Source organism: Paenibacillus sp. SJS-P3, assembly GCF_056711585.1.
On the sequence record NZ_CM160043.1, the window covers coordinates 554421 to 607500 of the forward strand.

At 57.0% G+C, this 53080-nt stretch carries 39 protein-coding genes, 1 pseudogene and 1 riboswitch (2 of these 41 only partly in view); of the genes and pseudogenes, 26 read left to right on the top strand and 14 right to left on the bottom strand.

Features of this window, described 5'->3' with window-relative positions:
• Positions 1-1443, bottom strand: the 5' portion of a protein-coding gene (locus tag AC06G8_RS02515; RefSeq protein ID WP_480284321.1) for an LTA synthase family protein. 423 nt of this gene lie to the left of the window's left edge; the window shows 1443 of its 1866 coding nt (coding positions 1-1443); its start codon is at positions 1441-1443; its stop codon lies off the left edge, out of view.
• A gap of 246 nt (positions 1444-1689) precedes the next feature.
• Here AC06G8_RS02515 and AC06G8_RS02520 point away from each other — a divergent pair, with 246 nt between their 5' ends.
• The 6 genes from AC06G8_RS02520 to AC06G8_RS02545 all read left to right on the top strand — a co-directional run bounded on the left by AC06G8_RS02520 (position 1690) and on the right by AC06G8_RS02545 (position 6617).
• The gene (locus AC06G8_RS02520; RefSeq protein ID WP_480284322.1) at positions 1690-2277 is read left to right on the top strand and encodes a sigma-70 family RNA polymerase sigma factor; all 588 of its coding nucleotides are present in this window, start codon (positions 1690-1692) and stop codon (positions 2275-2277) included.
• A 218-nt stretch (positions 2278-2495) separates the two neighbouring features.
• The gene (locus AC06G8_RS02525; RefSeq protein ID WP_480284323.1) at positions 2496-3650 is read left to right on the top strand and encodes a hypothetical protein; all 1155 of its coding nucleotides are present in this window, start codon (positions 2496-2498) and stop codon (positions 3648-3650) included.
• Positions 3647-4591, top strand: a complete 945-nt coding sequence (locus tag AC06G8_RS02530; RefSeq protein ID WP_480284324.1) for an ABC transporter ATP-binding protein — start codon at positions 3647-3649, stop codon at positions 4589-4591. Before AC06G8_RS02525 ends, AC06G8_RS02530 begins: the two co-directional genes overlap by 4 nt.
• Positions 4588-5478, top strand: coding sequence for an ABC transporter permease subunit (locus AC06G8_RS02535; RefSeq protein ID WP_480284325.1), 891 nt, complete (start codon positions 4588-4590; stop codon positions 5476-5478). Before AC06G8_RS02530 ends, AC06G8_RS02535 begins: the two co-directional genes overlap by 4 nt.
• A gap of 45 nt (positions 5479-5523) precedes the next feature.
• Entirely contained in the window at positions 5524-6060 is a 537-nt protein-coding gene (locus AC06G8_RS02540) for a hypothetical protein (protein WP_480284326.1), read from the top strand.
• A complete protein-coding gene (locus AC06G8_RS02545) occupies positions 6057-6617 on the top strand; it encodes a hypothetical protein (RefSeq protein WP_447663654.1) in 561 nt (186 codons plus the stop codon). The genes AC06G8_RS02540 and AC06G8_RS02545 overlap by 4 nt, the downstream gene beginning before the upstream one ends.
• 341 nt (positions 6618-6958) lie before the next feature.
• Here AC06G8_RS02545 and AC06G8_RS02550 read toward each other — a convergent pair whose 3' ends face one another.
• The 5 genes from AC06G8_RS02550 to argS all read right to left on the bottom strand — a co-directional run bounded on the left by AC06G8_RS02550 (position 6959) and on the right by argS (position 14713).
• A complete protein-coding gene (locus tag AC06G8_RS02550) occupies positions 6959-9181 on the bottom strand; it encodes an LTA synthase family protein (protein WP_480284327.1) in 2223 nt (740 codons plus the stop codon).
• Positions 9182-9392: 211 nt separating this feature from the next.
• Positions 9393-11489: an S-layer homology domain-containing protein gene (locus tag AC06G8_RS02555; RefSeq protein WP_480285372.1), complete on the bottom strand. Its 2097-nt coding sequence runs from the start codon at positions 11487-11489 to the stop codon at positions 9393-9395.
• Between the two features lie 305 nt (positions 11490-11794).
• Positions 11795-11993, bottom strand: a riboswitch (cobalamin riboswitch).
• A 24-nt stretch (positions 11994-12017) separates the two neighbouring features.
• On the bottom strand, positions 12018-12458 hold the full coding sequence (locus AC06G8_RS02560) for a type II toxin-antitoxin system death-on-curing family toxin (protein WP_480284328.1): 441 nt from the start codon (positions 12456-12458) through the stop codon (positions 12018-12020).
• Positions 12455-12592: a hypothetical protein gene (locus AC06G8_RS02565; RefSeq protein WP_447663660.1), complete on the bottom strand. Its 138-nt coding sequence runs from the start codon at positions 12590-12592 to the stop codon at positions 12455-12457. Before AC06G8_RS02565 ends, AC06G8_RS02560 begins: the two co-directional genes overlap by 4 nt.
• A gap of 270 nt (positions 12593-12862) precedes the next feature.
• A complete protein-coding gene (gene argS / locus AC06G8_RS02570; RefSeq protein WP_480284329.1) occupies positions 12863-14713 on the bottom strand; it encodes an arginine--tRNA ligase in 1851 nt (616 codons plus the stop codon).
• Positions 14714-15130: 417 nt separating this feature from the next.
• On the opposite strand from argS, the gene AC06G8_RS02575 reads away from it, so the two are divergent.
• The 4 genes from AC06G8_RS02575 to AC06G8_RS02590 all read left to right on the top strand — a co-directional run bounded on the left by AC06G8_RS02575 (position 15131) and on the right by AC06G8_RS02590 (position 19774).
• Positions 15131-16342, top strand: a complete 1212-nt coding sequence (locus AC06G8_RS02575; RefSeq protein WP_447663663.1) for a hypothetical protein — start codon at positions 15131-15133, stop codon at positions 16340-16342.
• 104 nt (positions 16343-16446) lie between these two features.
• Positions 16447-17643, top strand: a complete 1197-nt coding sequence (locus tag AC06G8_RS02580; protein ID WP_447663665.1) for a polymorphic toxin-type HINT domain-containing protein — start codon at positions 16447-16449, stop codon at positions 17641-17643.
• A 68-nt stretch (positions 17644-17711) separates the two neighbouring features.
• Positions 17712-18359 (top strand): DUF3885 domain-containing protein, encoded by a 648-nt coding sequence (locus AC06G8_RS02585; RefSeq protein ID WP_447663667.1) that lies wholly within the window; start codon positions 17712-17714, stop codon positions 18357-18359.
• Positions 18360-18925: 566 nt separating this feature from the next.
• On the top strand, positions 18926-19774 hold the full coding sequence (locus AC06G8_RS02590; RefSeq protein ID WP_447663668.1) for a replication initiation factor family protein: 849 nt from the start codon (positions 18926-18928) through the stop codon (positions 19772-19774).
• Between the two features lie 2 nt (positions 19775-19776).
• Here AC06G8_RS02590 and AC06G8_RS02595 read toward each other — a convergent pair whose 3' ends face one another.
• The gene (locus AC06G8_RS02595; protein ID WP_447663670.1) at positions 19777-19983 is read right to left on the bottom strand and encodes a helix-turn-helix domain-containing protein; all 207 of its coding nucleotides are present in this window, start codon (positions 19981-19983) and stop codon (positions 19777-19779) included.
• A gap of 163 nt (positions 19984-20146) precedes the next feature.
• On the opposite strand from AC06G8_RS02595, the gene AC06G8_RS02600 reads away from it, so the two are divergent.
• The 7 genes and pseudogenes from AC06G8_RS02600 to AC06G8_RS02630 all read left to right on the top strand — a co-directional run bounded on the left by AC06G8_RS02600 (position 20147) and on the right by AC06G8_RS02630 (position 27030).
• A complete protein-coding gene (locus AC06G8_RS02600; RefSeq protein WP_447663671.1) occupies positions 20147-20923 on the top strand; it encodes a recombinase family protein in 777 nt (258 codons plus the stop codon).
• A gap of 121 nt (positions 20924-21044) precedes the next feature.
• A pseudogene (locus tag AC06G8_RS02605) lies at positions 21045-22283 on the top strand (IS110 family RNA-guided transposase).
• Positions 22284-22332: 49 nt separating this feature from the next.
• Positions 22333-23070: a polymorphic toxin-type HINT domain-containing protein gene (locus tag AC06G8_RS02610; RefSeq protein WP_447663707.1), complete on the top strand. Its 738-nt coding sequence runs from the start codon at positions 22333-22335 to the stop codon at positions 23068-23070.
• A 10-nt stretch (positions 23071-23080) separates the two neighbouring features.
• On the top strand, positions 23081-23599 hold the full coding sequence (locus AC06G8_RS02615) for a hypothetical protein (protein WP_447663673.1): 519 nt from the start codon (positions 23081-23083) through the stop codon (positions 23597-23599).
• A gap of 522 nt (positions 23600-24121) precedes the next feature.
• Positions 24122-24391, top strand: a complete 270-nt coding sequence (locus AC06G8_RS02620) for a transposase (RefSeq protein ID WP_447663674.1) — start codon at positions 24122-24124, stop codon at positions 24389-24391.
• Between the two features lie 690 nt (positions 24392-25081).
• On the top strand, positions 25082-26347 hold the full coding sequence (locus AC06G8_RS02625; RefSeq protein WP_447663675.1) for an FAD-binding protein: 1266 nt from the start codon (positions 25082-25084) through the stop codon (positions 26345-26347).
• Positions 26348-26364: 17 nt separating this feature from the next.
• A complete protein-coding gene (locus AC06G8_RS02630; RefSeq protein ID WP_447663676.1) occupies positions 26365-27030 on the top strand; it encodes a Type 1 glutamine amidotransferase-like domain-containing protein in 666 nt (221 codons plus the stop codon).
• Positions 27031-27358: 328 nt separating this feature from the next.
• On the opposite strand, the gene AC06G8_RS02635 is transcribed toward AC06G8_RS02630, so the two are convergent.
• The 3 genes from AC06G8_RS02635 to AC06G8_RS02645 form a co-directional block, all read right to left on the bottom strand.
• Positions 27359-28849, bottom strand: coding sequence for a carboxylesterase/lipase family protein (locus tag AC06G8_RS02635; RefSeq protein ID WP_447663677.1), 1491 nt, complete (start codon positions 28847-28849; stop codon positions 27359-27361).
• 820 nt (positions 28850-29669) lie between these two features.
• Entirely contained in the window at positions 29670-30473 is an 804-nt protein-coding gene (locus AC06G8_RS02640; RefSeq protein ID WP_447663678.1) for a flagellar motor protein MotB, read from the bottom strand.
• Positions 30457-31278, bottom strand: a complete 822-nt coding sequence (locus tag AC06G8_RS02645; RefSeq protein WP_447663679.1) for a flagellar motor protein — start codon at positions 31276-31278, stop codon at positions 30457-30459. Before AC06G8_RS02645 ends, AC06G8_RS02640 begins: the two co-directional genes overlap by 17 nt.
• A gap of 361 nt (positions 31279-31639) precedes the next feature.
• On the opposite strand from AC06G8_RS02645, the gene uvrB reads away from it, so the two are divergent.
• The gene (uvrB, locus tag AC06G8_RS02650; RefSeq protein ID WP_447663680.1) at positions 31640-33634 is read left to right on the top strand and encodes an excinuclease ABC subunit UvrB; all 1995 of its coding nucleotides are present in this window, start codon (positions 31640-31642) and stop codon (positions 33632-33634) included.
• A gap of 365 nt (positions 33635-33999) precedes the next feature.
• Positions 34000-37020 carry an excinuclease ABC subunit UvrA gene (gene uvrA / locus AC06G8_RS02655; protein WP_447663682.1) on the top strand — a complete coding sequence of 1007 codons (3021 nt, stop codon included), beginning with the start codon at positions 34000-34002 and terminating at the stop codon, positions 37018-37020.
• A gap of 1003 nt (positions 37021-38023) precedes the next feature.
• Here the strand turns inward: uvrA and AC06G8_RS02660 are convergent.
• Positions 38024-39640, bottom strand: coding sequence for a nitrite/sulfite reductase (locus tag AC06G8_RS02660; protein WP_447663683.1), 1617 nt, complete (start codon positions 39638-39640; stop codon positions 38024-38026).
• A gap of 374 nt (positions 39641-40014) precedes the next feature.
• Here AC06G8_RS02660 and AC06G8_RS02665 point away from each other — a divergent pair, with 374 nt between their 5' ends.
• Entirely contained in the window at positions 40015-40230 is a 216-nt protein-coding gene (locus AC06G8_RS02665; protein ID WP_021879740.1) for a hypothetical protein, read from the top strand.
• 92 nt (positions 40231-40322) lie between these two features.
• Here AC06G8_RS02665 and AC06G8_RS02670 read toward each other — a convergent pair whose 3' ends face one another.
• Both AC06G8_RS02670 and AC06G8_RS02675 read right to left on the bottom strand, forming a co-directional pair.
• Complete coding sequence (locus AC06G8_RS02670) at positions 40323-41291, bottom strand: sugar phosphate isomerase/epimerase family protein (RefSeq protein ID WP_447663684.1); 969 nt, start codon at positions 41289-41291, stop codon at positions 40323-40325.
• 188 nt (positions 41292-41479) lie between these two features.
• Complete coding sequence (locus AC06G8_RS02675; protein WP_447663685.1) at positions 41480-42193, bottom strand: hypothetical protein; 714 nt, start codon at positions 42191-42193, stop codon at positions 41480-41482.
• Between the two features lie 417 nt (positions 42194-42610).
• Between AC06G8_RS02675 and serS the strand changes: the two genes are divergently transcribed.
• The 3 genes from serS to AC06G8_RS02690 all read left to right on the top strand — a co-directional run bounded on the left by serS (position 42611) and on the right by AC06G8_RS02690 (position 47865).
• Positions 42611-43888: a serine--tRNA ligase gene (gene serS / locus AC06G8_RS02680; protein WP_447663686.1), complete on the top strand. Its 1278-nt coding sequence runs from the start codon at positions 42611-42613 to the stop codon at positions 43886-43888.
• A gap of 295 nt (positions 43889-44183) precedes the next feature.
• Complete coding sequence (locus AC06G8_RS02685) at positions 44184-46718, top strand: U32 family peptidase (RefSeq protein ID WP_447663687.1); 2535 nt, start codon at positions 44184-44186, stop codon at positions 46716-46718.
• Between the two features lie 172 nt (positions 46719-46890).
• Positions 46891-47865: a nucleoside hydrolase gene (locus AC06G8_RS02690; RefSeq protein ID WP_447663688.1), complete on the top strand. Its 975-nt coding sequence runs from the start codon at positions 46891-46893 to the stop codon at positions 47863-47865.
• Positions 47866-47942: 77 nt separating this feature from the next.
• On the opposite strand, the gene AC06G8_RS02695 is transcribed toward AC06G8_RS02690, so the two are convergent.
• Entirely contained in the window at positions 47943-48575 is a 633-nt protein-coding gene (locus AC06G8_RS02695; protein ID WP_447663690.1) for a hypothetical protein, read from the bottom strand.
• Positions 48576-48970: 395 nt separating this feature from the next.
• On the opposite strand from AC06G8_RS02695, the gene AC06G8_RS02700 reads away from it, so the two are divergent.
• From AC06G8_RS02700 to ligA, 3 genes are all read left to right on the top strand, one after another.
• Positions 48971-49675, top strand: coding sequence for a geranylgeranylglyceryl/heptaprenylglyceryl phosphate synthase (locus AC06G8_RS02700; RefSeq protein WP_447663691.1), 705 nt, complete (start codon positions 48971-48973; stop codon positions 49673-49675).
• A 218-nt stretch (positions 49676-49893) separates the two neighbouring features.
• Positions 49894-52251: a DNA helicase PcrA gene (gene pcrA, locus AC06G8_RS02705; protein ID WP_447663693.1), complete on the top strand. Its 2358-nt coding sequence runs from the start codon at positions 49894-49896 to the stop codon at positions 52249-52251.
• 393 nt (positions 52252-52644) lie between these two features.
• On the top strand, positions 52645-53080 hold the start of the coding sequence (gene ligA, locus AC06G8_RS02710; protein WP_447663708.1) for an NAD-dependent DNA ligase LigA. 1562 nt of this gene lie beyond the right edge of the window; 436 of the gene's 1998 nt are visible here — the first part of the coding sequence; the start codon lies at positions 52645-52647; the stop codon falls past the right edge of the window.

Below are 53080 nucleotides of genomic sequence, written 5' to 3' on the forward strand. Positions count from 1 at the left end.
TTGCATGAGCTCCTTGTCCTTGCGGTCGAGGGAATAGAGCGGAAGTCCTTGATGGTCGCCGTAGACGACGAGGAGGGAATCCTCCCACAGTCCCGCCGCCTCGAGCTCCTCCACCAGCTTGCCGAAGGCGTAGTCGGCATAGCTTTGGGAGGCGATATAATCGCCGACAAACGTGTTCTCGTACCGATCCGGAAGCTCGAAGCGGCTCAGCCCTTCCGGAAGCGTGAACGGATGGTGGGCCGTCATCGAGATGATCTGGGCATAGAACGGCTTGCCCTCGCCGCTCATCTCCTTGAGCTTGCCGACCGACTTGGCATACAGCGTCTCGTCGTCGGCGCCGAAGAACACCTGGTTGTCCTTGCCGAAAAACTCTTGGTCGTAAAACCGGTCGAAGCCGACCGCCTTGTACAGCTCGCGGCGGTTCCAGAAGTCAACGACGTTCGTATGGAAGGTCGCGGATTGATAGCCCTGCTTTTTCAGCAGCTTGGGCAGGCTCGGAACTTCCTTGTAGGCATAGGACATCGTCGCAGCTCCGCTGCGCGGGATATAGAAGCTCGTATTGACGACGAACTCCGCGTCGGAGGTATTGCCCTGGCCGACCATTTGATGAAAGTTGTTGAAGTACAGGCTTTCCTGCGCCAGCTTGTTGAGGTTCGGAGTTACCTCGCGCCCGTCCAGCTCAAGGCCGATCAGGAAGTTCTGGAACGATTCCAGCTGCAGGACGATGATGTTCTTGCCTTGTGCAGCGCCTTGGAATGCGGACTTCTGATCCGAATCAATGCCCTTGAGCTCGTCGATGCGGGCTTGCGTCACTTTCTCCGGGTCTTCCAGCTCCGTCTGTCCCCGGTCCACGAGCGCGAACGCCTCGTAGCTCAGGATGCCCATCTCCTCGGCTTTGGTGTGCTCGTTCATGCTGGCGCGGTTCGGCACGATATTGAACAGGCACAGGGCAAAGGACAGCACTGCGACCCCGGCGAACACGGCTTTTCGCCGATTGAAGCGCGCGGCGGGCTTGTTCAGCAGCTCTCGCCGCTTGCGGATCAGAATGACGGCCAGGACGATGATATCGAGGAAGATCAGCGTATAGTAGGGATCCATCAGCGAGAAGACGCTGTTGCTGACCGCCGTCACCTGGTTGACCTGCTGGAGCGCGTGCCAGGTGGCGATGACCCCGTAATATTTATGGTACATGAAGACAGAGAAGAGGATGCCGGTCAGTGCGGCGTCCGCAATGACGTAATAGATCAGCTTGCGCTTGCCTGCGAACATCTCCAGCAGGCCGAAGATCAGCCATGCGAACGGGAGCTCCGTCACGAGAATCGCCCACGACGGGCCGTCGTCGAAGACCACGAACCAGGTCAGCATGCATTTGAGCAGAATGATGATGGAAAAGAACAAAAAAGGCCGGCTGGAGAACATCCGGGTAAACCGATTTCTCTGCAAAGTCAAACCTTCCCTTCTTAACATTTTATAAGTAAAACATTACGTAAAATGTCAGATTTAAGATTCAGTTTACATTATGGGGAATGCGCAAGGCCTTGTCAAAATTCAGGAAAGGCAGCCAAAGGAAGGAAAGGGGAGGAAAGCGGCGGAAGGAAGCCGGATAAGTTTAATTCCCCCGGGGCTGATACATTTGCTCGACGGCATTCGTCTTTAATACAGCTGCAGCAAGAAAGGAGGATGGGACCTTTGACGATTCCGGAATCGGCAACGTTCAAGCAGTTGTTCTATGAGCATCATCCGGCCGTTCTTCGCAAGCTGACCGCGCTTCTGCGCGACGAGGCGGTGGCGGAGGATCTGGCCCAGGAAACGTTTCTGAAAATGTACCGGCAGCCGCCGGACAGCCTGGAGGCGGCCGGAGCATGGCTGCACCGGGTTGCGACGAGGCTCGCTTACGACTATATGGGAAGCGCCGCAAGGCAGCGCAGGCTGGCTGAACGGCAGGAGCAGCAAATCGCGGTAGATGGGATTTCAAGCCCGTCCGGCGAGGACGAGCTGATGCGCAGGCTCGATCAGGAAGAGGTGCGCGACTGGCTGGAGGGGCTGCCCGAGCGGGACCGCCGGGCGCTTCTGCTCCGGTACTCCGGATACAGCTACGCGGAGATAGCGGAGGAGCTGTCGGTGCGGCAGCCGGTCGTAGGCACCCTGCTGGCGAGGGCGATGGAGAGGCTGCGCAAATGCGCGGCGGCTGCCGAACAGCGGCAGGGAGATGAGGGCATGGCCCTGACAAGCCCGGCGGGGCTCGGGTCGGTTCAGCCGAAAGCGGAATTACGCTAAAAGCGTTGTGAAAAAATGACCGAAGGGTCGTAAGTGGAGTCGGAAAAGCGTCAGCGTTCGCCTTTGTAGTCTGATTTCAACTGCTGATCCCTTGTACATTCAGTGAAATCAGAACTACAACAGCGATTGGAGACCCATTCCGACCGCAGGTCAGCTATTTTTCACCACGCTTCTAAGACGAATCAGGATGAGCCTGATTGAAGGAGGATGGGTCCAATATGACGGAACAACGGAAAGATACAGACAGAGAGAAGAAAAAAACGGACGAGGCTTGGCTGCGGATGCAGGCCGCAATGGCGGGAGAGCAGCCTCATGCTTCATGGGACAAATGGGATCGCGAAGGCGGAATGGCGGCAGCGGGGGCTGCCGGTACGGTTCAGGACGCCCCGTCTGCCGAGGCTGCCAGCGGCAGCGGGCTCAAGATCGCGACGGCAGCTGATATCGGCGCTGAGGATCGCGTCAAGACGGCAGCATCGGCGAACGCCAAGCCGCGCCGCCGGATGGGCGGCCGTGCCCGCCGCTGGACGACTGTCGCGGCAGCAGCGCTGATCGTGGTGACGGCGGCGGCAACGCCGGCCGGCAACAAGGCGCTCGCGTCCATTCTCGGCCAGTTCCGCATGGAGCAGGTCGTCAGCGTGGACGAGAACGAGCTGCAGCGGATGTTTCAATCCTTCTCGGACGGCCAAGTCCGCGAGGCCATCAACCGGTTCGGGACGTTTACGTCGGAGTCGGAACGCTACAAGGACAATCTGAGCCGCGAGCAGGCTTCGGCCGAGCTGAACTTCACGATGCTGCCCGAGAGCTTGACGGGCAAGCAGGAGGCGTTCTTCATCTCCGGAGGACAGACGGTGACGCTCAAGATGAACGTGGACGAAATCAACAAAGTGATGAAGCAGATGGGCGCGTCCAAGCTGATGCCGGCATCCGTAGACGGCAAGGAAGTGAAGCTCGAGACGAGCAAAACCGTTTCCTACGATCTGGCCAACGGAGAGAACGGACAATACGCTTCGATCTCGCAGCAGCTCGTGCCGACCGTCGAGGTGGAGCCCGGCATAGGCCTGGAGGATGCAAGGGATGCGGTGCTGCAGTTCCCGCTGCTGCCGCAATCGCTGCGGGCCGGGCTTCAGCAGAGCGAGTTCCTCTCCACGGGCAACCTCGTCATGCCGGTCATCACGGACGGGAAGTCGGAGAACATCACGGTTCAGGGCATCTCCGTCATCCTGAGCAAGTTCAATTACAGCGACAACGGCAAGGACCGTTATTCGGCTACCTGGGTCAAGGACGGCCAGCTGTTCACGATGGACGGAGGCAGCCTGTTCGCCGGCAAGCTGGACGCGTTCAAGGCCAAGCTGCAGGAGCTGGTCAGCGCGTGACCGCCATCCAGACCGAAGGGCTGACGAAGCGGTTCGACAACGGCCGCGGCTGCAGCGATGTATCGATCAACGTCAGGGAAGGGGAAGCCTTCGGCTTCCTCGGTCCCAACGGCGCGGGCAAAAGCACCTGCGTCAAAATGCTGGTCGGCCTGATCTTCCCTACGGAAGGTCGGGCTTCCCTGTTTGGCGAGCCGATCGGGAGCCTTGCCGCCCGCCGTCTGATCGGTTATTTGCCGGAGCTGTACCGGTACCAGGAGTGGCTGACCGGCGAAGAAGTCGTGCGCCTGCATGCGCAGCTGTGCCGTCTTCCCCGGGCCGAGACGGACCGGAGGGTGCCGCAGCTGCTGGAGCGGGTCGGCATCGGCCTGCGCTCGCGGGACCGGGTGAAAAATTACTCCAAAGGCATGCAGCAGAGGCTGGGCCTTGCCTGCGCGCTGGTCGGCGATCCGCGCATTCTGTTTCTGGACGAGCCTTCCTCGGCGATGGATCCCATCGGGCGCAGCGAGGTGAGGGAGCTGCTCCATGAATTGAAATCCCAGGGCAAGACGATCTTCCTCAACTCCCATCTCATGGAGGATGTGGAGTCGCTCTGCGACCGCGTCGCGCTGCTCAACGACGGCCGCATTCTCCAGCAAGGGACCGTCGAGGAGGTGCTCCAGCAGCGGCCAGTCTGGAGGCTTCGCGTCGGAGGCTTCATCCCCTCGCTGCTGGATTGGCTGACCGGTGAAACGGGGCTGGCGGTCTCGCTCGCAGCCTCCGAACCGGACGGCTCCGCCGTGCTGGAGGTCGAGCTGGAGAACGACGAGCAGGCCGGCTGGCTGCATGCGGTGATCATGGATCAAGGCATGACGCTGTACGAATCGGCGCGCGCCAAAACAAGGCTTGAGGAATGGTTCGTCACCGAGCTCTCCGGCAAGAGCCACAGGGGGGAGAAGGCATGACCATCATTCTTCGCATGACTTGGAAGGAGCTGCTGCGCAAGCGCGTCCTGCTGCTCACGCTGTTCATGACCGTACTGTTCCTGATCGCCTTCTGGTTCATCGCCTCGGCCATCGGCGGAGAAGTGCGCGGCTATGGGCTTTCCCCCGACGATCCGCAGCTTCTGGTCGAAAGGTACAGCCGGGGCATGTTCATCATCAGCCTGGGCTTTTTCTTCGGAGCGTTCGTCGTTGCTTTCCTCTCCATTTTCAGCTCCTCCTCCGTCATATCGGGCGAAGCGGAGCTGGGCGTCATGCAGGCGCTGATGCCGCGCCCGATGCCCCGCTGGAAATGGTATGCGGGGCGCTGGCTCGGATACGTCAGCTTTGGCATGGGCTACGCTCTTGTGCTGTATACGGCTATATTGGGCGTTGCCGGCATGCATGCGGGCGTTCCGAGGGACATGGGCACGCTTATTACGGCTTATCTGCTGTTCGCCTCCGTCGTTCCGCTGCTGGTGTCGGTGTCGATGCTGGGCTCCGGCTATCTGTCCGCGATCGGCAATGGAGTTTTCATGACGATGCTGTACGGCGGCGGATGGCTGGGCGGCATGATCGACAAGATGGCCGCCCAGCTCGCCTCGCTTCAGGAGACGGTAGGCGGCTCGCTGAGCACGATCTCGGGGCTGCTGTCGCTCGCGATGCCGGCCGACGGCCTGCAGCGGACGATGATGGACCGGCTGTTCAACGTGGATTCGCTGGCCCAGTTTACAGGTCTGCAGGTCGACAGCATCATGATGCTATTCGGCGTCGGCTCGGCCCCTTCTCCGGCATTACTCTGGTACGCCCTGGCCTATACGATCGTTGCTTTTGTGCTTGGCATGTGGCGCTTCCAGCGCAAGGATCTGTAGTTGCGCTGCGGAGGATCGATCAATTTAGGATTGTAATCGGAAGGAATGGAAGAACCAAGCGAGCCGCCGGAAGGAATGGACAAGCCAAGCGAGTCATCGGAAGAAATGGACAAGCCAAGCGAGTCATCGGAAGAAATGGACAAGCCAAGCGGAGGGATACTTGGCTTCTTTCCTATTTCGCTCCAGCTGGCTTCAGTTCCATATCCTCCTCTGCTCCCATCTTTGCCACAAAAAGGCGCAATTCCGTTTCAATGCTTTCTCGGCTGGGGTAATAGGAAAAACCTGTCGAAAAGCGTTGAGGCCCATAAAACAACTCCATGGAAACATGCGCAGGGCCGTTTAAGATGGCGATTCTGGGATCGGGATCGAACTGGACTGAAATGGACTGGATTGCACTTAAATGGACTGGATTGGACTGAAATGGACTGGATTGGAAGAGACCTTTTGCCGACCCGGAGCAACCCTGCCTCATGCAAATACGTTAATATCGTTAATACCGTATATGCTGGTGGACGAGCGGGTGTCCGGGCCAGCGCCGCCGACAAGCCGGAAACCATTCTGGGTAGGGAGGAAGCGCCGTGAGAGATCAATCGAGATTGATGGGAGTCGGGCTGATCGTGGTCGGCCTGCTGGTCGCTTTGGGCTGCTGGCACTTCAACCACGGAGGCAGCCGCGCGGATGCGGCAGCGGGCTCCGCCATCCCTGTCTCCGTTGCCCAGGATGACTCGCTTCTGGAGAAGCTGGGCATCAAGCTCGAGAATCCGGGCGTCGAGAACAAGGCGCCTCTGAATCTCGTCTCCCAAGGCCGCGCCGTGCAGAATGCCAAATGGGCCTATCCGAATTTGGCCAAGACGGCCTCCTCCATCTCTTGCGTCTATCGTCTGATCAGCAAGCCGGATTTCAACTCCTTCTCTCCAGAGGCTCTAGCGGCCAATCCTGTCCTTCGTGAAACCCGCAAGCTCATGCGCACTCCCGTTTATGTGGTGTGCTTTGAAAGCAGCGTGGCACAAGACGATATTGGCGGCTCCGGCATCGATCCGGCAGCTTCCGGAAGCAAGCATCCAAGTGCTGGCAGCCAGGAGACGAATGTTGTCGTGGACGCGATGACGGGAGTTACTTTGCTGTCGTTCAGTTACTGAAAATGAGGCATGGTTGTTCGAGATAAGTGGCTTGGTATGAGGCCGCTTTTTGATGTTGACGGACATACGATCCGCTATTTCGCTGAAATCATGCCAAATAGGGAATTATCGGACATTGGTTCCGCTATTGACGTTCTACTATCGGAATGACGATGAACTTGGCCGCAATAGCGGAACGTATGTCCGACAGCCGGGCGATATGGAGTATTTTGCTTTAAATAACGGAACGTATGTCCGTTAGAGAACGAGAACAGCGGAATGGCAGTCTGGCTTCACAAAGCTTTGCCTATCGTTGCATACAAAAATGCCCGGCGGAACCGTATCCGCCGGGCATTCGCATTTTACTTGGATTTGCGGGATTCCGCGCCTGCATCTTCGGGCTCGGGATCCTTGTCGTTGGACGGCAGCGAGCGCACGTAGCTGTCCGACATGCGCAGCAGTTGCAGCGCGCGGTCGAATTCGTCGCGTGTCGCGCCATCGCTGCCTTGCTTGGCGCCTGTTCCGGCAGCGTTGCCGAGGCCGGCCGTGCCGCCTGTGCCGGAAGGCTCGCCCGGCTTGCCTGGCTCGGGACTGGCTTCGCCTGCTTTGTCGCTGCCCGAGCTTGCTGCGCCTTGATCGCCGCCGGCATTCCCCGCCGAGCCGCCTGCAGAGCTCAAGCTGCCGGCATTCTCCGCCGGGCCGCCTGCAGAGCTCAAGCCGCCGGCATTCTCCGCCGGGCCGCCTGCAGAGCTCAAGCCGCTGTCGGCGCTCCCCGCCGAGCTGCCTCCATTCAGCCGTGCCGCATTGGCGGAAGCTTCGGCTGAGGTCGGCAGCATGAACCGGCTGCCGTCGCCGAAGCCGGTGCCGGGCACGAAGATTTCGCTATCGTCGATGAAGGAGCCCGACGGGAGGTAGTACCTTTCCGGCAGAAGATTGCTCGGCTGGTTGAACAGATCCTGCCCGAAGTGGAGATGGTTCTCCATCGGCAGGCCGACGAGATTCGCGATTGTCGGGAAGATGTCGCTTTGGCCGCCCACCTGAGTCTGAACGGAGCCCTGAAGCAGGCCTGGAGCCGTTACGATGAGCGGAATATTCATCATTTGGGAGGAATCGTACTTGCGTCCGTCGAGCTTCTCCAGCAGATCGAGGTCGCTATCGGACAGCGAGTAGATCGGCAATCCCATATGGTCGCCATAGATGGCTATGACGCTGTTGTCCCACAAGCCGGCATCCTTCAGCTCCTGGAACAGCTGTCCGAGGGCATAGTCCGTGTAGTTCTGGGCGCGGATGTAATCCCCGACGAAGGAGTCCTTGTACGTGTCGGACAGCTTCAGCTTCACTTTGCGGTCCGGGATGTTGTATGGATGATGCGAGGACATGGAGATGAGCATCGCATAGAATTTCTTGCCCTCGTCGCGCTGCTTGGCCAGTTCCTGCACCGTCTTGGCATACAGCACTTCATCCGAAGCGCCGAACGCGACCTTGTCCTCGCTGCCGAAAAACTCCGTGTCGTAGTAACGGCTGAAGCCAAGCGCCTTGTACAGCTCCTTGCGGTTCCAGAACGCGACATCGTTCGTATGGAACGTCAGCGCTTCATACCCTTGCGCCTGGAATGCTTTCGGCATCGAGGGGAGGGATTTGCCCGCATAGGCTTGAGTCGCAGGCACGCGCAGCGGCACGTAGAAGGAGGTATTGGTCAGGAACTCCGCATCGGAGGTGTTTCCCGAACCGGCCTGCTGATAGAAGCGGGGGAAATACGCGCTCTCTTGGATAAGCTTGTTGAGGTTCGGCGTAATCTCCTTGCCTTCCACGGTTTTATTGAGCAAGAAGTTCTGGAACGCTTCGAGCTGAATGACGATCACATTGCGGCCTTTGGCGGCGCCCGCGTAGAGCGGCTGCTGCGGAGCCGCCACCCCCTTGAGCTTGTTCACGGCCTCCTGCGTGACGGTTGAGGCGGGAACGAGCTTCTCGTTGCCCGCCGTCGCCATCAGGAACACCTCGTAGTTGAGGATGCCCATGCGCTCGTTCTGCACCAGCTCGTTGGAGATGCCGCGGTTGGGCCAGACGATGGCCGTGCATACAGCGAGCATCAGGACGAATCCCGCTGCTGGAATCCAGGAAGGCATCAGCCTGCGGTTGGCCAAGCCGCGCCAGGCGCGGCGGAATTTGCCGCTGAAGCCTAGCAGCAGCCATGCGGCGACAATATCGACGTAGATGAGCAGGAAGTACGGATGGAGCAGCTGGAAGACGCTGCCTTTCACCTCTGTAACCTGCCCGATCTGCATGAGTGCGTGATAAGTGACGATGATGCCGAAATATTTGTAATACATAATGACGGCGAAATAGACGGTCGTCAGCAGCAGGTTGACGATGAGATACGTCATGAGCTTGCGCTTCTTGGCCAGCAGCTCGATCAGGAAATAAGCGGCCCACACCGACGGCAGGCTCGTCAGCAGAGGAAGCCATACATGCTCGCCGCCGTAGATGACGAAGGCGGCCAAGTAAATTTTGAACACAAGAGAGAGCGTAAAGATGACGAAAGGACTGAGCCAGAACGCCTTCCGGCTCCAACGGTAGTTAGCCACGGGAATCTCCTTTGCGCGCCGCCGGGAATGGATGAGAAGGCAGCCGCGTCCGTAATGAAAAATAAGCTTTCTCCATTGTAATTCCCTGGCTTGGCGATTACAAACCGGACGATTTCGCCGCGGCAGGGCTGAGATCAGCGGGATGAGTTTGAATCATGCCGAAAAGGGCCTTCCGGATGGAAGGCCCTTGGAGTCGTTCGTTGAAGCAGCGTTAGTTGGCGGCTTGCGCCAGGCTCTCGTACACGTTCACAATCGCTACCGCCGCCATCTCGCGGGTTGCGGTCGCTTTCGGATTGAAGTTGCCGTCCTTGTCGCCGACCATCAGCTCGGTGCCGTGAACGGCGTTCACGGAAGCAGTTGCGTAAGCGGAGACGGACGAGATGTCCTTGATGCCGCCCGCAGGAGCTGCGGACAGGTCAAGCTTCAAGGCGCGGGCGAAAATGACGGCCATATCCTGGCGGCTGATCGGAGCGTCCGGCTGGAACTTGCCGCCGCCGGTGCCGGTCAGGATGCCGCTGGCGGAAGCCGTGACCACAGCCTGCTCGTACCAGCTGTCAGCCTTCACATCGGTGAAGGCTGCGCCCGCCGACGAAGCCGGCTCCAGGCCGAGCAGACGCACGATCAGCGAAGCGAACTCTGCACGCGTCAGCTTCTGCTTCGGCGCGAATGCAGGAGCCGTGCCGTTGCCGGCGATGCCGCTGATCAGACCGGAAGCATATCCGTCATGGACGGAATTGCGGGCCCATGCCGCGATCTCCTTCTCGTCGGAGAAGAGGGCGGAGGTCGAGCCGACGGTCAGCTTCTGGACATGCTTCAGCACGGAAGGAGCCTTGGCGTCGCTGTAGCCCGTCACCGTCAGGTCATAGCTGCCGGCTGGCATCGCCTGGAAGGTTGCCGTGCCGTATGCATCGGCAGTTGCCGTCACGGAGCCGGCTTTCACGCTCACTCCGGCAGCGGGGGTGACGGTATAGGCGTTGGCGGTGTAATCCCAGGTCTGCCGGCTCACCTGGACGGTGAAGGCTTCGTTGTCGCGCGGCTGGCGCGGGCTGACCGCTGCGGAGCTGATCAGCTGCGTGTTGTCTCCATAAAAGACGGCCAGACGGTCGCCCTTCTGCAGAGCGAAGTCTCCCATGCCGACGGAAGGCGTAATCCAGGCTCCGCCGCGCTGAACGGCGAACAGCCAGCCGTCGTAGCCGCCGAACTTGCCGCCTTCAATGCCGCCGATCGAAGACACGTATTTGCCGAACTGCATCGATTTCACTTCCACAGCCAGCTTGGCGTTCGATGCGGCTTGCGTCAGCGCATCCAGCGCATACACAGCGCGGGTAACGCCGCTTGCCAGCAGCGTGGCGTTCGGGCCTTCCACGCTCACGGTCACGCTTGGAGCGGGCTTGGCGTACAGCCTTCCGGCGCCGTTTTTGAATTTTTCGTAGGCGGCCAAAGCCTGGACGGACTGATAGGCGCCATAAGCATTGGCAGCCAGCGGCAGGGAGTGGGAGAAGCTGCCGTCCGCATTGCGGAACGTGAACAGCTTGTCCAGCAGCCCTTTGCCGTTTTGGACGAAACGGCTGTCCGCAGGGTCGATGCCCGCGGAGGCGAGGCCGATGACGATCTGGGCGATGCTTTCGCTGCTGGATTCGCCGTAGCTCGTGAATCCTCCGTCCTTATCCTGCTGTTTGGCCAGCCAGGAGACGACGCGCTCGCCGGCCTGCTTGGCTTCCGGCTTGTCCAGGTAAGGAGCAAGCGCGGTAAGGGCGGCCCCCGTCAGATCGGGGTTTCCGGATTTTTCGCCGTCGAAAGCGAAGCTTCCGTCCTGCGCCTGATGCTTCAGCACTTCGGCCACAAGGGCTTCGCGCGTCCACTTCGCGGCGGCAGGCACTTCATAAGCGCCGTAATCCAGCGCAAGCAGAGCATAGATCGGACCGTTGACGCCCTGGTTCGTCATGCGGCTGTTGGCGGCGATCCGCTCGATCAGATTGACGCCCTGGAACGAAGAGGCGTCCTCGCCGATCGCGGTCACCGCGATCGCCGTACGCTCCAGGTCCGTGACCTTGGTGAAGCCGGCGGCTTCCGTGCGCACCGTCTTGGCAAGCCCGGCCGCATAGGACGCCGGGAGCTCGAGGCCGGCTTGAGAGGCGGCGATGGCATCCCAATCCGACGCGATCCCGCTTTTGAGCAGCGTCTGGCCGGCTTGGCGCAGGGCGCCTGCAGTATCGGGGGCTGCGGATGCAGGCGCGGCGCCTGCCGGCAGAAGGGAGACGATAAGGGCGAGCATGAGCATCCAGGACAGCGAGGCTCGGGTAAGCATGCGTTTCAAAACGGATCGACCTTCCTTCGGTTAAAATAGTAGCCGCTTCGGGGGGGTTCCGGCACATCGCGGCTTCCCATGCGCCGGAACAGGCGAATCTCGTCCGCTTCGCTTGAGGAGGCGGACACGGAAGCGAAAAAAGATGCAAGCTTGACGGAATTAGCGCCAAAGAAGCCAAGCCTTGGAGCGAAAAGAAAAAAGCCGCCTCGAGGGCGGCGAAAGAGTAACCATAGATGGGCTGCGGAAATAGACCGTATTGGTCGGCCGCAGCTCAGCCGCATCCGCTCTCACCCCCCGAAGAGCATCGATGCGCAGACATTCGGGCAGGTCTCCTGGCTACAGCTTCATCGTCTCGTGCGCGCCTTCCCGCCATAAGGCAGTGGCTGCATGCGCAGAGGCTCGGCATTCACAGTGGCGGGACCGCGCCGGCTTCAACCGGACTTCCCTATTAAGCCTGGCGGAATCGGACATGTCCGCGCAAGCACCCGAATGATTCTGAATATGGAACAATCCCATCTATCATAAGGTTCAGGCCAGAGGTTTGTCCATAGGGGACAGCGACGGCGACGGGGCCTTCAGCGCATGCTCGGCCGGGCAGCGCGCGCGGATCCAAGCTTCGCATTCATCCAGCTCCATCTTCCAGGTCGCGGCCCGGATGGCTGCGTCGACGAGATCGTCTTCATCGATCTCCAGCTCGCAGCCGTTCACGAGCAGGAAGGTGAGCATCGCGTGCATCGCCGTGGCGGCATTGCCCTCTCGAAAAGCGAAGGAGCGGGCCAGTCCATGCCAATAAAGCGCGGCCTGTCGGATCAGGCTGTCGGAATCCGAGGATCCGAAGCTCTCATGAAAGGGGCGATCTATTATTTGAAGCAGGAAGCCGGGATTGCGGAATCCCGGCAAGACGCCGAACGTATCCTGATGAAGCATGTGGATCCCGATCAGCTGGGGAATCGTCAGCTTCGTCGTCATGAGCGATGCGCCAGCTTGCGGAAGGCGATGCGGTGCTTCAGCAGGAGCTGCTTGGCAAGCAGAAGGACGCGCTCGTCCTGCTCCGCCTCAGAAGGCATTTTTTTGTCTGGGGAGATGTTTTTTCGTTCCGGCATGGTGGAATCTAGCTCCTTTCAAGTCAGGGGGACATGTGTTCGTAAACAAATTTTACCATTTTAGTCCATATTAATCAATAGTTAAATTGAACTTTACAGTTAAATTTGTCCCGGTTCCCGATGTCCTTGCCTGAATGGTCGGCAGGAGCGATTTTCCCTTTCCAATGCCGCTGAAGCTTCCCTGCTCCACCCGGGACTTTTTCCCCCGTCCGGCCTTTTTCCCCCGTCCGGCCTTCTTTCCCCACCCGGCCTTCGTTCTCCGCCCGGCTGTCAGATCCTCTCCGGGGTCGGAATGCCCAGCAGATGGAGGCCGTGCTTAAGCACGGAGGCGGCGGCTCCCGTGAGACGGATGCGGGCAAGGCTGGCCCCTTCGTCGGTCCCCAGAATGCGCTCGCTGTTGTAGAACCTGTTGAAGCTCTTCGCCAGATCGAGCAGGTAGCGGGCCAGAACCGACGGCTCGTGCTCGCGCAGAGAACCGCGAATGGCTTCCGCATAGGTGCCGACAGCCATCAGGCAGGCTCTGGCGGCAGGCGCAGATAAAGCCTCCAGCCTCGCGGGGCAGCCGGCCGTCAAGTCCGGCTCCTTGGCGAGCGTGGAGCCGGACGGTCCGGATTGCCCGGCGGGAGCAAGCTCTTGGCTTGCCGCCTTGCGCAGCAGGCTGGCGGCGCGGGCGTACGTGTACTGGAGATAAGGTCCGGTCTCTCCTTCCATGCTGACCATTTCATCCATATTGAAATCGACCTCGAGCATGCGGCGGTTGCGCAGGTCTCCGAAGACGACGGCGCCGATGCCGACCGCCTCCGCAACGGCCTCCTTGTCCGGCAGATCCGGCGTCTTGCTGTCGATGACCGCGAGCGCGCGCTGCGCCGCCTCGTCGAGCACATCCTGCAGGAAGACGACTTTGCCGCGGCGGGTCGACATTTTCTTGCCGTCCATCTTCATCAGGCCGAACGGCGCATGCACGCGCTGCACGTCTTTCCAGGAGCAATCGAGCTTGTCGAGGACCCGGAACACCTGAGTGAAATGAAGGATCTGCTCCGCCCCGACCACGTAAAGCAGCTTGTCGCCCTGCATGGCTTCCCGGCGGTACAGAGCAGTGGCCAGATCGCGCGTGCCGTAGATCGAGGAGCCGTCGGACTTCAGAATGAGGCAGGGGGGCAGGCTCTCCTCATCCAGGCGGACGACGGAAGCTCCGTCGCTCTCCTCCAGCAGTCCGGCCTCCTCGAGCCGGGCGACGGCGGCCTGCAGCTTGTCGTTGTAGAAGCTTTCCCCGAGAATATGATCGAACTCGATTCCTAAGCGGGCGTACAAGCGGTTGAATTCCTTCAAGCTTTCGCGGATAAAGAAGGACCACAGCTCGCGTGCTTCCACGTCTCCCTGCTCCAGGCGGCGGAACCAATCCCGGCCTTCGTCGAGAAGCTCGGGACGGGCATCCGCCTCCTCGTGGAAGCGGACGTAGAGCTGCAGGCTCTCGCCGATGGGGTCGGCTTCCAGCGCTTCGCGGCTGCCCCAATGCTTGTAGGCCGCGATCAGCTTGCCGAACTGCGTGCCCCAGTCTCCGAGATGGTTGACGGTCTCGACCCGCCATCCCGCCGCGCGGTGCAGGTTAGCCAAGGCGCGCCCGATCACCGTCGAGCGCAGATGCCCGATGCTGAACGGCTTGGCGATGTTCGGAGCGGAATAATCGATCACGACCTTCTTGCCTGCTCCGTCGGAGAGCTGGCCGAGCCCGGGCGACTCCGCTTCCCGGAGCAGGGCTTCCATCCAGCCGATGCCTTCGGCGCGCAGGTTCAAGTAGCCGCCGGCGGCATCGGCATGCCAATGAATGATGGGCGCATCGCCGGTTTCGGACGCAAGGGCGCCGGCATCTGATTTCCATCCAGCATCATCCGGCATTACCGCCGGCGCGGGATCATCGGTCTCGCCGTTAAGCCGGCGGGCGAGCTCCTCCGCGATCGCCGCTGGGGAGCGGCGCAGCTCCTTGGCCAGCGGGAAGCAGGGCAATGACAGATCGCCCATTTCTTCATTGGGCGGGTATTCCAGCCGTGATGCGATTTCCTCCTGACTCAGCCCCGTCAGCGGGGCAAGCAGCGCAGCGGCGGATCTTTTCAGCAATGTCATCGTCTATGTCCTCCTTATTGGATTATGCGCGCGAGAACGGCAAAAAGCCCCCGTCTCAAAAGAGACGGAGGCCTTGTCGGATCCGCGGTGCCACTCTTGTCGGCCTCCTGTAGGCAGGACACGCTCCCGGTCGGAGAGCATGGACCTGCAGGCAGGAGGCAACTCGGCAGGGTATCGGCCAGTCCGGGCGCGCCTACGCGTCCGCCGCAAGGCGGAGTTCGGGCACCAGCTCGCGGGACCGTTTCCCCGGCCTGCCGCAGCCGGTTCCCACCCTCCCGGCTCTCTGCATGCAGGCGCGGCCGGGTACTTCCCCGTTCATCGCTTGTCGCAATTAAATTTTTCCCAGTATAGCGGATGGTGGGGGGATGCGCAAGATTTTTTGTATATGGACAGAACATTGCCAACTTTGGTGCAACGGTGTCCAACACAGAAAGTACCACGGTATATGATTACCGGAAAATATTTAGCGAATCCACCCCGTCGGTCTTTTATGGAAATAGCATTACGACCTCCGCCGATGATGAGCGCACCACCACTACCTTTAAATATGATGAAGCTCGAAAAATAACTGAACCTATTGAAACGACTCAAGTGACCACCAAAGGTTATCAGTCTTCTTCTCCTGTTGTCACCTCGAGAAGCTTTGATGATTATGGGAACATCGTCACGAGCACAGATGCTCTTGGAAGCACGACCCGATATGCGTATGATGATGGCCTTCATTTATTGAAAACCGTCACTCAGCAAACCGATTCAAGGCAAAGCTTGATTACAGAAATTGACCGAAATGATAAAGGAACCATCACGGAAGTGCGATCCAAAAATCAAGATGGAGCTTTATTAACCAGAACCCAGTACGGGGGCATCGACAGTTTTGGAAACATAGGTAAACTGATTATTAGCGATGATACGAAGGACACGGTCTACCAAAACGAATATGGATATAACAACGGATTCCTGACGAAACAAACGGTTCAGGTGAAGAATGCCAAAGACGTTGTGGAGACCATTGAAACGAAAGCGGACTATGACCCGCAAAGCGGAAGAATGGTCTCGTATACCGATGGGAACGGTTATCAGACAAAGTATAACTATGATGTGCTTGGCCGCCTTACTCTTGTTATTTATCCAGATAATGCCGCTGCTTCAGTGGATTACAATGATGCTGCTAATCAGGCCACTCTGTCGGATGAAACAGGGGTAAGCCAAGTGGTGAAGTGGGATTCCATTGGACAGAAAATTGAAGAAGGAATCCAGGATGGCACGTATCGTGTAACGCAAAAGAGTGGTTACGATGGACTTGGACGAGTGAAATGGATTGAAGATGCAAACGCAAAACAAACCGTCTACAACTACGATAAATTGGGTCGTGTGATTCAAGTCGATTATCCGAACGGCGGCGGCACCTCTAAAATAAGCTATGATGCCATAAACCGGACACAGATTAAAACCGATGCTACAAACGTTCAGATACGTGAAACCTATAATGCTGGCGGCCAGATCGTAGGCATGGAAGTTAATCGTGGGAACGGATTCGAAAAAGCAAGTTCTTCTTCCTACGACTATGCAGGAAATGTGCTAACTACTATTATGATGAGAATCAAATTATTGCTGAAGTCAGCCGCGTAAATGGAGTCGACTCGGCCCCTGTGCAGTATATTCGTGGAAACGAACTCATTGCAAGGCAAGACTCCCAAGGGAAATCTTACTATCTACTGAATGGACACGGAGATGTGACGGAGCTTAGAGATAGTACGGGGAACACCAGTCAAAACCAGTATCAGTACGATATTTGGGGCGGACTCATCTCCAGTAAAGAAACGAAATCAAATCCATTCCTGTATTCTGGTGAATACTGGGATTCCAGTGCTGGGTTACAGTATCTGAGGGCACGCTGGTATGATCCGAGCGTGGGGAGATTTATTAATGAGGATCCCTATCAAGGGAAAATAATCAATCCGTTAAGTCTTAATTTGTATACGTACGTAGAGAATAATCCACTTACTCGCGTGGATCCTTCAGGGCATGTGTTTGAGACTTTATTGGATGTCGCTAGTATTGGTTGGAGCGCATATTCTCTTTATAAAGATCCAAGTTGGTCTAATACGGGGTATTTGGCTTGGGATGTAACGGCAGCGCTCGTACCATTCGTACCCGGATCTTATGTTGCAAAAGCGGGAGAAATAGCGGTAAGTGCTGTTAAAAACGAGAAAAAAGTTGTCGAAGCAGTAACAACTGTAAAAAACGCATGTCACTGTTTTGTAGCTGGGACTAAGGTGCTGACAGACGAAGGGGAGAAACCTATCGAGGAAATCGAGGTAGGTGACAAAGTACTAGCCAAAGACGATGAGACAGGCGAGATGGCTTACAAGGAAGTCGAATGGCTCTTCCAACGTGATGTTAAGGAAACGTATAATATTACTGTTGGCGGCGAGGTCATTACAACTACCGATGAGCATCCGTTTTGGATTATCGGCAAAGGTTGGGTGGAATCCAAGAACCTTGTGGTGGGCGATGTTCTGACAACCTCCGATGGCAAAGAATTAGCTATTGAGAAGATTGAGGTTAAGCAGGGGCATGCTACGGTTTACAATTTCAAGGTGAAGGATTTCCATACGTATTTTGTCTCAAACCTTGGTATTTGGACTCATAATGCTTGTAGTACACCTAATACAACCACGAAATGGGATATTAAAACAAATGCGAAAGCAGAGTTGACTTATAATTTCCACGGACAAAAAGTGAAAGCCTATCAAGACAGTAATGGGTACTGGTGGGCGAAAGATACAACTGGTCATGGTTGCTCTGCTTACAAGGTTTTTGAAAAGAAAGGTAAAGAACTCCATTGGAAGGCAGATGCAGATGAGTACGGCAACTGGATTACAGATAAGCACAAGAGTCAGACTGGTACTGTAATCAAACTGAATTAATGCATTTGGTGGAGGGAGGGGGAATCTCCCCCCCCTTCCGTCATACACATATCATGGGCGGTGTATGAATGGGTTATAATAAACAGTTAGATGAGTTTTTATCTAGTACATTTCCAAGGCTTCAATTAAAAAGCCCCCTTTTTTACAGTTCTGAAATTGCAATTAGATTTGAACTAGGGGGCAATCTTAATGAGCGTAGTAGGGTCGAAAGAGTAATTCATAGGGCATTGTCCATATTTAACGAGTTTAATCAGCGAACTGATGAAGTATATCTAACAGTTTTTGTTGATAGTTGGGATGAAAATCCGGTGGCTTCTTTTGAGAAGGATGTTTATGAACTTTTTCTCGCGTATGCGTCTGGAGTCAGAAATGAAGATATTGACAAGCTAGAGCAAGAGTTTCGCTATAAAGACCCGGATGAAAATGGCGACGACGATACTATTACGTTGCGATATTGCACAAAGGTTAAAGTGAAAGATTTGAAGGTCGAAGAATTACTGGGTGCAATTGCAAATCGAGAGATGGGATACGAGCCGCGCATCGTTGGAGATATCTTTTTGGTCAATGAAACGAAAAAATCCATATTTTATCTCTACGATGACAGAGGTATGGATGTTGTAGCAGATGATACAAGGACGCTAAGAGCAGTTTATGAGAAATATAATAACTGGATATTAGATTATGACCGAAGTCGAATAGATAAAATATTTTCTTGATAAGTCCTTGGAGGATAATTCCCTCTAAGGCTTTTTTTGTACCCCACCCAGTGCCGAATGAATCGGGCCGCTAAGACATGATGAACTTAACGTCCAATATCCCCGTATGAGATATTCTCAAAACCCCTGTACGCACAATTTCTTTCAGTTAGCTTGAATTTTATACCCCTTTTCAGTTATCTTCTGACCTCGTTTGTACCTCAAAATCATCAGTTACCATCGTATACAGTCCGAATTTCCTTATCTTCGTTTTCTCCCGTTTTTCTGAAACAAAGAGCAAATGCAAATAAATCCGGAACAAATAGCATTACCGACACGATAGGGAGGACGAGAAAGAATAATCGCAACTATTCAGATACATAGACCGACTTTTATAGTGTGTGGGAAAGCAGTCAATTATCAATTTAGTCCGCAACTAACTGGCAATATAGAGCGATGGTTATTGTGAGAGAACAATCTGGTAACGTGCCTGTTGATATATACAGGTAAGGCAACGTGAAGGCTAGCCACCTTGCCCTCTAATTATAGACGGAAATTCGTTAAAAATTTCCGCAGGGGGCTAAGCAATGAATGAAGTAAAGGTTTCGATTGACCGCATTGTAGTTGACTTTACGAACGTGTATTGGAGGTTCTTCAATCCGCTTCGTCAGCGGCTTTGTGAAAACTACAACGCTGCGTTTTATGTTAAGGACAAGGGATTCAAGTACCGTGTTCGAGTCAGGGAGGGTAAGTATTGGGCGTATCTTTCGTATCAGCTTGTTTATGCCCGTCTAGGTAGGAAGCATACGCTTCGGCTAGAATGTCCTCCTGACTCTTTGATTCACTTCCAGTCTTGGATTTCAGAGATTGGAAATCATGCAACAGAAATACTCTATGTTCGCTCTGATGTAGCATTCGACATTCCGCTGCCCTTGACTGAAATGTTCGTCCTGTCTCTGACGGGGCGGAATATGAAGAAGAGGAAGGGGACGTTCTACTCCAACAAGCGACATCAGCGGCAAGTAGCAGGATACTGCCGAGTGTATGACAAGAAGATGGAATTGCTACAAAGGCGTGGGGTGAGAATCGAAAGCGAATTAACGAGGTTTGAAATCGTGTATAAGCCTGATGAGAAAATCCCGATGAGCGTTCTAGTCCAGTTTCCGCCCCAATTCAATAGGCTTTATCTGTGTTCCCAAGTCGTTGGACTTGAGCAGATGAAACCGAAACTGCAACAAAGAATCAATGGATTGATGAGCGGCGAACTGGAACAGAAACAAGTAACGGGGTATTACCGCAGGGGAATCGAGAAGCAAATGCGGCAACGTCCTACTTTGGACTTCGATAGACTAGCGGAAGAACAGTGGGAGGATGTCATAACGATACCATGTGCCATACTGGGCGGCGTGGTGAGCAAAGTACCAGTTGCACTTTAGTATTACTCATCCTCCATGAATATCAGTTCATGAAGCTGAATGTCGAGTGTTTTGCAAATTTGCTCCAATGTATCGAAGTAAGCAGCATTAACTTTATCGGAGCAAAGGTGGCTTACTGTGCTTGAGCGGATATTCATTCTTCGTGCAAGTTCCCGTTGACTAATGTTCCGTTGTTCTAGGATTTCTCTAAGGCGTAATCGGACTGGCATAGTGAACCTCCAAGTAACGCAATACCGTTACAAAGTTGTGATTTTCTCCATCATATCACTGAAAAACTATTGTCTGCAACGGTGTACCGTTCTATAATAGAAGAGTGATACGGAATACCGTTACATAAATTGTGATTATCGTAACGGAGGGGGAGGGAACAGCATGAATGTCATCGGTTATGTCAGAGTATCAACGAGCGGACAAGCCAAAGACGGTTACAGTTTAGCGTACCAACAGGATGAAATCCGCTCCTTTTGTCAGGAACAAGGATCGAACTTGCAGGACATCTTTACGGATGAAGGTATCAGTGGGGCAAAGGTGGATGAGGATGCTCTTGAAGTGGACAGAATCAGCTTTCAGAGCATGTTAGCCGCCCTATCTACACGAACCTATGACGCTGTTGTCGTGCTTAATACAAGCCGTTTATGGCGGTCTGACATCGTAAAGGTTTTGGTTCATCGGGAGTTCAAGAAGTACGGCGTGGATGTGAAAAGTATCGAACAGCCGACTTATTCCATCCATAAGATAGACCCAAGCGATTTTCTTATCAACGGTCTTATGGAATTGCTCGACCAGTATCAGCGGCTAGAAATCGCCCTCAAGCTAGGCAGAGGGCGTAACAAGAAAGCCCAACAGGGCGGCTATGCAGGAGGACGGGCGGCGTTTGGTTACAAAGCCCGTAAAGGTCATAAGACAATAGAAGTGAATGACAAGCAAGCTCAAGCAGTAAAACGGCTCTTTGACATACGGGAACAGAACCCGAATTGGACGTTATCCGAAATTTCATTTCAACTGAACCAAGAAGGCTTTACGACACAGCAAGGCAAGCAGTTTACGAAAGTACAGGTTAAACGGATACTAGACCGCAGGGAGTTCTACGAAGGTCAGTATCAGTACGGCGGCATTACAGCAACAGGACTACATCAAGCCATTTTATAGCGTTTATAGAGGAAGAATAGACACGCTTACCCTTCAATGTACGCCTTCGGGCGAATACTAAACAGACGATGCGGCTATTCTTTTTCCCTAAACGCTATAAAGGCTAAGGGGGACACTCGAAATGAGACATCGTAAAGAGCAGTTTATCTATGTTGGCGTTGATTTACATAAGCGGACGCATACCGCAGTTGTCATTAACTGTTGGAATGAGAAGCTAGAGGTCATTGAGTTCGAGAACAAACCATCGGCTTTCCCTGCGGTGGTCAATAAGGTCAAGAAGCATGTTCAAGAAGGCATGACAGTTGTATTCGGACTTGAGGACGTGGGCGGTTATGGAAGGTCATTAGCTGTTTATCTAGTCGAGAATCATTTCCTGGTCAAAGAAGTCAACGCTGCTTTATCTAACTGGAAGCGTAAAAGCTATGCCATGACGGAGAAGCACGATAGTTGGGATGCAGAGAACATTGCCAAGCTACTGCTTGATGAACTGGATAGATTGCCAAATGCCCACCCACAAGACGACTACTGGATTCTAAAACAGCTAGTCATGCGGCGGTATAGCTTGCGAGATACCCTCGTCATGCTCAAGAATCAGCTACATACGCAGTTAAGTTACAACTATCCGAGTTACAATAAGTTCTTCTCGGAAGTGGATGGGCAAACAGCACTAGCGGTATGGCACGAGTACCCTTCACCGTATCTATTGGAGGGCGTGAAAGTCGAAGCGTTGGCAGAGTTCTTGCGGAAGAACAGCCGTAATGTGTGTTCGACCAAGAAAGCTGCTTTAATCCTTGAGAGTGTTCAAGCTGATGGGAATACGAAGCGGAACGGGCAGGAATATCGGGATTTCCTTGTTCGCAGTCATGTGAACCAAATTCGTGACGTTCAGCGTGAGATGAACGATGTGGAGGACAATATCCGCCACATAATGCAGAAGCTAGACTTCAAGCTGAACACCTTTACTGGTATTGATGACGTTACCGCTTCGGCTATCGTAGCTGAAATCGGAGATATTAGCCGTTTTACGAGTGCTGACAAGCTAGCTAAGTATGCAGGGCTTACACCAAGCCAAATGAGCAGCGGCGGCAGAGGTAAAGACCGCAATCAACGGCAAGGAAATCGAGCGTTGAACAAGATTCTGTGGGGGCTAGCAGTAAGGCAAGTACATACCGCTAGAACTTCCAGTAAGCCGCTCAATCCTATATTCCGTGAATACTAAGAGAAACGATTGGGAGAAGGTAAAAAGAAGAAACAGGCAATCATCTGCATTATGAGAAGGCTTGTCACTATTCTTTATAGTATGTTGAAGAACAAAACCGAATACCGACTTGACGCTGTACCTGAACGGGTGGCAAGCTAATGATACAATGGTGGTAGCTGAAATGGTTGCCACCTTCTTTATTCCCTGAATCAAGGTTCTAACTAACGAAGGGGAGAAACCTATCGAGGAAATCGAGGTAGGGGATAAGGTACTTTCCAAGGATGATGAGACAGGCAAGATAGCTTATAAAGAAGTCGAATGGCTCTTCCAACGTGATGTAGAGGAAACGTATAATATTACTGTTGGCGGCGAAGTCATTACAACTACCGATGAGCATCCGTTTTGGATTATCGGCAAAGGTTGGGTGGAATCCAAGAACCTTGTGGTGGGCGATGTTCTGACAACCTCCGATGGCAAAGAATTAGCTATTGAGAAGATTGAGGTTAAGCAGGGGCATGCTACGGTTTACAATTTCAAGGTGAAGGATTTCCATACGTATTTTGTCTCAAACCTTGGGATTTGGACACATAATGCTTGTGGGGTAGCACCTCATACTGTTGTAAATGCATTATCGAATTTTCAAAGTAGTCAAATGAAGTTTGGTAGTAATACTTTCCTGCTTGATAAGTCAGGAATGAAATATATTCTAGAGCGTCACCATCCGAATTACTGGGATGGCTCAGTAAAGGCACAACAATCGTTTTTTGATGCAAGTATGTCAATTGACGATATTACGAGCGCCATTAAATCAGTTATGTCCCAAAATAGAGACATCCTTGCGAGTAAAGGGACTAAAGGGATGTATCAAATCACGGGTACTTACAACGGCAAGGACTATGTACTTGGGTTAAACAATGGGCGTGTAGGTCAATTTTATACTCCGTAAGGGTGATACGATGTTTCAAGTTGATTCATATTTGATGAAACCACAATGTAAAATTACTGATTTAAGCGATGTAGTTAGAAATCCTCAGAACTATTTTGTCGAAATCACTAATTCGTCAGGATTAAAAGAAATATATAAGAATCTTGATTTCCAGTATCTTAACGGGGCAATTTGTCTAAAGTATTACGGCGATAGTATGTTGGATATGAGGTATTGGGACTTGGTCGACCAATTATGGGCGTACGTTATTAATTTAATTGAAGAAGTGCTTCAAAAAGGAGAGGGAAGCATATATTTCCCTGACCAACCCGTCAAAATTATTCTCCGTCCAACAACTAAAGAATTACTTCTATTCTCAATTGAAGGAAGCGAAGTCACAAATTATGTATTACCTAGAAATGATTTTCTGATAGCACTAGTTCAAGGTGCAGAACAGTTTTTCTCCTGCATGACTGATACGTTTAGTTCCGATTGTGATTATTCCTATGAGTTAGAAAGAATAGTCAGGTTAAAAAAGGAATTACATTAGTGTATAAGACCTTGGGGGCTACAATCCTCAGGGTCTTTCTTTTACCCCCACCCAGTGCCGAATGAATCGGGCGGCTGAGTCCAATCATGCGTAATTCATGTAATACCAGTATAAGAACTTCTTTAATTCCTTGTACGCACATCCATGCTTGAGAAAGTATACCTAAATAATGCAATGCAGTTACATGATACAGGTTGATTATGGTCAGATACCACCATGATTGACCTGTATTTTGTTATCTTCGCTTTCTAGCGATTTTTCTAATATGAGCCGCAACTGTACAATACCCTGTCCCGATAGAGAGGGCGAAAAGGTATAATCGCATCTTCTTAGGAAGGATTGGGCGTGACACTGGAAGCATTGGCAGAGTTCCTGTGAAAGAACGGCAATAACGTATGTTCGGAAAGCTACACTAATCCAAGAAAGTGTCCAAGCAGATGGAAATACAAAGGGAATGGACAGGAATACCGTGATTTCCTCGTTCGAAGTCATGTAAACCAGATTCGTGACGTTCACCGTGAAATGAACGATGTAGAGGACAACATTCGTGAAATCATGGAAAAGCTAGACTTCAAATTGAACACGTTCACAGGTATAGATTACATTACTGCTTCGGCTACCGTTGCGGAAATAGGAGACATATCACGCTTTGCTGGTGCTGATAAATTAGCCAAGTATGAAGGGCTTTCGCCAAGCCAAATGAGTAGCGGCGGAAGAGGTAAAGAACGCAAAACAACGGCAAGGAAACAGAGCCTTAAACTAGATAGCCGTAAGGCAAGCTCAGACGGCTAGAACGTCTTCTTTTTGCCTTCACGCAATTTGGGAATTAGTACACATCTACAATAAAAATCAGCTACTATCACTTCACGTGAAAAATGTTCATCAAAAAACGGTACGTAGCAGGGGACAAGTCAATCGTTACAGAATTGACCAGTTGGAGGACAATCCTTATTTGGTACTTTCTGAAAACGTCCATTTCTTCTTGATACTATATCAGCCAAGGTATATCAAGAAGACCCTGATTCAGTCCGTCATTGCGACTATCATTAAATGGCGACTCATATAAATAATATGCAAATAAATTGTATGAGGCATATCATTCGAAGCAACCTTATCCTGATATCGCATATGAACCATACTGGAGCTGCTAGACGAAATTAGGCAGAGGCTTTGAGAAGAAAGGCTAATCTTGGATAAAGAAGATTGGAAATTCATGTAACATATAATTTTGCATGGCCAATTCAAATTAGCATTTGACAATTAACTGAGGAAACATGAAAAAAATAAAAGGGGCGTTTTGCTCTAATGAACGCCATCAACGGCAAGTAGCCGGATATTGCAGAGTGTATGGACAAAAGCTGGAACTGTTGCAAAGACGAGGGGTTAGAATTGAAGGCTGCCGAGTGCAAGTAGGGATTTTTGGCATGGAGCCAGAAGTACACGGTACAGGCATCGGCTATGAGAGGAAGGGTGAGCAGGAGGATGGTCAACGAGCGCAACTGGGCAGGCAATTACAAGTACGGAGCAACGGAGATTCTGGTCCCCGATAGGGTGTCGGATATACAGGAACGGGTGTCTCGAAGTTCCCGGATCAAGGTGCTGGGCTCGCGGCATTCGTTCAACGGCATCGCGGATACGGCCGGGAGCCTGATCTCGCTGCAAAAGCTGGACCGGGTCGTCGAGCTCGACTCCGCGAACCGGAAGGTCGCCGTCGAAGGCGGCATCCGGTACGGGGATTTGGCCCGCTATCTCCATGAGAGGGGCTTTGCGCTGCACAATCTGGCGTCGCTGCCGCATATCACGGTTGCAGGCGCGATCGCCACGGCAACGCACGGCTCGGGTGTCCTCAATGGAAATCTGGCTGCCGCCGTCCATGCGCTGGAGGTCGTCGCTGCCGACGGAGAGATCGTGACGCTCTCCCGCGACATGCCGGATGCCGAGGAGTTTCACGGAGCGGTCGTCGGGCTTGGCGGCTTGGGCGTCGTCACGAAGGTCACGCTGGATATCGTTCCAGCCTTCGAGATGACCCAGCATGTGTACGAGCAGCTGCCGCTGGAACAGCTGGAGCGGAACGTCGAAGCGATCTTGTCGGAATGCTACAGCGTCAGCCTGTTCACGGATTGGAAGGAGTCCTCGTTCAATCAGGTGTGGCTAAAGCGCCGCGTCGGGGATCCGGTGTCCTCGGACCAGCCGGAAGGCTTCTTTCATGATGCGGCTGCTGCATCCGGCAACCGCCATCCGGTGCCGGGACATTCCGGCGCCGTCTGCAGCGAGCAGATGGGCGTCGCTGGTCCTTGGCATGAGCGGCTGCCTCATTTCCGCATGGACTTCACCCCAAGCGTCGGCGAAGAGCTGCAAAGCGAGTATTTCGTGCCGCGGGACAAGGCTATCGAGGCTTTGCGCGCGATCGACGGTCTCCGGGATCTGATTGCGCCGCTGCTGTACATTTCCGAAGTTCGCACGATTGCCGCGGATCGGCTCTGGATGAGTCCTTGCTTCGGACAGGATTCGGTCGGCATCCATTTCACTTGGAAGCAAGACATGGAGGCGGTCGGCCGCGTGCTGCCCGTCATCGAAGAGGCGCTGCGCCCGCTCGGGGCGCGTCCGCACTGGGCCAAGCTGTTCGCGCTGCCGCCCGGCGAGGTTCAGCCCCTTTACGAGAAGCTCGCTGATTTCCGCCGGCTGCTGCTGCGGTACGATCCCTCAGGCAAATTCCGCAACGAATTTTTGAACCGCTACATTTATTGAGGGGACGTAGGACTGAAATGGAAACTCATTTGTTTTTGTTCGGGGGAGGGCCGCCGTTCTCGCCGGAGCTGGCCGCGCGGTTCGCAGAGCTGGCCGGTGGAGCTGACGGACTCGTAAGCATCCTGTGCGTGGATCGACCGGGATGGGAGGAGTATATGCCTCGCTATACAAAGGCTTTGGAAGAGCGGGGAGTGGCGCAGTTCCGCTACCTGCCGCTTCCGACGACGCCGGAGTCCGAAGCCATGGAAGCTCTCCGCGCCAGCAGCGGCATCATCATCGGGGGCGGAGATACGAACCGATATGCCGATTATATCGTCGAGACGGGGATTGGATCGGTTGTCGCCGCCAGGCATGAGGCCGGCATTCCGGTGGCGGGATTTTCGGCGGGCGCGCTGCTCAGTCCGGACCGCTGCCTGATCTCGGCGAAGGATAACGAGGCTTCGGCTTATCAGGACCGGAGGGGACTCGGTCTGGTTCATGGAATCTCCATTGCCGTTCATTTTTCCCAATGGCAGGAGGAGAAGCAGCTTCTGGCCTCAGCGGACAGATATCCCGATTATCGCGCCCATTACGGCCTGGATGAGGACTGCGGCCTGTACTTCCGCAATGGCGGGCTGGAAAGGACGGAGGGTGAAGGAGTGTTTGTTCTCGAGGACGGCGTGATCGGGAAGCTCGTTCTTTAAGTATTGGAATCGGAACGGCACAACGGTACCCAGCCAAGGCTTCAAAAGCTTCGAAGTTTCTCTGCTGCAGCGATCTCTTGCGCAGGCCGAAAGGCAGATGAAAAAAAAGCGCCATGAATAAGGAGGTATTCCGCCAGGAGTCTCCTTCCATGGTGCTTTCGTTTTGATGCAGGCCAGGGCCAATCGGCTTGCCGCCTGGTTTCCGCTTGCTGGATGGACCGTGCAGCCGCCGCCTGCGCCTTGAGCGGCTGAACTCGCCGGTCAAAGTCGCATTTCCGTACCGAGCCGGCTGCCCCGGTCAGGAGCAGGCGCGTATTCATATCGCGCGCTAGTTCCCGCCCGTCAGCCGCCGCCGCTTCTCCGCGTCCGGATCGAGCTCCACCCGGCTGTCCGTGTCGAAGATCATCGTCGCGCGCCGAGAGGCCTCATAAGCCGGCCAATCAAGCTCGGCGGTCGACGGATTGCCGGTACGGGCGAACGCGATCCAGGCGTCCTGAACCCGCTCCGCCATGGCGCGCATGCTCCCGCTCACTTCAAGGCCGGCGTTCTGGAGCAGGTCCAGATGGTTGAACACGAACGGAATCTCCGCCGCGTGAAAGGCTTTTGCAAACACTTCATGTCCTTCTACGGTGAAATCGTACCGGTACATCCAAACGGGAGCATACGGGAGCTGTGCGTCCGCCAGCAGCAGGGAGGAGCGCCAGAAGAAAAGATCCGTCATGAGCTGCTGCTGGCCTTCGGTCGTCCTCGGATAACCGCGCGTCCACTCCGCCGCCTCCGGCGCGCCCGTCACAGCGACATAGGCTTGCGCGTTCTTCTCGTCGGAGAGGAGCGGCATGCCGGGCGGAATGAACAAGGCGCCTTCATCGCGGTTGACGCCGATGAGAATATCGACGCCCTCGGCGGAGCCTGCCTCGATCAAGCTCTGAGGGAACTCCGGCAAAGTCTTGCCGTCGACGACCGGCTGAAACAGCATGACGGCGGATTCTCCGGCAGCCCGCTTCAGCTTGTCCGCCGCTCGCGTCAGCTCGGACGTCGGGATGTCCGCCAGCCGGTCCAGCTCGCCAGGCCCGATGCCCAGCATCTGCAGGTAAGCTCCGGCGAGCACCGAGCCTTGCTGCTCCGGAAGCGCCTGGGAGGCGCCGCTCTGCAGGATGGCTCTCCGGAACAGTCTTTTCGCAGCAGGCATGGCCAGCAGGGCGGCGATGCTCATGCTGCCTGCGGATTCGCCGAACACGGTCACCTGGGCCGGATCTCCGCCGAAAGCGGCGATGTTGCACTGCACCCACTCCAGCGCGGCGATCTGGTCGAGCAGGCCGGCGTTGGATACGTAGCCGTCATCCCCATCCGAACCGTCGGCGTAAGGAGACAGATGCAGGAAGCCGAGAGCGCCAAGACGATAGCTGATCGTGACGACGACGAGGCCGCCTCTGCGGGCCAGCTCGGCGCCGTCGTAGATCGGCAGTCCGCCGCCGCCCGTGACGAACGAACCGCCGTGGATCCAGACCATGACCGGCAGCGGCTTGGCCGAAGGTTCCTGCGGCGCCCACACGTTGACGTTCAGGCAATCCTCGGATTGCGGAATGGCCGTTCGCACGAGCCGGAAGCTTCCGCCGGACGGATCGACCGGCTGCGGCGCCAGCGGCCCGGGCTCGACAGCCGTGCGCGTTCCTTCCCAAGGCTGCGCGGGCAGCGGCTTGCGGAATCGTCTGGCTCCGACGGGCGGCTCCGCGAACGGGATCCCCTTCCAGAATCGGACTCCTTTATCGCGGGCTCCCTGAACCAGGCCGCTGTTCGTGCGGATAATGAGATCGTCCAAGCGTAACATCCTCTCTCTGCGAAGCATGATGCTTTCATTTTACCACTAAATCAATCCTTACCCCAACCGCAATCAGGCGAACCCCGCGGGGCAGCGGAAGTTGGGCTAAGTGCACCCGCCACAGCAGCGCACATTTATGGCAATTAAGGCCTATCGGGCCTTAGTGTGATGCGAGAGCGGTTACGGAGTGCAAATAAGGCCCAAATCGTGCCTTAGAGCGACACGAGAGTGGTTGTGCAGTGCAAATAAGGCCCAAATTGGGCCTTAGAGCGACACGAGAGTGGTTGTGGAGTGCAAATAAGGCCCAAATTGGGCCTTAGAGCGACACGAGAGCGGTTATGGAGTGTAAATAAGGCTCAAATCGGGCCTTAGAGCGATGCGAGAGCGGTTATGGAGTGCAAATAAGGCTCAATCGGGCCTTAGAGCGACATGAGAGTGGTTATGGAGTGCAAATAAGGCCCAAATTGGGCCTTAAAGCGATACGAGAGTGGTTACGGAGTGCAAATAAGGCCCAAATCGGGCCTTAGAGCAATGTAAGAGTGGTCATGGAGTGCAAATAAATTCCAAATTGGGCCTTAGAGCGATGTGAGAGTGGTCATGGAATGCTATTAAGGTCCAAATCCGGCCTTAGAGCAGGAGCCCTAATGTGAGGCATTTAGAGAATGCTGAAGGTTTAATGAAGCCTTATACAATTCGTCAGGGGTTCAGGGATTGCCATTGCTGCCGAGGACCGTAGACACGATTGCAGACTGCCGAGGCGATTCGTCCAATTGAAAAGTTGAATTCTCACGACGCGAATCCTGCAATGCGCCTGTGATGTCTATTTTGCCGCCGCATCGGTGCTCGCGCGCAGGACGGTGATTTCCACGCGGCGGTTTTTGGAGCGGCCGCTCTCGGTGCTGTTGGAGGTGACCGGCCGCGTATCAGCGTATCCGGCGATCTCGAACTTCGTCGGCGCCAGCTTGCTGCTGTCGATGAAGTAATGGAGCACGGATAGCGACCTGGCAGCCGAAAGCTCCCAGTTGTCGGCATATTGCCCGCCCGGATTGATGGGAAGGTTGTCGGTGTGGCCTTCGATGCTTACGGTGTTGTCCAGCGACTTGAACAGGCTCGACAGCTTGTCCAGCACCGGCGTCGCCTCCTTCTTGAGCTGCGCCCGTCCGAGGTCGAACAGGAACAGGTCGTTCAGCCGGATGGCGATGCCCTTGGGCGTGTCGGCGACGTAGACGCGGTCCTGAAGCTTGTGGTCCTTGATGTAGGTTTGAATGATCTTCAGCAGATTTTGCAGCTCTTCCTCCTGCAGCCGCTTCAGCTGCTCCTTGCCGGTTTCCTCGCTGGAGACGACAGGCTTGGCGGGAACCGGGCTTTGAAGCGGGGAGCCGTCCTGTATCGCTTGGCCGGTGACGCCGCGGCCGCCGTCCAGCACCGCATCCGATTTGTTGAACTGGAATTGGAGCGATTGCGCCAGAACCTCGTATTTTTTGACATCGAGCTGACTCATGGCATAGAGCACGACGAAGAAGATCAGCAGCAGCGTGATGAGGTCGGAATAGGTAATGAGCCAGCGCTCATGGTTTTCCGGAGCCGCCGCGGCCGCGCCGCGCCGCCTAGACCTGCGCCGCATTCTCGTCCGCCCTTCCTTCCGCGGCCTCCCGCGGCGCCTTCGGCTTTCTGCGCATCGGCTCGTCCTGGACAACGAAGGACTGCAGCTTCTTGCGGATCAGCTGCGGGTTCTCTCCGGCCTGGAGACCCATGATGCCTTCGAGCATCATCTCCATGCGCTGCACCTGCTCCTGGCTGCGGGAGCGGATTTTGGAAGCGAGCGGCAGGTAGACGACATTGGCCGAGGCGACGCCGTACAGAGTGGCGGTGAAAGCCACTGCGATCGAGGAGCCGAGCGAGCCGGGATCATGCAGGTCGCCGAGCACCTTGATCAAGCCCATGACGGTGCCGATGATGCCCATCGTCGGAGCGAAGCCTCCCGCGCTTTCGAAAATTTTGGCCTGCTGCTCATGGCTGCGCTCCAACGCCTCGATCTCGAGCTCGAGGATTTCCTTGGTCAGATCCGGATCCGTTCCGTCCACGACCATGAGGATGCCTTCGCGCAGGAAGCGGTCGTCGATCTTGCCGGCATGCGTCTCCAGCGCCAGCACGCCGCCGCGGCGGGCGATCGTCGCCATCTCGGTCATGCGCTCGATGATCTGCTGCTGCGTATCATCATCCTTGCTGAAGGCGAGGCGAAGGGCGGATGGAATGCCGCGCAGGCGGGAGGCGGGGAAGCTGACGGCGACGGCGGCGAAGGTGCCGCCGAAGACGATCAGGATGGCTGTCTTTTCCACCAGGCCGTGCATCTCGCCGCCTTCCCAGAGAAAGCCGCCGACCAGGGCGGCGATGCCTGCTGCGATTCCGATTAGTGTCGTTAAGTCCATGAGGCAGTTCACGCTCCTTGAGTAGGTCCCTGTCAGGCAGAACGTCTTGCCGGCGGCAAGAAGCGTTCGTATAGAAACGATTGCGGGTATAGATATAAATCTCTTGCCGAAGATGGAGAGGGCGTCTGGAAACAGGCTGGATTGCCAAAGTGTTCTCATTGCAAGCCAAGAAGCGACTCGGTATAATGAATGGGAACAAATATTCTTATGAAATTCGGGGACGTCTACTTTATCGGCTCTCCGGGGTATACAGTTAAATAGGGAATTATTCATATAATAGTAGACTTCACTCGCTATACCGGGTCTTTGGGACCGGGACTTTAGCTTCATATATAAAGGAATCGAGGTGTTTCAGAGCCATATGGCCGATACCGTACAGAAACTTTTCAACCTGAAGTCGGATTATACGCCTCAGGGCGACCAGCCCGGTGCGATCCAGAAGCTCGTCGAAGGGGTGCGGGAGGGACAGAAGCACCAGATCCTGCTCGGCGCCACCGGCACGGGCAAGACCTACACGATAGCCAACACCATTGCCAAGCTCAACCGCCCGACGCTCGTGATCGCCCACAACAAGACGCTCGCCGCCCAGCTGTGCAGCGAGTTCCAGGAGTTCTTCCCCGACAACGCCGTTTCCTACTTCGTCAGCTACTATGACTATTACCAGCCTGAAGCCTACCTCCCGTCGACCGACACCTACATCGAGAAGGATTCCAGCATCAACGACGAGATCGACAAGCTGCGCCACTCCGCGACCAGCTCGCTGTTCGAGCGCCGCGACGTCATCATCGTCGCCAGCGTGTCGTGCATCTACGGCCTCGGCTCGCCGTCGGAGTACGGAAGCCTGGTGCTTTCGCTGCGCAAGGGGATGGAGAAGGGACGCGACCAGATTCTGCACAAGCTCGTCGACATCCAATACCAGCGCAACGACATCAACTTCGTGCGCGGCACGTTCCGGGTGCGGGGCGACATCGTCGAGATCTTCCCGGTCGCGAACAACGAGCGGGCGATCCGCGTCGAGCTGTTCGGAGACGAGATCGAGCGCATCACCGAGATCGACGTCCTGACGGGCGAGATCATCGGAGAACGCGACCATGTCGCGATCTTCCCGGCCTCCCACTTTGTCACCCACGAGGACAAGATGAAGATCGCGCTTGTCAACATCGAGCGCGAGCTGGAGGAGCGTCTGGCCGATCTGCGCGAGCGGGGCAAGCTGCTGGAGGCGCAGCGGCTGGAGCAGCGGACCCGCTACGATATCGAGATGATGCAGGAAATGGGCTTCTGCTCCGGCATCGAGAACTACTCCGGACCGCTGACCTTCCGCGAGCGGGGAGCGACTCCGTATACGCTGATGGACTATTTCCCGGACGACATGCTGATCGTCATCGACGAATCCCATGTGACGCTGCCGCAGATCCGCGCCATGTACAACGGCGACCGCGCGCGGAAGGAAGTGCTCGTGGAGCACGGCTTCCGGCTGCCGTCCGCCATGGACAACCGGCCGCTGCGCTTCGAGGAGTTCGAGGCCAAGGACATGCAGACGATCTATGTGTCCGCGACGCCGGGCCCTTACGAGCTGGAGACAGCTCCGGGAGAGCCTATCCAGCAGATCATCCGCCCGACGGGCCTGCTGGATCCCATCATCGAGGTCCGTCCGACGAAGGGGCAGATCGACGATCTGCTCGGGGAGATCCGCGACCGCATCGCCAAGGACGAGCGCGTGCTCGTCACGACGCTGACCAAGAAGATGTCGGAGGACCTCACCGACTACCTCAAGGAGGTCGGCATCAAGGTCCGCTACCTGCACTCCGACATCAAGACGCTGGAGCGGATGGCGATCCTGCGCGATCTGCGCGTAGGCACCTTCCACGTGCTCGTCGGCATCAACCTGCTGCGGGAAGGCCTCGACCTTCCGGAAGTGTCGCTGGTGACGATTCTCGATGCGGACAAGGAAGGCTTCCTCCGCTCCGAGCGGTCGCTCATCCAGACGATCGGACGGGCGGCGCGCAACTCCGAGGGCCGGGTCATCATGTACGGCGACAAGATCACCGATTCCATGAAGCTCGCGATCTCGGAGACTCAGCGCCGGCGTTCCATCCAGGAAGCGTACAACGAGAAGCACGGCGTGACGCCGACGACGATTCGCAAGCGGATCCACGACGTCATCGAGGCGACGAAGGCGGCCGAGCAGAAGGCCGACTATCTGTCCGGCGTCTCCGGCAAGCTCACCAAGAAGGAGCGCCAGCAGGTCATCAACCGCCTGGAGGCGGAGATGAAGAACGCCGCCAAGAACCTCAACTTCGAGAAGGCGGCGGAGCTGCGCGACGCGCTTCTCGAGCTGCGGGCCGAAGACAGCTGAGCGGCGAGGCGAGGCGGGGTTCCTGCCCGGCAAGCCGGATTTCTCCGGCTGGGCTTAAGGGCGATGGATTCCGTCATGCTGGAGAAGAAGTCAAGTGTTCCAGGCCATCTCTTTTGATAAGCAATAGCAGTGAAGCGGTCTGGACGTCTGTGCGTGGCAAGAAGTCAAGAAGCGGTCTGGACGTCTGTACTTGGCGAAAGTCAAGAAACGGTCTGGACGTCTTGCGATAGGCAAAAAGTCAAGAAACGGTCTAGACGTCCCGTGTTAGGCAAGTAGCCATGAGCGGTCTGACCGCACTGATATAGAGAAGTAGGTAAAGGAGCGGCTTTCGAGGCCGCCCTATCGGATATAGGAGGTACCAACCTGTGGCAAGCGACCGTATCGAGATCAAGGGCGCCAGAGCCCATAACCTGAAAAACATCGACGTGACGATTCCGCGCGACAAGTTCGTCGTGCTGACGGGCCTCAGCGGCTCGGGCAAGTCCTCGCTCGCGTTCGACACGATTTACGCCGAAGGGCAGCGCCGGTACGTGGAGTCGCTGTCCGCTTACGCGCGCCAGTTCCTCGGCCAGATGGAGAAGCCCGATGTCGATTCCATCGAGGGGCTTTCCCCTGCCATTTCCATCGACCAGAAGACGACGAGCCGCAACCCGCGCTCCACGGTCGGAACCGTCACGGAGATCTACGATTATCTCCGTCTTCTGTTCGCTCGGATCGGCAAGCCCCATTGCCCGGAGCACGGCATCGAGATTACTTCCCAGACCGTGGAGCAGATGGTCGACCGCATCCTGGAATATCCGGAGCGCACCCGGCTGCAGATTCTGGCCCCGATCATCTCCGGCCGCAAGGGAGAGCACACCAAGCTGCTGCAGGACATCCAGAAGCAGGGCTTCGTCCGCGTCCGCGTGGACGGCGAGCTGCGCGACCTGAGCGAGAGCATCGAGCTGGAGAAGAACAAAAAGCACAGCATCGAGGTCGTCGTCGACCGGATCGTCGTCAAGGAGGATATCCGGACGCGTCTCGCCGACTCGCTGGAGACGGCGCTCAAGCTGTCCGAGGGCCAGGTGATCGTCGACATCATCGATCAGGAGGAGCTGCTGTTCAGCTCCAACCTGGCTTGTCCGATCTGCGGCTTCAGCATCGACGAGCTTTCGCCGCGCATGTTCTCCTTCAACAGCCCGTTCGGAGCCTGCCCGGAATGCGACGGCCTGGGCGCCAAGATGATCGTCGATCCGGATCTGCTCATCCATGATCCGGGCAAGACGATTTCGCAAGGCGCTTTCGAGGCATGGGCGGGCAGCACATCGAACTACTACCCGCAATTCATGGCCGCCGTATGCAAGCATTACCATATTCCGATGGACGTGCCGGTTAGCGAGCTGACCGCAGAGCAGATGAAGAAGCTGATGTACGGCACCGGCGGCGAACGGGTCAAGTTCCAGTATGAGAACGACTTCGGCTTCCGCAAGGAGGCGTATGTGCCGTTCGAGGGCGTCGTGAACAACCTGGCCCGACGCTACCGCGACACGGCCTCCGATTCCATGCGCGAGTATATCGAGGAATACATGAGCGCCAAGCCTTGCGGCAGCTGCAAGGGCCAGCGTCTCAAGAAGGAGAGTCTCGCGGTTACGGTCGGAGGACAGAACATCGCCTATACGACATCCCTGTCCATTGGGGACGCGCAAGGCTTCTTTGAATCCCTCGACTTGAACCAGAAGGACCGGACGATCGCGAATCTCATTCTCAAGGAAATCAACAGCCGTCTCGGATTCCTCGTCAACGTCGGCCTGAACTACCTGTCGATGTCGCGCGCGGCGGGTACGCTGTCGGGGGGCGAGGCGCAGCGGATCCGTCTGGCTACGCAGATCGGCTCCAGCCTCATGGGCGTTCTCTACATTTTGGACGAGCCCAGCATCGGGCTGCATCAGCGGGACAACGACCGGCTGATCGGCACGCTGGAGCATATGCGCAACCTCGGCAATACGCTCATCGTCGTCGAGCATGACGAGGACACGATGCTGGCCGCCGATTACATCATCGACATCGGACCGGGAGCCGGCATCCACGGCGGCCATGTCATCGCCCAGGGCACGCCGCAGGAGGTCATGAAGGACGAAAATTCCTTGACCGGCCAATACCTCAGCGGGCGCAAGTTCATCGCCGTGCCGCAGAAGCGCCGCAAGACCGACGACCGCTGGCTGGAGATCCGCGGGGCCAAGGAGAACAATCTGCGGGGCGTCAACGTCAAGGTTCCGATCGGCGTATTCACGGCCGTCACCGGCGTATCCGGCTCCGGCAAGTCGACGCTCGTCAATGAGATCCTCTACAAGACGCTGGCCAGGGATCTCAACCGCGCGAAGGTCCGTCCCGGCGAGTACAAGGAAATCCGGGGATTGGAGCAGATCGACAAGGTCATCGACATCGACCAGTCGCCGATCGGCCGCACGCCGCGCTCCAATCCGGCGACCTATACCGGAGTCTTCGACGATATCCGCGACGTCTACTCCTCCACGACCGAGGCCAAGGTGCGCGGCTACAAGAAAGGCCGATTCAGCTTCAACATCAAGGGAGGCCGCTGCGAAGCCTGCCGCGGCGACGGCATCATCAAGATCGAGATGCACTTCCTGCCGGACGTGTACGTGCCATGCGAGATCTGCAAGGGCAAGCGGTACAACCGCGAGACTTTGGAGGTCAAGTACAAGGGGCACAGCATCGCCGACGTGCTGGATATGACCATCGAGGATGCGACGGAATTCTTCCGCAACATTCCGAAGATCCACCGCAAGCTGCAGACGCTGATGGATGTCGGCCTGGGCTACATGAACATGGGCCAGCCGGCGACGACGCTGTCCGGCGGCGAAGCGCAGCGCGTCAAGCTCGCCTCCGAGCTGTACCGGCGCAGCACGGGACGCACGTTCTATATTCTGGACGAGCCGACGACGGGCCTCCATATGGACGACGTCGACCGTCTGCTGCAGGTGCTGCATCGCCTCGTCGATTCCGGAGAGTCTGTGCTCGTCATCGAGCATAGCCTCGACGTCATCAAGACCGCCGACTACCTCATCGATCTCGGACCGGAGGGCGGCAGCGGCGGCGGCATGATCGTCGCGACGGGCACGCCGGAGCAGGTCGTCAAGGTAGAGGGCTCTTACACGGGCAAGTATCTCGGCCCGGTGCTGGAGCGCGACCGCAAGCGGACCGAGGAAGCGATTGCCCGCGCCGAGGCTTCCGGAGCGGCTGCCGAGGTCGGAGCGGCCGGCGAGCAGATGCTTGCCGCCGAGAGCCGCGGCGAGTATGTGACAGCCGCAGCGCCGAAGAAACGCGGCACGGAAGCGGCTGCTCCGAAGAAGAGGGGCCGCAAGCCGAAGGAAACGGGCTTGAAGTAGGGAGCCCGAGGGAACTGAGCATGAGCTGGACTTTTCGGCAAACGTTATCGTTTCGTTGTGTCCATTGAATTCGTCCAGCAGTCTGCAGGCAACAGCCTTCGTACGGTGCATCCGTTCGAGGGCTGTTTTTTCTGCTCTTTGGGATCAAAACAAAGAAATCGCGCCCTATGGAAGAGCTGCCGACATGTGACCCATCAAACCAGCGCGCCCTATGAGGGAGGAACCAAGAAGGCCGTATCGGACATCGGATCCGCTATTAGGCGTAAATCAGCGTTTTGCTCATCGTATCGGACATAGGATCAACTATTAGGTGTAAATCAGCGTTTTGCTCATCGTATCGGACATAGGATCAACTATTAGGTGTAAATCAGCGTTTTGCTCATCGTATCGGACATAGGATCCGCTATTAGGTGTAAATCAGCGTTTTGCTCATCGTATCGGACATAGGATCCGTTATTTCTTTAAAACGTATTGATATAAGGATATGAATTCGAGAATAGCGGAACGTATGTCCGATAAATCTGGAAATGGCCTAAAAATCTACAAATAACGGATCGTATGTCCGATTTGAATTGCGAAACCTTAGGAAATGGGAGGAATAGGCCCATAGACAAGGTGGATTAACCGATTGGGATAGTGCCCTCCTCGAGCAGATTAACCGACTTGGATAGTGCCCGCCTCGAGCAGATTAACTGACTGTGATAGTGCCCGCCTCGAGCAGATTAAAAGGCTTGATTGATGGACCCGCTTGGATATCTTGCCGACGAAAGAGTTGACTCGTTCGGATGAATCAACCGATTCCAGTTGTTCGATCGATGACCAGTAACCAACTCATATCTGTAACCATGTTTGTAACCAACTCATGTCTGGAACCAACTCATGTCTGGAACCAACTCATGTCTGTGAAGATACCCCTGCCAGTAACCCTGCCCATCCGCTTATACGCAATAAACCATGCAAAAAAAACCGCCCCCAAGGGGGCGGTTTTGAATTTCAACCATGCCTAGCTCGCCGAGGCGGTCAGAATGCCGGTCAGCTTCTCCTGGAAGGCAGGAACTCCGACACGGTTGACAAACTGGTGGAAGGACTCGCCGGCTTGGCGGTCTTCCTTGTAGAAGCCGATTAGTTGAGCCAGGACGGACGGAACGTCGCCTGCCTTCACGCGGCCCTTGAGCGGCTTGTTGAAGGTCGCGCCGGGGCCGAGGATGCCGCCGACGGCGATGTCGAAGGCGTCGACCATGCCGTCCGGAGTTTTCACCAGGGAGCCCTGGAGGCCGATGTCCGCAATATGCTTCTGGCCGCAGCCGTTCGGGCAGCCGATGAAGTGGATGCGGATCTTCTCGTCCAGCTCAACATTCTCGTCGAGGTATTCGGCGACGACGCGGGCGAATTCCTTGGTCTCGACGATGGCGAGATTGCAGAACTCGTTGCCGGTGCAGCTGACGGTGCGGCTCATGAACGGCTTCGGATTCGGCGTGAGCCGCTCCAGCACTGGCGCGGCCAGAGCCGCTTCCACGTTCTCGTCGGCGACGCCCGTAATGATGATGTTCTGGGACATCGTCGTGCGGAGCTTGCCTTCGCCGTACTTATCGGCGATGTCGCACAGCTGCTCGAGCTCATCGGAATTGGTGCGTCCTACCGGCACGTTGAGGCCGATGTAGTTGCGGCCGTCCTTCTGCTTGTGCACGCCGTCGAAGTAAGCCGCCTGCCAGCCGGCAGTCTTGCTCTCGCCGCGCGAAGGCATGTCGCCGATCAGCTTGAGGAGCTCCTCCTGGAATTTCTCCGGTCCCCAATCGGCGACGAGGAACTTCAGGCGGGCATGATGGCGCTTCTCGCGGTAGCCGTGGTCCCGGAACAGCGTGGTGACGCCGACCGCAACCTTGAGGGCTTCTTCCGGACGGACAAACATATCGAGCTCCTTGGCCAGATAAGGTTTGGCCGAGAGGCCGCCGCCGACCCAGGCGTGGAAGCCGACGACTTCCTCGCCGTCGATCACTTTGACGGCCGGAGTGAAGGCCAGGTCGTTGATCTCCGCATGCGCGTTGTTATAGATATTCGCGGAGACGGACATTTTGTATTTGCGCGGCAGGTTGGAGAAGTCGCGGTTCAAGAGGAAGAAGTTGTTGATTTCCTCGACGAGCGCAGTCGTATCCATCAGCTCATCCTTGTCGATGCCCTGAAGAGGGTTGCCGACGATCGTGCGCGGGCAGTCGCCGCAGGATTCGTAGCTGTACAGGCCGACTTCCTCGAGCCGCTTGAAGATATCCGGCATGTTCTCGATGCGGAGCCAGTGGTACTGGATCGCCTGGCGGGTCGTGACGTCGATCAGGTCCCGGCCGTAGTCGCGGCCGATCGATGCGAGGGCTCTTGCCTGAGCGGTCGTCATGACGCCGGAGTTGATGCGGATCCGCATCATGAAGTAGCCGTCCCGCGGCTTCTGCTCGTAGACGCCGGCCCACTTGAAGCGGTTCATGTCGTCCTCGGGAATAGAGTCATACCCTTCCAGGGCATACTTCTCGATAATCGTGCGGATGACATCCAGTCCGTCTTTCTCGATCTTCCAAAGTTCCATTTTATTCAGCTTGGACGTGTCGGCCGTCCAGGGCATTTCGTAAGCCATGGAAATGAACCTCCTGTAGTTGGTTCCGGTTATTTTGAAATCCGATAAAAAAGGTAAGATTACGCTAATCCGATCGTACCATAGCGGGATCGCAGGGGCAATAACCGGTAAGCCGCGGCCTATAAGGAATGTTGATGCAGGCTATCCGGAATTTTTATAATGGGAAAGAATAACCGAACCGGAGGCGCGGCAAATTAGAAGGTGACAAAATTGTGGCAAACGTGTTACGGAGCGAAAACATCTTGCATCCGGGACGCCTAAAAGATACCATAGCTTATATACGTCCATAAGCCGCCCGAATCCGGTCCAGGCATTTCGGCATTGATGCCGTCGGAAGCGGTCTCACAGCAATCTAACCCGGGAGGTAGCACCCCATGTATCTTGCAGCAGAAGCGGCCAAGGCCGCGACGAGCAACTTCAATACGTTCGACATCTTCATGCTTTTGTTCACGATCGTCATCGCTATCGGGCTTGTACGCCTTGTCGGCCAGCGCAAGAAGAACATCTTCGCCATCGGCTGGGGCGCCGCATGCCTGCTCGTGTTCCTCGTCATCGACTATATCATGATCTTCAAAGTATGGCTGGCGTAACAACTGCCCTACATACCGCGCTTCAAAACAAAAAGGCTTCCCGGTGCAGCGTCTGCTGCCGGGAAGCCTTTTTATCTACTGCTACGCGCTGGTCACACCCACCACATCTCGCCGAGCGGCTCGCGGATGAGCACCTGCTGCAGGTTGGCGACCGCTTTGCTGAAGCCTTCCTCGACGCTCATGAGGCCGTCCTCATGCTCGATGCTGACGACATAATCGTAGCCGACAAGGCGCAGGGCGCTGATGATGTCGGCCCATACCTTGAGGTCGTGGCCGAAGCCGACGGAACGGAACTGCCAAGCGCGGTCGAGCATGAGCGTGTAGGACTGCATGTCCGTTACGCCGTGCTTGTTGACGTTGATCGGATCGATCGTCGTATCCTTGGCGTGGAAGTGATGGATCGCGCCTTCGCGGCCGAGGATATGGATCGCCTGGACCGGATCGATGCCCTGCCACCACATATGGCTCGGATCGAGGTTGGCGCCGATCGCTTTGCCCGTCGCTTCGCGCAGGCGGAGCATCGTGGCCGGCGTATGGACGGAGAAGCCGCCGTGAAGCTCGAGGCCGATCTTGACGCCCGCCGCTTCGGAGATGTTGTTGATGTCGGTCCAGTAAGGAATGACTTTCTGTTCCCACTGCCACTTCAGCACTTCCTGGAAGTCGTTCGGCCATGGCGCTACCGGCCAGTTCGGATACTTGGCGTCCTCATGGTCTCCAGGCAGGCCGGAGAACGTGTTGACGACCGGAACCTCCAGACGGTTGGCCAGCTCGATCGTCTTGCGGATGATTCCGTCATGCTCGGCAGAGATTGCTTTCTGCGGGTGGAGCGGATTGCCGTGGCAGCTCAGGGCGCTGATGATGAGGCCGCGGGATTCGACCGCCTGCTTGAACGCGCGGCGCTTGCCGTCGTCGGCGAGCAGCTCGTCCAGGTCAAGATGCGGGCTGCCCGGATAGTTGCCGGTCCCGATTTCAAGAGCGTCGAGGCCTTTGGACGCGATGTAGTCTAGCGATTCCTCGAACGATTTTTGGGCAAACAGAACAGAGAATACACCAAGCTTCATGGTGAATAACCTCCCGTGGATTAGAATGATCCATAAACGCTCTCATTATAGCATGCCCCCAACCTGCATACAGCCTGCAAAGAGAGATGATGACAAAAACGCATAATAACTGGACAATCCGTTGAAGCGCTTCCGCCTCGGCTGCGCTCATGGACCAGAAAAGCGGCAAGCGGATGACGAGGATTGCTTCAGTCTATACTCCCCTTGCTCATGTGGAAATCTGTTTCTTGCGCATCCGAAACCAAACGATTCCGACTCCAGGCGATGGAGTAGACGGTAAAAGAAGCGAGGAGAACCCCCGGGAAAATGACGAGCTGGTAGGAATGGTTGATCAGCATCATGGAAAAGGAGATGCAGACCAGGCCGACGGCAATGCTGATCAGCAGCTTCTCGTTCGCGGAGGTGAAATAGTTCTCCTTCACGGAGAAATCATGGGGAGGCTGCTGGATGAAGGAGAAGCCTTTCCCGGTTGCTTTCAGGATGAGCGCGATCAGATAGGCCGTCACGATGGATGCGATTTGCAGCAGGAAGACGTAGCCGGTAGTCTGGGCCATCACTTCTTCAGGCAGGAGTCCCGAAGCGGTCAGCAGGAAGTAGAGGCCGAATTGAAGCGGCATATACAGCATGTATCCCGTCACGAGCGCGAGAGTCGACCAGAAGAAACGGATTTTCAGCATATAGCGGCATAAAAGCAGGAGAATCACAAATTGGATAGGCGTGTCCAGCGCGGACAACGGCAAAACCATGCGGTTGACGTAAGAGAGCAGGGCGATGAAGACGCTGCTGGCGAGCAGCGGCCATCTAAAGGCGTAAATGGGAAGCTTGAAAGGGGCAAGTGCGCAAACCCAGATGGCCAGGGCATCGAACACGCCCAACAGGATGTAAATGAAATTTTCCGTCATCGATTCGGCTCCGATTCTTCGTTGTATTTACTTTTTAAGGGGCTAAGGCTGTCCATTTATCGAAACAAAGTCAGTATAGCAACTTTAATGGTTTAATTACATATGGCATTAACTATAAGCCTGTTGATTTCATGCCGTTAAGGATGAATGGAACCCGGTTGTGGAAGGGCGGCGTTTCCGTTATACTGATTCAAATGCATACTGTCACCATGCCGTTGATGAGAATCCAACTCGGAGGCGTTTTCGCCAAGGGAATCCTTTTCCCCTAAGTTTGCCGGACCGCCCGTTACCGCGGAACCAAAGAGGGTCGGTTTTTTCCGCCGGCCAAATTGGGTGGCACCGCGAGTCAAGCGCTCCTCGTCCCAACAGGACAGGGCGCTTTTTGTGTTTTTACAACAAAATAAGGAGCGGTGCGGCATGTTGGAGATGGGATGGATTCGGGAAAATCCGGAGGAAGTGAGGAAAGCGGCGGCGGCGAAAGGCTTGGCGTTCAACGTGGAGGAGCTGCTCGCTGCGGATGCGCTGCGGCGGAAGCTGCAGGGGCAAGCCGACGAGCTGCGGCAGGCGCGGAACCTGGCATCGGCGCAGGTTGCCGCTCATATGCGGGCGAAGCAGCCCGCGGAAGCCGAGAAGTCGAAGCAGCAGGCGCGCGAGGCGAATGAAAGGCTGCTTGAAGTCGAGCCGGCCCTCGCCGGTGCCGAGAGCCACTATCGCAGGCTGATGCTGGAGGCGCCGAATCCCGTATCGGAAGACACGCCTGCGGGAACGTCGGATCTCGACAACGTTCAGGTGGATGCATGGGGCCAGCCGCCACAGTTCGGCTTCATGCCGCTGAGCCATGTCGAGCTCGGGGAGCTGCACGGGCTTGTCGACTTCGCCAGGGGCGTCAAGACGGGCGGCACGCGCAGCTATTATTTGAAGGGAGCCGGCGCGCTGCTGCATCGGGCGGTCCAGCAGCTTGCGCTGGACGTTCTGCTGCGGGAAGGCTTCACGCTGTTCGAAGTCCCCGTTATGGTGCGCACGGAAGCTTTCACGAGCACGGGATTTTTCCCGTCGGGCGAGGATCAGACCTATCGCTTGGAAGGGCGGGATGAGCGGCTGGCCGGCACGGCGGAGGTGCCGCTCGTGAACTACTACAGCGGCGAGATCATCGACGTCTCGGAGCCGCTGAGGCTGGCGGCGGTGTCGGCCTGCTACCGCAGCGAAGCCGGTTCGGCCGGCCGCGACACGCATGGCCTCTATCGGGTGCATCAGTTCGCCAAGGTAGAGCAGGTCGTCATCTGCCGGGCCGACCGGGAGGAGGCGGAGCGGCTCCATCGGGAAATTACGGGCCACGCGCGCAAGGTGCTGGAGCTGCTGGAGCTGCCGTACCGGGTCATGGCGGTCTGCGCCGGCGATATGTCGCAGAAGACGCATAAGCAGTACGATCTGGAAGCCTGGATGCCGAGCCGGGACGCGTACGGGGAGACGCATTCGTCGTCGAACCTGCTTGATTTTCAAGCTCGTCGTGCCGGCATCCGCTACCGGGACGAGGAGGGCATGCTGAGGCATTGCTTCACGCTCAACAATACGGCGGCAGCTTCGCCGCGAATCCTTATTCCGCTGCTGGAGATCCATCAGCGGGAAGACGGCAGCATTCGGATTCCTGATGCCTTGAGACCGTATATGAACGGACAGAGTGAAATCCGGATCTGAAAAGCAACCGGCTTCCCCCGCGAGGCGAAGGTCAAGCTTCGCGGCCAAGCATGAAACATCAAGGCGTTCCGCCTCCGCGAGGAGACGGAACGCCTTCTCCTTTTCGTCCGCCGGGCTCTGCCCGGACGTTGGAGGAATTCCGCCGCCGCTGGGGCTGCGGCCTGAAGTTGCCAGCGGGCTTTTTCCCCGGAATGCTTGGTGCAACCGGCCTTACTCTGCTACACTAGCAGTATGGCGGCCGTGTCAGACGGCCACACTTTAGTTGAGAAGATAGATACGGAGGCATATCGAGGCAATGACCTTAACCATACAAAGGCAAGACATCGAGCTGCTGGCCCCGGCCGGCGATTGGGAGTGCATGAGGGCGGCGGTCGCGAACGGAGCGGACGCCGTTTTCTTCGGCGTCGAGAAGTTCAACGCGCGGGCCCGCGCCAACAACTTCAGGATGGACGAGCTGGCGGAGATCATGGCTTTTCTGCACAGCTACGGGGTAAAGGGATTTTTGACGTTCAACATTCTCGTATTCGAGGATGAGCTGCGCGACGCGAAAGCGCTGATCGAAGCCTGCGTGGACGCAGGCGTGGATGCGGTCATCGTGCAGGATCTGGGACTGGTGAAAATGATCCGCGAAATCTCGCCGGATTTCCCGATCCACGGCTCTACCCAGATGACGATCACCTCCCCGGAGGCGGTGGAGTTCACCAAGCCGTTCGACATCGAGCGCGTCGTGCTCGGACGGGAGAACAACCTCAAGCAGATCAAGACGATCGGCGAGAAGGCCAAGCTGCCGATGGAGGTATTCGTCCATGGCGCGCTGTGCGTCAGCTATTCCGGACAATGCCTTACCTCGGAAATGTGGGGAGGCCGCTCCGCCAACCGCGGCGAATGCGCGCAAGCCTGCCGCCTTCCCTACGATCTGATGGTCGACGGCGAGCAGAAGCCGATGGGCGATATCGCTTATCTGCTGTCTCCCAAGGATCTGGCCGCGATCGACATCGTGCCGGAGCTGATCGAAGCGGGCGTCACTTCCTTTAAAATCGAGGGGCGCCTGAAGAGCCCCGAGTACGTGGCCAACGTCGTGTCCAAATACCGCAGCGCCATCGACGCTTACTTTGACGGCGATCGCTCCGGCCCGTCCAAGGAAGAAGTGCGCGAGCTGCAGCAGAGCTTCTCGCGCGGCTTCACGCACGGCTTCCTCAAGGGAACGAACAACAAGCAGCTGGTCGAGGGCACATTCCCGAAAAGCCGGGGCGTCTATCTCGGCCGCGTCGAACGCATCCTGCGCGACGGCGTCGTCTGCCGGCTGGAAGCGCCGCTCAAGCGGGGCGACGGCATCGTGTTCGACGCCGGAGATCCGACGCAGAAGGAAGAGGGCGGACGCGTCTATGACATCCGCCGCCAAGGCGTGAAGATCGAGGGAGAGGCGATGGAAGGCACCGTGCTCGATATCGTGCCGGGGCGCAACGATGTCAATCTGCAGCGCGTGAAGGTCGGAGACCGCGTTTGGAAAACGAACGATCCGGCTCTGGACCGCCGTCTGCGCGCGACGTATGAAACGGAGAAGCCTTACCGGGTATTCCCGCTGGCGCTTCGGGTCGAGGGAACGGAAGGCCAGCCGCTGCGCACCTGGTGGACCGATGTGCAGAAAGGAACGACCGTCGAGGCGGTCAGCGAAATGCCGCTGGAGAAGGCGCTCAAGCGTCCGATGGACCAAGCGCTGCTTGAAGACCAGTTCGGCCGGCTCGGCGGCACGCTGTATCAGCTCGAGGAGCTGGAAGTCAAGCTTGACGGCGAGCTGATCATTCCCGTGCGCGAGCTGAACCGGATGCGGCGCGAAGCGGTGGAGCAGCTCGCGGGCGAGCGGCCGAAGCCGCCCGTGTACGTGAAGCGCGAGGCGGATATCTTTGCGGACGCCCGCACCAAGGAGCAGCGCGACATGGACGCCGCCGTCGCGGCAGTTCCCGGCGCTGCGCGCCTGACTGCTCTATGCCGCACGCTGGATCAGGTGAAGGCTGCCTGCGCCACGGATGTGGAGATGATCTACGCCGACTTCGAGTTCATCAAGCAGTTCCCGGCCGCCATCGAAGCCGCGCGCGCGGCAGGCAAGCCGATCGCGCTGGCGACGCCGCGCATCCACATGCCGAACGAGAACGGCTACCACGCCAATATTCTGCGCCTGAAGCCGGATGCGGTTCTTGTCCGCAACACCGGCGCGCTGTATTATTACTTGCGGGCCCGCTTGGAGCGGCCGGGCGAGCCTTTCCCCAAGCTGATCGGGGACTTCTCGCTGAACATCGCCAACCATAAGGCGGTGGAGCTGTTCCGCGAAGCGGGCTGCGACGTGCTGACGCCATCCTACGACCTCAATATCCAGCAGATGGTCGACCTGCTCGGCAACACCCGCGACACTTCGGCGCTTGAGGTTGTCATCCACCAGCATCTGCCGATGTTCCACACCGAGCACTGCGTGTACTGCACGTTCCTCAGCGAAGGCACCGACTTCACGAACTGCGGCCGTCCTTGCGAGGAGCACAATATTTCCCTGCAGGACCGCATCGGCATGTCCCACCCCGTCCGCGTGGACGAGGGCTGCCGCAACACGGTGTATAATGCGATCGAGCAGTCTGGCGCGGAATACCTGCGCAACTTCCTGGAGCTTGGCGTGCGCTCCTACCGGGTCGAGTTCCTCGAGGAGCCGGCCGAGAAAGTCGCCGAGGTGCTCGCCCTGTACCGCGACGCCATCAACGGCCGCATCAGCGGCACCCAGGTATGGCGCAGCCTGAAGGCGACCAACCAGCTCGGCGTCACTCGCGGCCAGCTGGTGAAGTAAGGCTTCGACAGCCCGCGGCAACTGTGCAGGCAGCTCCCAGCGCGCGATGAGGTCGCATGACGGGGTCAACCAGCATGAAGTCCCATGAAATATCAAGGCTTTTCGCCCCAACGTCTCCCGGTTCCCGAGAGGCGTTGGGGATTCATTTTGCATACAGAGAGGGTTATGACGGATGAATGTCAGCAAGTTTGAAGGGCGCGAGCCTGTTTCCATGATTATTGACGCCGATACGGGGATCGACGATGCGTTGGCGATCCTGTACGCCGTGAAGTCGCCGGCCATCCGGCTGGAGGCTGTATGCACGGTATTCGGCAATATCGACGTCGAACAGGCGACGGACAATACGCTGCGCCTGATCCAGCTTGCAGGCGCGCGCGACCGCGTACAGGTCGTCAAGGGCGCCTCGAAGCCGCTGGAGCGCGAGTTCCAGGGCTCGACCTCCCATGTGCACGGAGAGAACGGAATCGGCGGCGCGGTGCTGCCTCCTTCGGACCAGCTTCCGCTCGGCGAAGCCGCTGCGGATTATCTCGTCCGCATCGCGAACGAGCGTCCGGGCGAGGTGACCCTCGTCCTAATGGGACGGATGACGAACCTGGCGCTTGCGCTGCGCCGCGATCCGTCGATCGCCGCCAAGTTCCGCAGCGTCGTCGTCATGGGCGGCAACGTGCTCGTGCCGGGCAACGTGACGCCGGTTGCCGAAGCGAACTTCTGGGGAGACCCGGAATCAGCAGCGGTGCTCATGCAAGCCGGGCTGCCGCTGACGGTCATCGGGCTCGACGTGACGCTGCAGACGCTGCTTACACGCGATGCCTTGGACGAGCTGGGCAAAACCTGCCTTCCCGAAAATGCCCCGCTGGTCGATTTCCTGAAGGATTCGTTCGCGATCTACTTCGACTTCTACCAGCAGGTGAACAAGCTGGACAATGCCTGCCCGCTTCATGATCCGCTGGCCGTCATCGCGGCCGTATTTCCCGAAATGGTCACCTGCTCGACGCTCCATGCGTCCATCGCCTGCGGCGACCGGCTGACCGACGGCATGGTCGTCACAGACCGCCGCGTCTTCCCGAGCGTGGGGCATCCGGTATCGTTCGCTCTCGAAGTGGATGCGGACGCGGCACTCGAAGAGCTTTACTCGGTGTTTAAATAATCGAGAAATGAAAGCAAAAGGCTGCATGCTCGCCCTTGAAGGGACGGCATGCAGCCTTTTTTTGATTCCGGACCTAGTCAGATTTTCGGCTCCTTATCGTAGCCGGGCAGATCGAAGTCCGTATTGTTCAGCTCGCGGAACAGGTTCGTGTCTTCAATGAACGCCCGCGTCTCAGCCGTCCCAAGCTCGTGGATCGTCATGTACAAATCATTCACATGGCTTTGATAGCGCTTCTGGGTCGGGCTCCGGTCGTTGGACTTGTACGGAATGGCCGCTACCAGGGAGCTGACGTCGTCGGTCGACTCCATTTCGTCCAGCAGGATCTTGAGCTTCTCCAGCTCCTCCTGCGTCGCGTTGATCTCAAGCTGGTCCGTGCCGGTGCGCTCATGCTCGATCGTCTTCGAAGTTATCGAAATGAAGTAAGGCACGCGAGGCTCGTTGGCGGACGATCGGTCCAAGTCGCTCGGCAAGCGTCGTCGGTCGCCTTCCTCCTCATCCTGCGGCTCGTCCTGCTGGACCGGCCCGTCCGCTCCTTTCACCGCAGGAGGGTGGACCGTGCTGTCGGCTTCCACGATGCCCTGCGGCTCGTGGCCGTCATGATGCCTGCCGGACGGATGCGTCTCCCTCTGCTCCAGCTCCTGTCTCGCGCGCTGCTCGTCCTTGATCGCTCCGGTTTCCGTTTCCATATGGTTAACGTCTGCCTTGCTCATGATCGTTTCCTCCTTCGGAAGTGGAATTGCCTCGTCTTATTGGTACGGTTCATTACCAACATGCTTCCCGCCTTGAAACAAAGGAGGCCGTTCCCCTGCCGTCGCGATGCTGTTCTGGAGGGAGTTTTTTTCAAAACGTTCAAGGAACAAGTGGAACGCGGAATGCAAAGGCGGAATGCAAAGGCGGAATGCAAAGGGGGAAAGGGGCATTTTCTTTTGAAAATGCGCTCCAAGCCCGCTTGCGGCAGCAGGCATCGGCAGGCTTTTCGAGCGGATTCAACAGAGCCGGAAGGCCGCGCTGCGCCGGCATCCGCCCGAATTGACAACGAAGCCGGCCCTTCACTAGACTAGAACGACAGGCTTGGAAGCGACAAGACGAATGGGAGACGGAAAACATGGCGGAAGCATTTGACCAATGGAGGCATGTATTCAAGCTGGATCCCGACAAGAAGCTGGGCCTTAAGGAAATGGACCTGGTCCTGTCCTCCGGCACGGATGCGATACTGGTCGGCGGCTCCAGCGGCCTCACCTACGAGAACACGGAGTCTCTCCTTCATACCCTTGCGGGCTCGGGAATTCCCGCTGTTCTTGAAGTGTCCAGCCTCGAGCTCGCGGTTCCCGGCTTCGACTTCTACTTGATTCCGATCGCGCTGAATACGCCTGACGGGGATTGGATTACCGGACGCCAGGCCAGGGCACTGGAGGAATGGGGGCCTCTCATTCCTTGGGAGAGGACGCTTGGAGAAGGGTATATCATTCTGAACGAGGCTGCCGAGGCGGCCCGTGTGACGGGGGCGACGACGGATCTGGACGAGGACGGAGCCGTCGCCTACGCCCAGCTCGCCGACCGGCTGATGCGGCTGCCGATCGTCTATTTGGAATACAGCGGCCGTTTCGGCGACATGGAGCTGGTGCGCAGGGTGAAGCGGTCGCTGCGGCAAGCCAGGCTTTTTTATGGCGGCGGCATCGACGGTCCGGAACGAGCGGCTCTTGCGGCGCAGACGGCTCCGACTGTCGTAGTCGGCAATGTGCTGTACGATCATTTCGAGAACGGGCTCGCTACGGTGCGGGCGGTCAAGGAGACTCGCCTGGCGCCATAGGGGAATCTTCTCCTATCGATAGGCGCATGGCATGAACGCCGGGAAGCAGGCGGAGATGAGGAAAATTACCTTCTGTACGGACCGGTTCCTTCATTGACACTTCCGGCCCGGTTGCCCTAGACTGGAGATAGGCGAACAAAGGCGAACAGCAGGCGGATCCGCGAAGGCGCGGTATCCGTTCGGAGGCTGGCGCCGAGCAAAGGAGAACGAATGCATATATGATGAACGACATCGGAATCGAAGCCGCGGTCGGGAAGCTGAATCCTCCCCAGCGCGAGGCCGTTCAGGCGACCGACGGGCCGCTGCTGATCATGGCCGGCGCCGGCTCGGGCAAGACGAGGGTGCTGACGCACCGGATCGCTTGGCTGATCGAGAAGCGGCGCGTGGCTCCTTGGAGCATTCTGGCCATCACCTTTACGAACAAGGCCGCCCGCGAGATGAGGGACCGCGTGTCCAAGCTCGTCGGAGCCGGCGGCAGCGATATATGGGTTTCGACCTTCCACTCCATGTGCGTGCGCATCCTGCGCAAGGACATCGATCGGATCGGCTTCACGTCGAACTTCTCGATCCTGGACTCCGGCGACCAGCTGTCGGTCATCCGCGGCTGCATGAAGGATCTCAACATCGACACCAAGAAGTTCGAGCCGAAGGCGGTGCAGGCCGTCATCAGCAGCGCGAAGAACGAGCTGATCGATCCGGTCCGCTTCGAGACGAAGGCCGGCAGCGACTATTTCCAGAAGGTCGCCTCGGATGTGTACAAGATGTACCAGAAGCGGCTGCGCAGCAACAACTCGCTCGACTTCGACGATCTCATCATGTCGACGATCCAGCTGTTCAAGGATGTGCCGGAGGTGCTGGATTTCTACCAGAACAAGTTCCGCTACATCCATGTGGACGAGTATCAGGATACGAACCGCGCCCAGTACATGCTCTGCCGCATGCTGGCGGACAAGCACCACAACATCTGCGTCGTCGGCGACAGCGACCAGTCGATCTACCGGTGGCGGGGAGCGGACATCACGAACATCCTGAACTTCGAGGAGGACTATCCGGAGGCGCGGACGATCCTGCTGGAGCAGAACTACCGTTCGAGCTCCAATATCCTGAACGCGGCCAATGCGGTCATCGGCCAGAACACCGGCCGCAAGGACAAGCGCTTGTGGACCGAGCGGGGCGCCGGCGAAGCCATCACGATGTACCAGGCCGACTCGGAGCATGATGAAGGCTACTATATTACAGGCGAGATCCGTACGGGGCGCAATGGCGGCCGCAATTATGCAGACCATGCCATCCTGTACCGGACGAACGCCCAGTCCCGGGTCATCGAGGAAATTCTGATCAAGTCGGATATTCCGTACCAGATCGTCGGGGGCATCAAGTTCTACGACCGCAAGGAGATCAAGGACGTGCTCGGGTATCTGCGCCTTGTGTCCAATCCGGACGACGACATCAGCCTGACCCGCATCATCAACGTTCCCAAGCGGGGCATCGGCGACACGACGATCGCCAAGCTGGCCGAAGAGGCGGCGCGCCGCGGCTCCTCGATCTTCCAGGTGCTCGGCGACTTGTCCGGCGTCGAGGTCAACGGGCGCACGCGCACGCTGCTGCAGGACTTCCGCACGATGATCGACAATCTGACCGGCATGCGCGACTACCTGTCCGTGACCGAGCTGACCGAGAAGGTGCTGGAGCTGTCGGAATACCGGCTGGAGCTGCATCGCGAGAACACGCTGGAGTCCAAAGCCCGCGTCGAGAACATCGAGGAGTTCCTGTCCGTGACGATGGAATTCGAGAAGCGCAACGACGACAAGTCGCTCGTCTCGTTCCTGACCGACCTCGCGCTCATCGCCGACATCGACTCCATGGACAAGGACGAGACCCCGGACGACGCGGTCATCCTGATGACGATGCACAGCGCCAAAGGCCTTGAGTTCCCGGTCGTGTTCATCATCGGCTGCGAGGAAGGCGTCTTCCCGCACAGCAGGGCCTTCACCGACAACGAGGAGCTCGAGGAGGAACGGCGCCTCGCCTATGTCGGCATCACACGCGCCGAGCAGCAGCTGTACATGACCTGCGCCCGGATGCGCACCCTGTTCGGGCGCACGAGCAGCAATCCACCTTCACGCTTCCTCAAGGAAATCCCGGATGGCGTGAAGGAGCTGGCTTCGCCGGGCGGCCGCACGATCGGCGGCGGCCGTTACGGCGGCTCCGCCGCCTCGGGCGCCGGAGGCTTCGGCTACCGCGGCGCCAGCGGCGCCGCAGGCGCTCCGGCGCCGGGCTCCGCCCCCGGCGCTTCGCGCTATGGCCGTCCGGCCGGCTATGCCGGGGCCGGAGCGGCCGCCGCGGGCGGCAGCGGCGTGCGCGTCAGCACGCCAGGCGCTCCCGCGGCCGCGGGCGATGCGGCGCGCAGCTTCGCCGCCGGAGACAAGGTGGCCCACAAGAAATGGGGCACCGGTGTGATCGTGTCGGTGAAGGGCACCGGCAACGACACGGAGATCCAGATCGCGTTCCCGGCTCCGGTCGGGCTCAAGAAGCTGCTCGCCAGCTTCGCCCCGATCGAGAAGGTGTCGGGCTGACAGCCGCTCGGAAGGAATGCGGCAGCTTCTTGTGCTTGCCGACGACATCTCCTTCCGGACGGCGGGGCCCAACATCGTGCCCGCCGTCGGTATGTGTCCTTCCGGATGGCGTGGTCCATCATCGTACCCGGTAGTTGGAGCCTTGCGCTCATGAACCTTTTTGTTTCTATATAATGAATGAGTATGTTTTCCTGTCTCATAACGATTCAAGCATTCCTTCCTGCCCGGAAGCCGGCTCGCCGGCCTCCGGGCAGGGTTGCATACATAATGAAACGCGTACAATAGAAACGACAGCTATTATTCGGACGAAAAGGAAGGGGATTCCGCTTGGATAACCGCATGGAGCAACAGCAAGAGCTTGCGGCTGGAGCAGATCCGCAAGCCGTGGAGCGGATGCGGGAGCTCGCCGGAGAGCTCGCCGTGCATAACTACAACTACTACACGCTCGACAACCCGACGATCAGCGACAAGGAATACGATCTCTTATACGATGAGCTGGTCCGTCTGGAGAGCGAGAGCGGCGTCGTGCTGCCGGAGTCGCCTTCCCTCCGCGTCGGAGGGGAGACGCTCAAGGGGTTCGAGCCCCATCGGCATCGTTCCCGGCTATGGAGCTTGGACAAGGCCAAGGATGAGGACGCCGTGCGCGCCTGGCAGCAGCGCCTCGCCCGCGGCATCGCCGATTACAATGCCAAAAATCCCGACGAGGAGCCGCTGCCGGATCCTTCTTATGTCGTCGAGTTCAAGTTCGACGGGCTGACTCTCAACCTGACCTATGACGGCGGAGAGCTCGTCCAGGCGGCGACGCGGGGCAACGGCACGGTCGGCGAGA

Excerpts from the sequence above, each read along its gene's own strand:
- serS (WP_447663686.1), top strand. The coding sequence starts at position 42,611 with ATGTTGGAGATGGGATGGATTCGGGAAAATCCGGAGGAAGTGAGGAAA.
- pcrA (WP_447663693.1), top strand. The coding sequence starts at position 49,894 with ATGATGAACGACATCGGAATCGAAGCCGCGGTCGGGAAGCTGAATCCT.
- AC06G8_RS02630 (WP_447663676.1), top strand. The coding sequence starts at position 26,365 with ATGGAAACTCATTTGTTTTTGTTCGGGGGAGGGCCGCCGTTCTCGCCG.
- AC06G8_RS02620 (WP_447663674.1), top strand. The coding sequence starts at position 24,122 with ATGAACGATGTAGAGGACAACATTCGTGAAATCATGGAAAAGCTAGAC.
- AC06G8_RS02695 (WP_447663690.1), bottom strand. The coding sequence starts at position 48,575 with ATGAGCAAGGCAGACGTTAACCATATGGAAACGGAAACCGGAGCGATC.
- AC06G8_RS02600 (WP_447663671.1), top strand. The coding sequence starts at position 20,147 with ATGAATGTCATCGGTTATGTCAGAGTATCAACGAGCGGACAAGCCAAA.
- AC06G8_RS02670 (WP_447663684.1), bottom strand. The coding sequence starts at position 41,291 with ATGAAGCTTGGTGTATTCTCTGTTCTGTTTGCCCAAAAATCGTTCGAG.
- AC06G8_RS02645 (WP_447663679.1), bottom strand. The coding sequence starts at position 31,278 with ATGGACTTAACGACACTAATCGGAATCGCAGCAGGCATCGCCGCCCTG.
- AC06G8_RS02690 (WP_447663688.1), top strand. The coding sequence starts at position 46,891 with ATGAATGTCAGCAAGTTTGAAGGGCGCGAGCCTGTTTCCATGATTATT.
- argS (WP_480284329.1), bottom strand. The coding sequence starts at position 14,713 with ATGACATTGCTGAAAAGATCCGCCGCTGCGCTGCTTGCCCCGCTGACG.
- AC06G8_RS02615 (WP_447663673.1), top strand. The coding sequence starts at position 23,081 with ATGTTTCAAGTTGATTCATATTTGATGAAACCACAATGTAAAATTACT.
- AC06G8_RS02700 (WP_447663691.1), top strand. The coding sequence starts at position 48,971 with ATGGCGGAAGCATTTGACCAATGGAGGCATGTATTCAAGCTGGATCCC.
- AC06G8_RS02535 (WP_480284325.1), top strand. The coding sequence starts at position 4,588 with ATGACCATCATTCTTCGCATGACTTGGAAGGAGCTGCTGCGCAAGCGC.
- AC06G8_RS02595 (WP_447663670.1), bottom strand. The coding sequence starts at position 19,983 with ATGCCAGTCCGATTACGCCTTAGAGAAATCCTAGAACAACGGAACATT.
- uvrB (WP_447663680.1), top strand. The coding sequence starts at position 31,640 with ATGGCCGATACCGTACAGAAACTTTTCAACCTGAAGTCGGATTATACG.
- AC06G8_RS02590 (WP_447663668.1), top strand. The coding sequence starts at position 18,926 with ATGAATGAAGTAAAGGTTTCGATTGACCGCATTGTAGTTGACTTTACG.
- AC06G8_RS02665 (WP_021879740.1), top strand. The coding sequence starts at position 40,015 with ATGTATCTTGCAGCAGAAGCGGCCAAGGCCGCGACGAGCAACTTCAAT.
- AC06G8_RS02625 (WP_447663675.1), top strand. The coding sequence starts at position 25,082 with ATGGTCAACGAGCGCAACTGGGCAGGCAATTACAAGTACGGAGCAACG.
- AC06G8_RS02540 (WP_480284326.1), top strand. The coding sequence starts at position 5,524 with ATGGAAGAACCAAGCGAGCCGCCGGAAGGAATGGACAAGCCAAGCGAG.
- AC06G8_RS02660 (WP_447663683.1), bottom strand. The coding sequence starts at position 39,640 with ATGGCTTACGAAATGCCCTGGACGGCCGACACGTCCAAGCTGAATAAA.
- AC06G8_RS02640 (WP_447663678.1), bottom strand. The coding sequence starts at position 30,473 with ATGCGGCGCAGGTCTAGGCGGCGCGGCGCGGCCGCGGCGGCTCCGGAA.
- AC06G8_RS02685 (WP_447663687.1), top strand. The coding sequence starts at position 44,184 with ATGACCTTAACCATACAAAGGCAAGACATCGAGCTGCTGGCCCCGGCC.
- AC06G8_RS02585 (WP_447663667.1), top strand. The coding sequence starts at position 17,712 with ATGGGTTATAATAAACAGTTAGATGAGTTTTTATCTAGTACATTTCCA.
- AC06G8_RS02525 (WP_480284323.1), top strand. The coding sequence starts at position 2,496 with ATGACGGAACAACGGAAAGATACAGACAGAGAGAAGAAAAAAACGGAC.
- AC06G8_RS02560 (WP_480284328.1), bottom strand. The coding sequence starts at position 12,458 with ATGACGACGAAGCTGACGATTCCCCAGCTGATCGGGATCCACATGCTT.
- AC06G8_RS02675 (WP_447663685.1), bottom strand. The coding sequence starts at position 42,193 with ATGACGGAAAATTTCATTTACATCCTGTTGGGCGTGTTCGATGCCCTG.
- AC06G8_RS02565 (WP_447663660.1), bottom strand. The coding sequence starts at position 12,592 with ATGCCGGAACGAAAAAACATCTCCCCAGACAAAAAAATGCCTTCTGAG.
- AC06G8_RS02555 (WP_480285372.1), bottom strand. The coding sequence starts at position 11,489 with ATGCTTACCCGAGCCTCGCTGTCCTGGATGCTCATGCTCGCCCTTATC.